Source organism: Acinetobacter sp. YH12145, from assembly GCF_013418335.1.
In the GTDB taxonomy this organism is placed as follows: Bacteria; Pseudomonadota; Gammaproteobacteria; order Pseudomonadales; family Moraxellaceae; genus Acinetobacter; species Acinetobacter amyesii.
Genome location: NZ_VPCE01000004.1, coordinates 173,014 through 230,684 on the forward strand (window position 1 = coordinate 173,014; position 57,671 = coordinate 230,684).

General features: G+C 42.3%; 55 protein-coding genes and 1 riboswitch (2 of these 56 only partly in view). Of the genes, 15 read left to right on the plus strand and 40 right to left on the minus strand.

Going from position 1 to position 57,671, the window contains the following annotated elements; all coding sequences use genetic code 11:
• Positions 1 to 1,752: the 5' portion of an acetate--CoA ligase gene (gene acs, locus FTU80_RS05230; protein ID WP_111884479.1), read on the minus strand. The gene continues 192 nt to the left of window position 1, outside the view; 1,752 of the gene's 1,944 nt are visible here — the first part of the coding sequence; its start codon is at positions 1,750 to 1,752; its stop codon lies off the left edge, out of view.
• Between the two features lie 284 nt (positions 1,753 to 2,036).
• On the opposite strand from acs, the gene FTU80_RS05235 reads away from it, so the two are divergent.
• Together FTU80_RS05235 and FTU80_RS05240 are read left to right on the plus strand one after the other, a co-directional pair.
• The gene (locus FTU80_RS05235) at positions 2,037 to 2,615 is read left to right on the plus strand and encodes a DUF805 domain-containing protein (protein WP_180084426.1); all 579 of its coding nucleotides are present in this window, start codon (positions 2,037 to 2,039) and stop codon (positions 2,613 to 2,615) included.
• Positions 2,616 to 2,738: 123 nt separating this feature from the next.
• Positions 2,739 to 3,710, plus strand: a complete 972-nt coding sequence (locus FTU80_RS05240; RefSeq protein ID WP_078193200.1) for a mechanosensitive ion channel family protein — start codon at positions 2,739 to 2,741, stop codon at positions 3,708 to 3,710.
• Here the strand turns inward: FTU80_RS05240 and FTU80_RS05245 are convergent.
• From FTU80_RS05245 to prfB, 5 genes are all read right to left on the minus strand, one after another.
• Positions 3,696 to 4,406 carry a 16S rRNA (uracil(1498)-N(3))-methyltransferase gene (locus tag FTU80_RS05245; protein WP_180084427.1) on the minus strand — a complete coding sequence of 237 codons (711 nt, stop codon included), beginning with the start codon at positions 4,404 to 4,406 and terminating at the stop codon, positions 3,696 to 3,698. The two genes, FTU80_RS05240 and FTU80_RS05245, sit on opposite strands and share 15 nt — an antisense overlap.
• Positions 4,407 to 4,730: 324 nt before the next feature.
• A complete protein-coding gene (locus tag FTU80_RS05250; RefSeq protein WP_180084428.1) occupies positions 4,731 to 6,011 on the minus strand; it encodes a 3-deoxy-D-manno-octulosonic acid transferase in 1,281 nt (426 codons plus the stop codon).
• A gap of 87 nt (positions 6,012 to 6,098) precedes the next feature.
• Entirely contained in the window at positions 6,099 to 7,187 is a 1,089-nt protein-coding gene (locus tag FTU80_RS05255; RefSeq protein WP_180084429.1) for an alkene reductase, read from the minus strand.
• 37 nt (positions 7,188 to 7,224) lie between these two features.
• Entirely contained in the window at positions 7,225 to 7,524 is a 300-nt protein-coding gene (locus FTU80_RS05260; protein ID WP_078190555.1) for a helix-turn-helix transcriptional regulator, read from the minus strand.
• Between the two features lie 154 nt (positions 7,525 to 7,678).
• A protein-coding gene (gene prfB / locus FTU80_RS05265; protein WP_111884474.1) for a peptide chain release factor 2 occupies positions 7,679 to 8,774 on the minus strand; the annotation gives its coding sequence in 2 pieces (ribosomal slippage) (positions 7,679 to 8,701 and positions 8,703 to 8,774; 1,095 coding nt in all).
• Positions 8,775 to 8,955: 181 nt separating this feature from the next.
• Between prfB and FTU80_RS05270 the strand changes: the two genes are divergently transcribed.
• Positions 8,956 to 9,774, plus strand: coding sequence for a putative porin (locus tag FTU80_RS05270; protein WP_180084430.1), 819 nt, complete (start codon positions 8,956 to 8,958; stop codon positions 9,772 to 9,774).
• Between the two features lie 324 nt (positions 9,775 to 10,098).
• The gene (locus FTU80_RS05275; RefSeq protein WP_180041702.1) at positions 10,099 to 10,884 is read left to right on the plus strand and encodes a putative porin; all 786 of its coding nucleotides are present in this window, start codon (positions 10,099 to 10,101) and stop codon (positions 10,882 to 10,884) included.
• A gap of 71 nt (positions 10,885 to 10,955) precedes the next feature.
• On the opposite strand, the gene recJ is transcribed toward FTU80_RS05275, so the two are convergent.
• The 7 genes from recJ to FTU80_RS05310 all read right to left on the minus strand — a co-directional run bounded on the left by recJ (position 10,956) and on the right by FTU80_RS05310 (position 18,505).
• The gene (gene recJ, locus FTU80_RS05280) at positions 10,956 to 12,659 is read right to left on the minus strand and encodes a single-stranded-DNA-specific exonuclease RecJ (protein WP_180084431.1); all 1,704 of its coding nucleotides are present in this window, start codon (positions 12,657 to 12,659) and stop codon (positions 10,956 to 10,958) included.
• Positions 12,660 to 13,316: a pyridoxamine 5'-phosphate oxidase gene (gene pdxH / locus FTU80_RS05285; protein ID WP_180084432.1), complete on the minus strand. Its 657-nt coding sequence runs from the start codon at positions 13,314 to 13,316 to the stop codon at positions 12,660 to 12,662.
• A gap of 18 nt (positions 13,317 to 13,334) precedes the next feature.
• Complete coding sequence (gene glmM, locus FTU80_RS05290; RefSeq protein WP_111884469.1) at positions 13,335 to 14,666, minus strand: phosphoglucosamine mutase; 1,332 nt, start codon at positions 14,664 to 14,666, stop codon at positions 13,335 to 13,337.
• 117 nt (positions 14,667 to 14,783) lie between these two features.
• A complete protein-coding gene (guaB, locus tag FTU80_RS05295) occupies positions 14,784 to 16,250 on the minus strand; it encodes an IMP dehydrogenase (protein ID WP_078190562.1) in 1,467 nt (488 codons plus the stop codon).
• Between the two features lie 220 nt (positions 16,251 to 16,470).
• The gene (locus tag FTU80_RS05300; RefSeq protein WP_180084433.1) at positions 16,471 to 16,836 is read right to left on the minus strand and encodes a YkgJ family cysteine cluster protein; all 366 of its coding nucleotides are present in this window, start codon (positions 16,834 to 16,836) and stop codon (positions 16,471 to 16,473) included.
• Positions 16,837 to 16,934: 98 nt separating this feature from the next.
• Positions 16,935 to 17,732, minus strand: a complete 798-nt coding sequence (locus FTU80_RS05305; protein ID WP_078190564.1) for an MBL fold metallo-hydrolase — start codon at positions 17,730 to 17,732, stop codon at positions 16,935 to 16,937.
• Positions 17,733 to 17,926: 194 nt separating this feature from the next.
• Complete coding sequence (locus FTU80_RS05310) at positions 17,927 to 18,505, minus strand: TMEM165/GDT1 family protein (protein WP_078193209.1); 579 nt, start codon at positions 18,503 to 18,505, stop codon at positions 17,927 to 17,929.
• A gap of 74 nt (positions 18,506 to 18,579) precedes the next feature.
• Positions 18,580 to 18,722: riboswitch (yybP-ykoY riboswitch) on the minus strand.
• A gap of 58 nt (positions 18,723 to 18,780) precedes the next feature.
• Here FTU80_RS05310 and FTU80_RS05315 point away from each other — a divergent pair.
• Complete coding sequence (locus tag FTU80_RS05315; protein WP_180084434.1) at positions 18,781 to 19,491, plus strand: methyltransferase type 11; 711 nt, start codon at positions 18,781 to 18,783, stop codon at positions 19,489 to 19,491.
• A gap of 48 nt (positions 19,492 to 19,539) precedes the next feature.
• On the opposite strand, the gene FTU80_RS05320 is transcribed toward FTU80_RS05315, so the two are convergent.
• The 3 genes from FTU80_RS05320 to FTU80_RS05330 form a co-directional block, all read right to left on the minus strand.
• Positions 19,540 to 21,522, minus strand: coding sequence for a 2-oxo acid dehydrogenase subunit E2 (locus tag FTU80_RS05320; RefSeq protein ID WP_180084435.1), 1,983 nt, complete (start codon positions 21,520 to 21,522; stop codon positions 19,540 to 19,542).
• A 2-nt stretch (positions 21,523 to 21,524) separates the two neighbouring features.
• A complete protein-coding gene (gene aceE, locus FTU80_RS05325) occupies positions 21,525 to 24,227 on the minus strand; it encodes a pyruvate dehydrogenase (acetyl-transferring), homodimeric type (protein WP_078193212.1) in 2,703 nt (900 codons plus the stop codon).
• 281 nt (positions 24,228 to 24,508) lie between these two features.
• Complete coding sequence (locus tag FTU80_RS05330) at positions 24,509 to 25,204, minus strand: M23 family metallopeptidase (protein WP_078193213.1); 696 nt, start codon at positions 25,202 to 25,204, stop codon at positions 24,509 to 24,511.
• Positions 25,205 to 25,310: 106 nt separating this feature from the next.
• On the opposite strand from FTU80_RS05330, the gene FTU80_RS05335 reads away from it, so the two are divergent.
• On the plus strand, positions 25,311 to 25,751 hold the full coding sequence (locus FTU80_RS05335; protein ID WP_111884464.1) for a DciA family protein: 441 nt from the start codon (positions 25,311 to 25,313) through the stop codon (positions 25,749 to 25,751).
• Between the two features lie 97 nt (positions 25,752 to 25,848).
• Here FTU80_RS05335 and lpxC read toward each other — a convergent pair whose 3' ends face one another.
• The 8 genes from lpxC to gshB all read right to left on the minus strand — a co-directional run bounded on the left by lpxC (position 25,849) and on the right by gshB (position 35,214).
• Positions 25,849 to 26,751 carry a UDP-3-O-acyl-N-acetylglucosamine deacetylase gene (gene lpxC, locus FTU80_RS05340; RefSeq protein ID WP_078193215.1) on the minus strand — a complete coding sequence of 301 codons (903 nt, stop codon included), beginning with the start codon at positions 26,749 to 26,751 and terminating at the stop codon, positions 25,849 to 25,851.
• A gap of 125 nt (positions 26,752 to 26,876) precedes the next feature.
• On the minus strand, positions 26,877 to 28,067 hold the full coding sequence (gene ftsZ, locus FTU80_RS05345) for a cell division protein FtsZ (protein WP_078193216.1): 1,191 nt from the start codon (positions 28,065 to 28,067) through the stop codon (positions 26,877 to 26,879).
• A 159-nt stretch (positions 28,068 to 28,226) separates the two neighbouring features.
• Positions 28,227 to 29,489: a cell division protein FtsA gene (gene ftsA / locus FTU80_RS05350; protein WP_180084436.1), complete on the minus strand. Its 1,263-nt coding sequence runs from the start codon at positions 29,487 to 29,489 to the stop codon at positions 28,227 to 28,229.
• A gap of 68 nt (positions 29,490 to 29,557) precedes the next feature.
• Positions 29,558 to 30,412, minus strand: a complete 855-nt coding sequence (locus FTU80_RS05355; RefSeq protein ID WP_180084437.1) for a cell division protein FtsQ/DivIB — start codon at positions 30,410 to 30,412, stop codon at positions 29,558 to 29,560.
• A 3-nt stretch (positions 30,413 to 30,415) separates the two neighbouring features.
• Complete coding sequence (locus tag FTU80_RS05360; RefSeq protein WP_180035427.1) at positions 30,416 to 31,345, minus strand: D-alanine--D-alanine ligase; 930 nt, start codon at positions 31,343 to 31,345, stop codon at positions 30,416 to 30,418.
• 59 nt (positions 31,346 to 31,404) lie between these two features.
• The gene (gene murC, locus FTU80_RS05365; protein ID WP_078190576.1) at positions 31,405 to 32,853 is read right to left on the minus strand and encodes a UDP-N-acetylmuramate--L-alanine ligase; all 1,449 of its coding nucleotides are present in this window, start codon (positions 32,851 to 32,853) and stop codon (positions 31,405 to 31,407) included.
• Positions 32,854 to 32,867: 14 nt separating this feature from the next.
• On the minus strand, positions 32,868 to 33,965 hold the full coding sequence (gene murG, locus FTU80_RS05370) for an undecaprenyldiphospho-muramoylpentapeptide beta-N-acetylglucosaminyltransferase (protein ID WP_180084438.1): 1,098 nt from the start codon (positions 33,963 to 33,965) through the stop codon (positions 32,868 to 32,870).
• 304 nt (positions 33,966 to 34,269) lie between these two features.
• On the minus strand, positions 34,270 to 35,214 hold the full coding sequence (gshB, locus tag FTU80_RS05375) for a glutathione synthase (protein WP_078190578.1): 945 nt from the start codon (positions 35,212 to 35,214) through the stop codon (positions 34,270 to 34,272).
• 323 nt (positions 35,215 to 35,537) lie between these two features.
• Between gshB and FTU80_RS05380 the strand changes: the two genes are divergently transcribed.
• Together FTU80_RS05380 and FTU80_RS05385 are read left to right on the plus strand one after the other, a co-directional pair.
• Positions 35,538 to 36,440, plus strand: coding sequence for a sensor domain-containing diguanylate cyclase (locus tag FTU80_RS05380; protein ID WP_180084439.1), 903 nt, complete (start codon positions 35,538 to 35,540; stop codon positions 36,438 to 36,440).
• Between the two features lie 126 nt (positions 36,441 to 36,566).
• Positions 36,567 to 36,764, plus strand: coding sequence for a DUF3565 domain-containing protein (locus FTU80_RS05385; RefSeq protein WP_180084440.1), 198 nt, complete (start codon positions 36,567 to 36,569; stop codon positions 36,762 to 36,764).
• A 41-nt stretch (positions 36,765 to 36,805) separates the two neighbouring features.
• Here FTU80_RS05385 and FTU80_RS05390 read toward each other — a convergent pair whose 3' ends face one another.
• From FTU80_RS05390 to pyrE, 3 genes are all read right to left on the minus strand, one after another.
• A complete protein-coding gene (locus FTU80_RS05390; protein WP_076753373.1) occupies positions 36,806 to 37,270 on the minus strand; it encodes an SMI1/KNR4 family protein in 465 nt (154 codons plus the stop codon).
• A gap of 85 nt (positions 37,271 to 37,355) precedes the next feature.
• Positions 37,356 to 38,078: a hypothetical protein gene (locus FTU80_RS05395; protein ID WP_180084441.1), complete on the minus strand. Its 723-nt coding sequence runs from the start codon at positions 38,076 to 38,078 to the stop codon at positions 37,356 to 37,358.
• A gap of 275 nt (positions 38,079 to 38,353) precedes the next feature.
• Positions 38,354 to 39,004 (minus strand): orotate phosphoribosyltransferase, encoded by a 651-nt coding sequence (pyrE, locus tag FTU80_RS05400; RefSeq protein WP_078193224.1) that lies wholly within the window; start codon positions 39,002 to 39,004, stop codon positions 38,354 to 38,356.
• Between the two features lie 40 nt (positions 39,005 to 39,044).
• Here pyrE and FTU80_RS05405 point away from each other — a divergent pair, with 40 nt between their 5' ends.
• Both FTU80_RS05405 and FTU80_RS05410 read left to right on the plus strand, forming a co-directional pair.
• Entirely contained in the window at positions 39,045 to 39,863 is an 819-nt protein-coding gene (locus FTU80_RS05405; protein ID WP_078193225.1) for an exodeoxyribonuclease III, read from the plus strand.
• Positions 39,864 to 40,494: 631 nt separating this feature from the next.
• The gene (locus tag FTU80_RS05410) at positions 40,495 to 40,842 is read left to right on the plus strand and encodes a Spx/MgsR family RNA polymerase-binding regulatory protein (protein ID WP_180084442.1); all 348 of its coding nucleotides are present in this window, start codon (positions 40,495 to 40,497) and stop codon (positions 40,840 to 40,842) included.
• Between the two features lie 105 nt (positions 40,843 to 40,947).
• Here the strand turns inward: FTU80_RS05410 and FTU80_RS05415 are convergent, their stop codons facing one another.
• Entirely contained in the window at positions 40,948 to 41,385 is a 438-nt protein-coding gene (locus FTU80_RS05415) for a DUF2147 domain-containing protein (protein ID WP_180024632.1), read from the minus strand.
• Between the two features lie 155 nt (positions 41,386 to 41,540).
• Between FTU80_RS05415 and FTU80_RS05420 the strand changes: the two genes are divergently transcribed.
• Positions 41,541 to 42,452 (plus strand): alpha/beta hydrolase, encoded by a 912-nt coding sequence (locus FTU80_RS05420; protein WP_078190587.1) that lies wholly within the window; start codon positions 41,541 to 41,543, stop codon positions 42,450 to 42,452.
• A gap of 86 nt (positions 42,453 to 42,538) precedes the next feature.
• Here the strand turns inward: FTU80_RS05420 and FTU80_RS05425 are convergent, their stop codons facing one another.
• Positions 42,539 to 43,108 carry an FMN-dependent NADH-azoreductase gene (locus FTU80_RS05425; RefSeq protein ID WP_180024634.1) on the minus strand — a complete coding sequence of 190 codons (570 nt, stop codon included), beginning with the start codon at positions 43,106 to 43,108 and terminating at the stop codon, positions 42,539 to 42,541.
• Between the two features lie 260 nt (positions 43,109 to 43,368).
• Here FTU80_RS05425 and FTU80_RS05430 point away from each other — a divergent pair, with 260 nt between their 5' ends.
• Positions 43,369 to 44,556 carry a GGDEF domain-containing protein gene (locus FTU80_RS05430; RefSeq protein ID WP_373685175.1) on the plus strand — a complete coding sequence of 396 codons (1,188 nt, stop codon included), beginning with the start codon at positions 43,369 to 43,371 and terminating at the stop codon, positions 44,554 to 44,556.
• A gap of 34 nt (positions 44,557 to 44,590) precedes the next feature.
• On the opposite strand, the gene FTU80_RS05435 is transcribed toward FTU80_RS05430, so the two are convergent.
• The 5 genes from FTU80_RS05435 to FTU80_RS05455 form a co-directional block, all read right to left on the minus strand.
• Entirely contained in the window at positions 44,591 to 45,259 is a 669-nt protein-coding gene (locus FTU80_RS05435) for a glutathione S-transferase family protein (protein WP_180084444.1), read from the minus strand.
• 2 nt (positions 45,260 to 45,261) lie between these two features.
• Positions 45,262 to 47,058 (minus strand): protein-disulfide reductase DsbD, encoded by a 1,797-nt coding sequence (dsbD, locus tag FTU80_RS05440; protein WP_180084445.1) that lies wholly within the window; start codon positions 47,056 to 47,058, stop codon positions 45,262 to 45,264.
• 54 nt (positions 47,059 to 47,112) lie between these two features.
• Complete coding sequence (locus FTU80_RS05445; protein WP_180084446.1) at positions 47,113 to 47,883, minus strand: transporter; 771 nt, start codon at positions 47,881 to 47,883, stop codon at positions 47,113 to 47,115.
• 14 nt (positions 47,884 to 47,897) lie between these two features.
• The gene (locus tag FTU80_RS05450) at positions 47,898 to 48,440 is read right to left on the minus strand and encodes an ankyrin repeat domain-containing protein (protein ID WP_180084447.1); all 543 of its coding nucleotides are present in this window, start codon (positions 48,438 to 48,440) and stop codon (positions 47,898 to 47,900) included.
• A 128-nt stretch (positions 48,441 to 48,568) separates the two neighbouring features.
• Entirely contained in the window at positions 48,569 to 48,934 is a 366-nt protein-coding gene (locus tag FTU80_RS05455; protein WP_078190593.1) for an HPF/RaiA family ribosome-associated protein, read from the minus strand.
• 495 nt (positions 48,935 to 49,429) lie between these two features.
• On the opposite strand from FTU80_RS05455, the gene FTU80_RS05460 reads away from it, so the two are divergent.
• On the plus strand, positions 49,430 to 50,191 hold the full coding sequence (locus FTU80_RS05460) for an outer membrane protein OmpK (RefSeq protein WP_168379688.1): 762 nt from the start codon (positions 49,430 to 49,432) through the stop codon (positions 50,189 to 50,191).
• 100 nt (positions 50,192 to 50,291) lie between these two features.
• Positions 50,292 to 50,792, plus strand: a complete 501-nt coding sequence (locus FTU80_RS05465) for a GNAT family N-acetyltransferase (protein ID WP_180084448.1) — start codon at positions 50,292 to 50,294, stop codon at positions 50,790 to 50,792.
• Positions 50,793 to 50,809: 17 nt separating this feature from the next.
• Here FTU80_RS05465 and FTU80_RS05470 read toward each other — a convergent pair whose 3' ends face one another.
• Complete coding sequence (locus FTU80_RS05470; RefSeq protein WP_180084449.1) at positions 50,810 to 51,292, minus strand: DUF1877 family protein; 483 nt, start codon at positions 51,290 to 51,292, stop codon at positions 50,810 to 50,812.
• 279 nt (positions 51,293 to 51,571) lie between these two features.
• Here FTU80_RS05470 and FTU80_RS05475 point away from each other — a divergent pair, with 279 nt between their 5' ends.
• Positions 51,572 to 52,273 carry a phospholipase D family protein gene (locus tag FTU80_RS05475; RefSeq protein ID WP_180084450.1) on the plus strand — a complete coding sequence of 234 codons (702 nt, stop codon included), beginning with the start codon at positions 51,572 to 51,574 and terminating at the stop codon, positions 52,271 to 52,273.
• 97 nt (positions 52,274 to 52,370) lie between these two features.
• Here the strand turns inward: FTU80_RS05475 and urtE are convergent, their stop codons facing one another.
• The 5 genes from urtE to urtA all read right to left on the minus strand — a co-directional run.
• Positions 52,371 to 53,069 carry an urea ABC transporter ATP-binding subunit UrtE gene (gene urtE, locus FTU80_RS05480; RefSeq protein WP_111885124.1) on the minus strand — a complete coding sequence of 233 codons (699 nt, stop codon included), beginning with the start codon at positions 53,067 to 53,069 and terminating at the stop codon, positions 52,371 to 52,373.
• Positions 53,070 to 53,079: 10 nt separating this feature from the next.
• Positions 53,080 to 53,901: an urea ABC transporter ATP-binding protein UrtD gene (gene urtD, locus FTU80_RS05485; RefSeq protein ID WP_068532837.1), complete on the minus strand. Its 822-nt coding sequence runs from the start codon at positions 53,899 to 53,901 to the stop codon at positions 53,080 to 53,082.
• Entirely contained in the window at positions 53,898 to 54,971 is a 1,074-nt protein-coding gene (gene urtC, locus FTU80_RS05490; RefSeq protein WP_180084451.1) for an urea ABC transporter permease subunit UrtC, read from the minus strand. The genes urtD and urtC overlap by 4 nt, the downstream gene beginning before the upstream one ends.
• 4 nt (positions 54,972 to 54,975) lie before the next feature.
• Entirely contained in the window at positions 54,976 to 56,610 is a 1,635-nt protein-coding gene (urtB, locus tag FTU80_RS05495; RefSeq protein ID WP_180084452.1) for an urea ABC transporter permease subunit UrtB, read from the minus strand.
• 95 nt (positions 56,611 to 56,705) lie between these two features.
• Positions 56,706 to 57,671: the 3' portion of an urea ABC transporter substrate-binding protein gene (gene urtA / locus FTU80_RS05500; protein ID WP_180078537.1), read on the minus strand. It continues 321 nt past the right edge of the window; 966 of the gene's 1,287 nt are visible here — the last part of the coding sequence; the start codon falls outside the window, past its right edge — the gene reads right to left on this strand; its stop codon occupies positions 56,706 to 56,708.

Genomic DNA, 57,671 nt, shown 5'->3' on the forward strand with positions numbered 1-57,671 from the left:
GATTTTGCGTACCCAAGCCACCAGTTCCTGACGTAACTCATCCGTCTCTGCTGTCCCTGCTTGTAAGGTCACAAAGGCGCAAATCCCCTGTCCTTTAATATCATGCGGCATACCCACCACCGCAGACTCTGCCACAGCATCATGTGCAACCAACGCACTTTCAATTTCAGCCGTTCCCAATCGATGCCCTGAAACGTTCAAGACGTCATCCACACGACCCGTAATCCAATAATAGCCAGACTCGTCACGACGTGCGCCATCACCTGTAAAATACGTCCCCGGATAAGTGGAGAAATAGGCTTCAATAAAGCGCTCAGGATCACCCCAAATGGTTCGCATTTGTCCCGGCCAAGAATCCTTAATCACCAAGTTACCTTCTACGGCACCTTCAAGCTCATTGCCTTCAGCATCGACAATCGCAGGTTGTACACCAAAGAATGGACGCGTCGCTGAACCTGGTTTTAAATCGGTTGCTCCAGGCAATGGCGTAATCATGAAACCACCCGTCTCTGTTTGCCACCATGTATCCACCACTGGGCAGCGGCTTTCACCTACCACGGTGTAGTACCAATTCCATGCCTCTGGGTTAATCGGTTCACCCACCGAACCCAGTAAACGCAAACTACTGCGGTCACTTTCTCGGACAAAGGCATCCCCTTCTCGCATCATGGCGCGAATTGCAGTCGGTGCCGTATATAAAATAGTGACGTTGTGTTTATCAACAATATGTCCGGTCCGAGCCCAACTTGGATATTGTGGTACACCTTCAAACATCACGGTCGTGGTGCCATTCGACAATGGCCCATACAACACATAAGAATGTCCCGTAATCCAACCAACATCGGCAGTACACCAAAACACGTCATCTTGTTTAAGGTCAAAAACTTCACGGAAGGTACAATTCACATAGGTTAAATAGCCGCCTGTGGTATGCAATACACCTTTCGGTTTTCCTGTCGAACCTGATGTATACAAAATAAATAGCGGGTCCTCGGCATTCATAGGTTCAGGTGGACAAATATCATTGACCGACATGATTTCCATGTGATACCACAGGTCACGATCCGCTTTCATTTCGATCGGGTTACCTGTACGGTGCACCACAATGACATTTTGAACCGAAGATGTGCCTTCAATGTCGAGTGCAAGATCGACATTTTCTTTGAGTGGAATGGGCTTACCACCACGCATCCCACAATCCGCAGTAATCACGACTTTCGCCTGACTATCATCGATACGACTTGCCAATGAGTCTGGTGAGAACCCGCCAAAAACCACGCAGTGTACTGCTCCAATTCGGGTACAGGCCAACATCGCAATTGCCGCTTCGGGCACCATTGGCATATACAGCACCACACGGTCGCCTTTGCCCACGCCATGTTTTTTCAGCACATTGGCAAAACGGCAAGTTTCATCATGCAGTTCTTCAAAAGAAATGATTTTATGCCGTGAAGGATGATCACCTTCCCAAATAATGGCCGGTTTATGTGGATGTTCTTTTAAATGTCGATCGAGACAGTTGGCACTGACATTCAATTCACCATCAGCAAACCACTCGATCTTAAAATCATCTTGCTTAAAATTTGTATTTTTAACTTGGGTAAACGGTTTGATCCAATCGATCTTTTGCGCTTGCTCCGCCCAAAACTCATCTGGTTGTTCAATCGATTTTTGATAACGCTCAAAGTACTCCGACTCGTTGATGCGTGCGGTTTTTTTGAAACTTTCAGGTACTGGATAGATCTCTTTCATATTGTATTTTCCTTGATCTGATTCATCTCATCACGAGATGCCATGCCACATTTCTACTTTTATAATTCCTGCATCACAGCAGTATGACGATTAATTTTTAATCGCAGCAATCATGCTTTGGTCGTATTATTCTTTCCCATTTAAAGCACATCTATAAGCAAAATTTCAACAAAAACATGTTTTAATTCAGTATCTGACCAGTTCAATTAAACCTATACTGCAAAGGTAATTTTACTCAGCACTCCGCTTTTTTATTCTTTCATATACGTTGAGTTGATCCGATCATGAACACCAATGACTCTTCTTTCTTTTCCCGTCAGACAACCACTACATCGGACAATCCCCTGAAACCTGATGGACGTTTTGGTCGACTGAGCATGATTGGTTGGTATGGCTTTCTCAATATCATCAGCTTTTTTGCCTTGATCGCTTTAAGCCTTGCCGTGGGTATTTTCAACATCAATACCATGGCGTTAAATGAGCAATTTGTTGGTATATTCACCGGGGTATCTGGCCTCGCCTATTTGGCAATTATTATTCTCTATATCTATTTCTATTGTGTCTTTGTCGTCCGTCGACTGCATGACCTCAATAAAGCCGGTTGGTTGCTACTGCTTTTATTTATCCCCGTGATCAATCTATTCTTTATCCTGTATTTATTATTGGCCTCAGGCACACCGACCGTAAATCAATACGGCGCGCCACGCCCTGCTGCCGTTTGGGAAAAAATTCTGGCATGGTTGATGATTTTAATCAGTGTCTTGTCGCTCTTGGCTACAGGTAGCATCACCTCGTATATGATAGGTAGCGGTGAAATTGAATCGCCGACAGAAATCATTCAACAAGGTACTGAATATTTCTAAGCCACTGACCGAATCTGAGCCTGTCTGAATTTTGATACATCTGTTCGCAAGCCTGTAAATGAGGGTTATTTTCGCCACTAATTTCAGGCAAAATAGCGAAAAACCGAAACATTTGGAAAACTCGTGGCTGAAAAAGAAAATGCCTTGAGTGATGTCACTCAAGGCACGACTCAACTTTTGCAAGAGGCAACAGAAAAAACCGCACAAACCGTGCTGGAACATACCTCTAAATATAATGACGCATACTCAACGATCGATAAATTTGTCGATGGATTTTGGGAACGCCTGCCATATATTTGTATCGCATTAATTGTTTTTACGATCTTCTATCTACTGTCTAAACTCTTTAGATTCTTTGTTCGTAAAGCGCTCACTGACCGTTCTTATTCAAAACAAAATCTAGTTTTAGTACTGAACCGTGTGGGTAGCTCAGCCATTATGTTCTTCGGTTTCCTAATTGCAATGGTCATTGCGATTCCTGGGTTCACACCGGGTCAGCTCATGAGTGCATTGGGGATTGGTTCGGTCGCAATCGGTTTCGCGTTTAAAGATATTTTCCAGAACTTACTGTCGGGTATTTTGATTCTCCTCGGTGAACCGTTTAAAATCGGTGACGACATTATTGTGTCAGGCATGGAAGGTACGGTTGAAGATATTCAGATCCGTGCAACCTTCCTACGTTCTCCAGATGGTCGTCGTATCGTGATTCCAAACGCGACGGTTTACACCAGTGCAGTAACGGTGAATACCGCTTATCAACGCCGTCGTTGTGAATTTGTGGTGGGTATTGGTTATGAAGATGACATTCAAAAAGCTAAAAATATTGTTTTGGCTATTTTGGACAAAGACCCAACCATCTTGAGCCAACCTGCGTTTACCGTAAATGTGAATGCTTTGGCTGATTTCTCAGTCAATCTGAATGTCCGTTGGTGGGTAGATACCACAGAAACCACCACAGCGAACTCAATCAGTGAAGTGCAAGAACACGTTATCCAAGCATTCAATCAAAATGGTATTTCAATTCCTTACCCTGTACAGGAAGTTAAAGTTTACCGTGGTGATCAAGCTGAGACAGAAGCGTCAACAGCTAAATAATCGCCCTAAAACGTACGGAATCACAGTTTCTGTCCGGATAATTCGGTTGCCTAAGCTGACTGCTTGGCAACCGTTTTTTATGAGCAAATCGACCTCATAAGGGATAAATCCACCTTCAGGCCCAATGATGATCGTACATCCATGTTGAATCCCTGCAGGCATCACATCTTCGACATAAGGGTGCGCCACATAAGCCGGATAGGCCGAGGAGATCATGCTCGGCAAAACATCCTCCACAAAGGGTTTAAAGCGTTTATACAGTTCAATTTTGGGCGCAATGGTGTCACCTGCCTGCTCCAAACCCAACGTCACATAGTGATCGAGCTGCTGTAAAAATGGTGTCTGCCAATAGCTTTTATCCACGCGATAACTGTGCAGCAAAATGATTTTTTCTACGCCTAAGGTGACGGCATCCATGATCAGACGGCGCAACACTTTCGGACGAGGCATTGCCACAATTAAAGTCACCGGATGCTTTGCAGGTACTTCTTCTTCTTGTAAGGGTTTAAGTTGAATGCCATTATCCGTAATACTGACGATTTGGGTTAAATAACGCTTTCCTTCCCGAATCCCGACTTTGAGGGTATCACCCACCTGTACATCAAGATGGGTTTTTAAATGCTCAATTTGGCGTTTGGCACTGATATTCCACAGCTCAGATTCAGTTTGACGTGGGTCAAGCAGGACGATGTTCATAAAAATTCTCTTACCCAGTTCAATTGGATACGCGAAAACGTCATCCACAACGATTCAAGGCAACACTCAATAGAATCACTCGAGTTTCAGCGATTATTTGTTAGACATAAAAATTCGACGCGTTTTGTCGTGAGCTGCATTGCACCGCAAGATGGCTTCCATGCGAAGCTTAGCATCTCATTTTACCGAATGAGAAACAACGTTTCGTAAGAGTACCTCCAGCCGAAGGCTAAGCCCTTTCTTCAAACCTTAGATGTAAGGCTCCGCCAAGCCTATTCATTCATCTATTTGAAGCATCAACCAATTTAAATCATAGTTGAAAAATCAAAGGTACTGATCAATCACCTGAATATGCTTTTGCAGCGACCCAGTATTCTTTTGCATAATCAGCTGAGCTGCATTATTTAAAGCCTGCGCTTTCGCAGTATTTTGAATGATGTCAACCAATGCACTGGCCGCCTGCTCAAAATCCCGCACAACCACAACCGCATGGGCCGCTACAAATTCATCCACAATGGTTTGAAAATTAAAATAATGCTGACCTAATACTGTCGGGACATGTAACGTAATGGGCTCCAAAATATTATGCCCACCACCAGGTTCATTTAAAGACCCGCCGACAAAGCAGGCCTGACTCAGTGCCAGCCACAGCCACAATTCACCCATACTATCTGCCAAATATACCTGCGTTTCAGGCTGAATCGTTTGCTTTAAACTGCGGCGCTGTGTGCGTAAATTCAGTTTCTGCGCTTCTACAAAAACGTCATCAAAGCGTTCAGGATGCCGTGGTACGACGATACATAACAGCTCAGGCTGTTGTTGCAAAATCGGCTGCAGCGCTGCGAGTAGTTTTTGTTCCTCGGGCGCATGCGTACTGGCAATGGTGATGATCTTACGTTCTTGTAAAGCCCAATCTTGACGCAACTGCGCTGCTTGTTGCACAAAGCTATCGGGCGCATGAATATCAAACTTGATACTACCGACGACCTGACTGGTATGCGGGTTTGCACCCAACTCAATAAATCGCGCTAAAGTTGCCTGATCTTGCGCCAATAATTGTTTCAAACTCTTTAGCATCGGCTGCGTCAAACTCGGGACTTTGCTATAACCCTTCGCCGATTTTTCAGATAATCTGGCATTAATCAATAAACACGGAACATTGGCCTGATCGGCTTCAATCATCAAATTTGGCCAGAGTTCAGTTTCGACTAGAGCCAACATTTTCGGTTGATATTTTTCGATAAAACGACGGACTAATTTTTTTTGATCTGCTGGCAGATACACGGCCTGAAATAGCGATTCATACGGTGCTTTTAAAAATAATTGTTTCGCACGCGCTTGTCCGGTTTTGGTGGTATTGGTAACTAAGACCGGATGACCTGCTTTGAGATAATGTTCAATCAGCGGCTGCGCAGCGTTAGTTTCTCCGACGGAAACCACATGAAACCAAATTGCATTACGGTTTTTAACTGGCTGAAATGGCCCAAAGCGCTCAAGACACTCTTGCTGATATAGTTGGAAATCTTCAGCACGTTTTTTGATGCGCCATTGATATAGCGGCTTAATCAGCGCCAAAGCTGCGTTATACCAAAAAGGAGTAGTCAAATTATTACGCTCAAAAACGGTTTGAATCGGCAGAATATATCAGAGCATTATCCACATGTTAATGGATAATGCGTATTCAAGTGTCGATTAATAGGTTGAACGACCTGAACCAAATTTATTTTTCATGCTTGGATAATCAATATAGCCTTCGGCAACATCTGTTCCAATCATATTTTCCAACTGCAATTCATTCAGTGCAGCATTCGCCAGCAAACGTTCAAACAAATCTGGATTGGCAATATAGGCTTTACCAAAAGACACCGCATCGGCTTTACCTGAGGCCAATAAATCTACAGCATCTTCACGGCTTAAACGCATATTGGCAATATATGGCACACCATTTGAGCGCTGTTTCAGATAATCACTGATACTGTCATCCGCTAGATATTCACGGGTAAAGAAAAATGCAATCTTCCTCTGCCCCAACTGCTCTAAAGCATAGCCAAAGGTTTCACGTGGATCATGATCGCCCATGTCGTGTTCATCACCACGCGGCGCAAGATGCACACCTACACGACCTGCCCCCCACACTTCAATCAGCGCATCCACCACTTCAAGCAATAAACGTGCGCGGTTTTCTACAGAACCACCATACTCATCTTCACGTAAATTGGTTTTGCTTTGTAGGAATTGATCGATCAAATAACCATTGGCCGCATGCAATTCCACACCATCAAATCCCGCTTCTTTGGCTTTGATCGCAGACTGTTTGTATTGTTCTACAATGCTTTTGATTTCTGCAATCTCTAATGGACGTGGCACGACATATTCGCGTTTTGGACGAAGCAGACTGACATAACCTGCCTGTTGTACCGCACTGGCAGACACTGGTGTATCACCATCCAAAAGATCTGGATGTGAGACACGTCCGACATGCCACAATTGCGCCACAATTAAACCTTGCTGTTCATGTACGGCTTGGGTCACCAGTTTCCAGCCTTGAACTTGAGCATCGGTAAATAAACCCGGCGTCTGCAAATAGCCATTAGCTGCTTCTGAAATGACTGTTGCTTCTGAAATGATTAATCCAGCACTTGCACGCTGTGCATAATATTCAGCCATCATCGGCGTTGGAACACGGTCAATGGTTGCACGACTACGGGTTAGTGGCGCCATTACAACGCGATTTTTGAGGTGTAAATCACCCAAAATGAGAGGAGTATTAAGTTCAGCCATATATGTCTCGCCTGACACTTCAAATGCGAAAAATGATTTAAAGTGAGTTCTGCAGATAATCAATATATTGCTGAATGAGTTCTTCATTGCGTGAGAAATACGACCATTGACCATATTTCTCGGCTTGAATTAAGCCCGCCTGTTGTAACACAGACAAATGATTAGACATCGTAGACTGCGAAACATTACCGAGTTTTTCGATATTGCCAGCGCATACACCACGATTAAAGCCGCCACATTGTTCTTCTGACAAAAACTGTTCTGGTGTTTTCAACCATTCCAAGATTTGACGTCGAGTCGGATTGGCAAGTGCTTTAAAAATTAAATCAATATCCATAATTTAAACGGGTTTAATTAAATAAAAATTTGGACAACAAAGTTCTATTCAGCATCTTGAATACACTATATCGTATTTTTTCGATTTTTATATCGATTTTTTTAGATATATTAATCAAGAACAGATAGAACTTTGTTTTCTATATAAATTTAAATTACAAACCTTGTTTGAGGCTGGCTTCAATAAACTTATCTAAATCACCATCAAGTACTGCACCGGTGTTTGAACTTTCTACACTGGTACGTAAGTCTTTAATACGCGAGTCATCTAAAACGTATGAACGAATTTGGCTGCCCCAACCGATATCTGACTTGGTGTCTTCCAACGCTTGTGCCGCATCATTACGTTTTTGCATCTCAAGTTCGTACAATTTTGCACGTAACTGTTTCCAAGCATGGTCACGGTTGGCGTGCTGTGAACGTTGGTTCTGACATGCCACCACAATCCCTGTTGGAGCGTGAGTTAAACGTACTGCAGAGTCTGTTTTGTTAATGTGCTGACCACCCGCACCAGATGCACGATAGGTATCAGTACGTACATCAGCTGGATTGATTTCAATTTCAATATTGTCATCAATTTCAGGCGATACAAAAACCGCTGAGAATGAAGTATGGCGACGATTACCCGAGTCAAAAGGTGACTTACGGACTAAACGGTGTACGCCAGATTCTGTACGTAACCAACCATATGCATACTCACCTTCTACACGGATCGTTGCAGACTTGATCCCTGCCACATCACCATCAGACTCTTCCATCACTTCTGCTTTAAAGCCATGACGTTCAATCCAACGTAGATACATACGCAGTAACATGGATGCCCAATCCTGTGCTTCAGTACCACCAGAACCTGCTTGGATTTCGACATAGCATGGGTTCGGGTCCATCGGATTACTGAACATACGACGGAATTCTAATTTCGCAAGTTCTGCTTCCGCTGAAGTTAACTCTGCTTGCACATCCGCAAGTAAGCTTTCTTCTTCTGCTTCAACCGCAAGATCCAACATCGCTTGGGCATCTTCTAGCTGAGTTGAAAGCCCTTCGAGCACGTTAATGACGTTTTCGAGTTCACCTTTTTCTTTTGCCATTGCTTGCGCACGGCTTTGATCATTCCAAATTGCTGGGTCTTCCAGCTCACGTAGAACCTCTTCTAAACGCTCTTTTTTCAGATCGTAGTCAAAGATACCCCCGTAATGTTTGACCACGGTCGTTTAAGTCTTTTAGCTGTAATAGATACGGATTAATTTCCACGTGAATTACTCTCAATCAAAAAATTTGGCTTAAATAGCCGCCTATTATATCACAGAGAATTTGCACAGATTCAGCCAGATTGATCATCCAAATCATTGACTTCAATGCACATAATATGAACAATACGCTCGCGTTACTATTTATTACATTTTATTTACAACAATAATGTTTCGAGGGTTTTATGAAAAAGACATTACTTGCACTAGGATTAGCTGTTATCACTTCATCAACTTTTGCTTATGACGGCCAAGTTGATGGCGGTTTTACTTATACAGATTGGGATAATGATATTATTGATACTGATAATACATTCAATCTTACAGGTACTTTGTATTTTGACTCAGTACAAACTGGTAATGGTCCATTAAATGAAGCTGCTTTTCTAGGTCATAACAGCAATGCCTATCTTGGGTATTCATATAACACTATGGAAAGTAATGAATTTTTTGGTTACAAAGCTGAATCTGATGCTCACAACTTAACTGCAGGCATTGAATATTTTGTCGATCAATTCTACCTCAATGGTGAAATCGGTTTCGGTCAATACAATGAAAAAGCAACAGAATATGGTCAAACTCTTTATGATGAAGACTACGATGTGACTACTTACCGTGCATTAGTGGGTTATCTTCCTGTTTCTAACCTTTTACTTGCTGTTGGTATTGATGGCTATCAAGGCGACAATGATGAAGACGAAGACAACCGTTTTGCTGTAAAAGCAAAATATGTTGCGCCTTTGAACAATGGTCAATACATCAACCTTGAAGCAGATGGTGCTTTTGGTGACATTGATTCTGCAACGATTGGTGCAGACTACTACTTCGACCAAGCATTTAGCGTGGGTGCAGCTTATAACATCGTTGATAACGGTGAAGAAGATACAGATTACTTCGCTATTCGTTCAAAGTACTTCCTTAACCCGAACCTAGCAATCGGTGGTCAAGTTGGTTTTGGCGATGACGTTCAAGCGTTCAACATCAATGCAACTTTACGTTTCTAATTTCATTTGAATTAGAAATTTGCATTAAAAAAGCACCTCAAATTTGAGGTGCTTTTTTTTTGGATGTAATATTTACTTTAAAAAAAGTCCAGTTATTGACCAAATAATCTACAAATTCATATTATCTACACAGTTTTAATAAAACAAAACATTAATAATAATTATATATTTTTCAATATCTTAAATTATTAAAATTACATAAAATTACCGAATTCACAGTTCCGCAACTTTGCAGTGATTGACCATCTTTAAAATTTCTCTAGACTAAAACTTGTAACAAAAAATGTATTAAATTCAGCCAAACAATTTAGAGGGGTAGTTTCCATGAAAAAACTCGCAATTGCTTCAGCACTTCTTTCTGCACTTGCTATTACAGGTACAGCTCATGCTTATCAAGCAGAAGTAGGCGCTTCAGCTGGTTACATCGACCCAGATAATGGAAGCTCTGGCAGTGAATTTGGTGTAAACGGTACTTATTACTTCAACCCTGTTCAAACGCGTAACGCTCCTCTTGCAGAAGCTGCATTCTTAAACCGTGCAAGTAACGTAAATGCACACGCAACTTTCGCTGACCGTGGCAATGTTGACGACAATACTTATGGCGTTGGTATCGAATATTTCGTACCAAACTCAGATTTCTATGTATCTGGTGATGTAAGCCGTAATAATGTCGAAGTTGACACTCCATTCGGCACAGTAGACAACGATACAACTTATTATGCAGCTGAAGTGGGTTACCTTCCTGCACCTGGTTTCTTAGTTGCTGCCGGTCTAAAAGGTTGGGACAATGACGATGACGACGGTGTAGATCCAACTTTACGTGCTAAATACGTAACAACTTTAAGCAATGGTAAAGACATCAACCTTGAAGCGGGTGCAGCATTCGGTGATCTAGATGAATTCAATCTAGCAGCGGATTACTTCATCGACAAAACATTCAGTGTTGGTGCTGACTACTACAACAACGATGTCACTGATCGTAACGAAGTAGGGATCAATGCACGTAAATTCTTCAACCAACAAGTGAGCCTTGAAGGTCGTGTTGGTTTCGGTGAAGTTGGCAACAATGACTACAATTCATTTGGTGTAGCAGCGAAATACCGCTTCTAATCCATTGAAGTCAAAACCATAAAAAAAACCGCTCTTCTGAGCGGTTTTTTATTTGCCTGTAAAAATGGAATTTATTGAGCCAAGTGTAAAACTCTCAATTGAACACTGACATTTCCTCTAAATTCATTTTTATCGAGTTCGTAGACCAAGCGGATTTTGTCTTGCATAGGATTAAATTCATATTTTTCTGCCGCATTAAATGCAATTGCGTCCACCATTAAACCATTATCTAAAGCAAGTTTTAATTTCAAATGTAGGTCTTTCAACCAACGATAATCTAAAATTTTAAATAGGCCTTCATAGACCGGTGCAGGGAATTTTTGTCCCCATGGACTTAAATTTTGCAGAAGATCGACGGTTTCGACATTAATGGCCGAATCGGGCAATTCGCCATCTGTCCAAATAGTGGCCTGAAATAAACTTTCATCTTGCGCAGCGATGAGTGCTTCAAAAGCGGTTTTAAATTCAGAAAAATGCTGCTTTTGAATGGTTAGTCCTGCTGCGGCAGCATGTCCACCAAAATGACTCACCAAATGCGGATGTAATTCAGCAATACGCTCAATACTGTCTCGAATATGAATACCTTCGATAGAACGCGCAGAGCCTTTAATATGTACGCCATCCTCATCTGCGGCAAAGACGATTGCAGGTCTATGAAATTGTTCTTTCAAACGCCCTGCAACAATCCCAATCACCCCTTGATGCCAATGCTGTTCAAACATGATCAAGGCTGCAGGTAAGTTATCCTGATCAAGCTGAATATGTTCTAACTCAGCCAGAGCTTCCTGTTTAATCTGCCCTTCGACTTGGCGTCTTTCAATATTGAGTTGATTCAACTGCTGCGCAATCGGATAAGCCGTACTTAAATCTGCCGCAATCAGACACTCAATCCCAATATCCATAGTCTCCATACGCCCAGCTGCATTGAGTCGTGGGCCGACCACAAAGCCCAAGTCCTGTGCTTTTAACTGTGCAGGATCACGACCGGCAATATCCAATAATGCACTGATCCCTGGACGACATAATCCTTGCTGTATCCGCTTCAAACCAGCATCGATCAAAATCCGATTATTCAGATCTAGACTTGCAACATCGGCATAAGTGCCTAAGGCCACCAAGTCCAAATATTGGCTGAGGTTGGCTGTGGATTTAGCATTTTTTTTGCGCATACTGGCCAAATTTGCCAACACATAAAATGCGACACCCACACCAGCCAAGGCTTTACTTGGAAACTCACATCCCAACTGATTGGGGTTTACCACTGCTTCTGCTTGTGGTGTTTCCTTTGTGGTCAGGTGATGGTCGGTAATGATCACCTGCATACCATGTGCCTGTGCCTGCGCTACACCAGCATGGCTCGAAATACCATTATCGACCGTAATCAGCACATCTGGTGTAAAGCTCACGAAGGCCAAATCAGCAATGGCGGGTGTCAGGCCATAACCATACTTAAAACGATCTGGAACCAGATATTCAACATCCGCGCCCATGTCACGCAGTGCCAAGACCATCAATGCAGTACTGGTTGCACCATCGGCATCATAATCACCAACAATGACGATTTTCTTTTGAGTATCAATTGCTTGATCGATTATTTCAATCGCTTGCTCTAAACCCTTTAAGTTTGGCGCATGTAAGTGCTTAAGCTTCAATTCCAGCTCTTGTGCGGAAGAAACCCCGCGACGTGCCAATAAATCAGCAATAAACGGGGCAACGCCCTGAATATCTTCAGGGCGCGTCAAATGGGGTCTTTGTTGAATTAAAAGTTTAGACATTTATGGCATCAGTCGCTGTAAAACCCATTGACCATCCTGTAGTTTATAACTCAAGCGGTCATGTAAACGATTCGGACGGCCTTGCCAAAATTCATAATAATCCGGAACTAAACGATAGCCACCCCAAAACTCAGGTTTCGCCAATACGTCTTTGCTTTCCACTTGATCATGCAAATTTTGGAATCGCTGTTGTAATTCTTCACGACTGGCGATAACACCACTTTGTGGAGTGCTAATGTGTGCTGCGATTTGGCTGTCACGCGGTCGTTTATGGTAATAATCCGTCGATTCTTCGAGAGATATCTTTTCCACACGACCACTGACCCGAATTTGACGTTCCTGCTCTTGCCAATAAAACAATAATTCTGCATAAGGATTATCGAGCAGATCATTGCCTTTTTGACTGTCATAGTTGGTGTAGAAGTCATAACCTGCATGGGTCGCACCGCGCAACAAGACCGTCCGCACGTGCGGACGACCTTGGGCATTTGCCGTAGCCAAAGACATAGCATAGGGTTCATGCAGTTGTGCTGCTAAGGCATGGTTAAACCATAATAAAAACTGCTCATGTGGATCACGGTTCACCTGATCTTCATGCAACTCACCTTTTTGATAAGTTAAACGCAGTTCACTTAAGTCCTTAATCACATCATTCATGCAATTTCCCCTCTTGATTTAAGCTGCATTGGCACGAACAGCATCAGCCAAATGATTTGCTAACGCTGTGACTTCTTCAAGGTCATTACCTTCAACCATGACTCGAATGACCGGCTCTGTGCCTGATTTACGAATCAAGATGCGACCACGCCCTTTAAGCTGAGCTTCAGCTTTTTCAAACTCGCTCACCAGTGCAGGTACGGCGTAGGGATCAAACATCGCAGCCAAGCGAACATTCACCAAGACGTTAGGTAATAACTCAAAACCTTCCACCAATTCATGCAAAGCTTTACCTTGCTCAACCATCACCGTTAATACCTGAAGTGAAGCAATGATCGCATCACCTGTGGTGCTCTTGTCCAAAGTCAAGATATGACCTGATGGCTCACCACCCGTTACCCAACCCTTTTCTTCTAGGCCTTGTAAAACATAGCGGTCACCGACTTTGGCACGAAGCAATGGCACTTTGGCTTGATCTAAAGCAATTTCAAGTGCCATATTACTCATCACAGTACCCACGATACCCGCAGGCTTTTGACTCGCTTGAGTGGCTAAAATATAGAGAATATGGTCACCAGTAATTTGCTGACCGTTTTTATCGACCATAATCACGCGGTCGGCATCACCGTCAAAGGCAATCCCTAAATCCGCCTGATGTTCAACAACGGCTTTTTGTAAAAACTCAGGATGCGTCGAACCACAGTCTTTATTGATGTTTAAACCATCTGGTTCGTTAAACAGCGCAATCACTTTTGCACCCAGTTCACGATACACCGAAGGACCAACGCTATAGGCTGCACCATTGGCACAGTCCACCACAATTTTTAAGCCTGTCAGGTCAAAATGGTACGGGAAGGTTGATTTACAAAACTCGATATAACGACCATTGGCATCTTTTACACGCACACTTTTACCTAAGTTTGCAGGGTCTTCGATCACCAAGTCATTTTCAAGTTCTTTGTTTATGGCTTCTTGAATTTCATCCGGCAATTTTTTACCTTCGCTCGAGAAGAACTTAATACCATTGTCAAAATACGGATTATGCGACGCCGAGATCACGATGCCTAAGCTGGCATGTAATGCACGGGTTAAATGGGCAATTGCGGGTGTAGGTAATGGACCCAACAAATGAACATAAACACCTGCTGCGTTTAAACCGGCTTGTAATGCTGACTCTAAAATATAGCCCGATAATCGGGTATCTTTACCTAGTACAACGATGGGCTTTGCTTTTTTACTGTATTGTTTTAATACTTTACCTGCGGCAAATCCTAGTTTTAATGCAAATTCAGGGGTAATAGGCAATTCACCGAATTTGCCACGAATGCCATCTGTACCAAAATAACTCATGTTGTACTCACTTCTTAATGGTGATCTTAATCATCACTTTTTACTGCAAATACTTTACACCAAAAACAAAAAGGCCGTCATATTAATGACGGCCTTTTCGGCTAAAACTACTAAATATCAACCAACACGGTAGTTTGGTGCTTCTTTAGTAATAGTCACGTCATGTACGTGAGATTCAGACATACCTGCCGCAGTAATTTTGACAAACTGTGCATTTTTACGTAAGTCATCGATCACCGCAGAACCGGTATAGCCCATAGATGAACGTAAACCACCCATCATTTGATGAACGATGTTACCCATTGGACCTTTGTACGGTACGCGACCTTCAATACCTTCTGGTACAAGTTTTTCAGCGCCTGCTTTTGAGTCTTGGAAATAACGGTCAGCAGAACCTGTTGCACCTGCCATCGCACCCAATGAACCCATACCACGATACGCTTTGTAGTAACGACCTTGGAAGAATTCAACTTCGCCCGGTGCTTCTTCAGTACCCGCCATTAATGAACCTACCATGATGGTACTCGCGCCTGCACCAATCGCTTTTGCCATATCACCAGAGAAACGGATACCACCGTCTGCGATCAATGGAATTTGATCTTTTAGTGCATTGGCAACGCTGTCAATCGCAGAGATTTGCGGCATACCAATACCAGCCACAATACGTGTAGTACAGATTGAACCTGGGCCAATACCCACTTTCACTGCATCTGCGCCAGCATCTAATAATGCAAGTGCTGCATCACCAGTCGCGATGTTACCGCCAATCACTTGAACTTGTGGATAGTTGGCTTTAACCCAACGTACACGTTCAATTACACCTGCAGAGTGACCATGTGCTGTATCAACAACAATCGCATCAACACCCGCTTCCACCAATGCTTCTACACGGCTTGGTGTTTCTGCACCTGTACCAACTGCAGCACCAACGCGTAAACGACCTAAGTCATCTTTGCAACTGTTTGGATAGTTTTCAGCTTTACGGAAATCAGTAACCGTGATTAAACCTTTCAGTTCGTTGTTGTCATTTACAACAAGGACTTTTTCAATACGGTGTTTTTGAAGTAATGCTTGGATATTTTCTTTTGATTCGTTTTCACGAACAGTCACCAAACGATCATGGCCTGTCATGATGTTACTAACAGGTTGCTCAAGATTGGTTTCAAAACGAGTGTCACGACCAGTAACAATACCCACCACTTGACCGTCTTTCACCACTGGTACACCGCTGATGTTATTTGCTTGAGTTAAAGCAATCAGCTCACGTACAGTCGTTTCTGGTGTAACGGTAATTGGGTCTTTCACCATACCTGCTTCAAATTTTTTCACGCGGCGAACTTCTGCAGCTTGTGCAGCAATATCCATGTTTTTATGCAGGATACCGATACCACCGTTTTGCGCCATTGCAATCGCCATACGTGATTCAGTCACAGTATCCATCGCAGCAGAAACAAGTGGAATATTCAAATTGATGCCACGTGTGAAACGTGTCTTAAGAGAGACATCTTTTGGGAGAACAGTAGAATAGGCAGGGAGTAATAAGACATCATCAAAGGTTAGGGCTTCTTGAACGATGGTCAACATAACAGTCTCGCTGGTAATTTCCGTGAGCCATTATATACAAATTTCCGTTCAATTTTCATTTTAATTGCGGCAATTCTTTACGGAGTTTTCAATATTTACCATCGAATATGCTGTTTTCAGCAAGAATACTCTGGGGGTTGGTCAGCATCCAGTGCAATACAGGCAGAATCCGAAGACTCTACCTCTTAGATTTCAATAAATTTATTCTGGAAATAAAGCCTTAACTGACTTGATCGAAATCTTCGTCATTTTCAGCATCATGCAGTGGAATACTGATCAATGGAATCATTTGATGCGCGATGCGTGCTTTATTACATTGCTCATCGGCGATTTGAACTTCTTTACAAGATGAACTACGTGCCTCATACATGTTACAACTCACCTGTTTGCCTACTTCTCCACCTAAAGCAATACAACGTGGATTTGCCTGATTCGTACCCACCATACATGAATACACCGATGTCACAGGTTCCGTATAATGTTCAGGCATATTTAGCCCTTCTGCCCAATAAAAAGAAACGCGATAGTGGGCACAACATGCTCCACACCTTAAACATGCATCCTGAGTCGGTATTTGAGACAACATTTTTATCTATTCTCGTCATCTAAAAGCTTATTTTATGGACGAAAAATATTAAAAAATGTTATCTGGAAACTCAATTATTTTTTGAAATTTTCAAGTCATTATACTGGGCAAGTAAAAACTGTCTCATCCATTAAATCGACACCACATTGTAAGGTTTCGATCCAATCTAAGAATTGGTTGATCTGTTCTTTACCAATAAATGGCGTCCCGTGCTGCGGTACGATCATTTCCACATCCATCGTCCGTACCATGTTGACCCACAGACGGATCACTTTGTTCGAACACATATAGCGCTGATGGAAGCCTTTCATTTTAGGAATATGAGCGGCAAAATTTTCTAAAGGTTTAGAGGCGTCGTCCACCATAGATGCCCCCATATCCCCTGAGAATAAAATTTTGGCAATCGGGTCATAAAATTGGAAGTTACCAACCGAATGTAGGAAGTGTGCAGGAACAGCCACCAAATGGCTGTTGCCTAATGGAATCACCTGCCCATGATCTGGCAGTTCGATCAGACGATCCAACCAGTTGCCTTTCATGCGGTCACTCATAAATGCAGAGTTTAAATGTGGTAAGAAACGCGCCCACAGTTTAGATGCCACCACTTTGGCGTCGGTATAAACCAACCAACGTGGCATCGAAGTAATAATGTCAGGGTCCTGATGCGAGGCCATCACATAGTCAAGATTGGTCAAACGGGTATATTTATTCAGTTCCATAGTCAGTGGGACATAGGTCAAGTCACCACCCGGATCGAGCACCGCTGCGCGCTCATTATCCAAAATCAGGAACTGGTTCGCCTGTACGCCCTCGCCTTTTACCAAGCTGGTAAAGCTAATACATTTATGCTTTCCATCATCATAAAGTACCTGTGATGTTGTGCGTTCGAAAGCCATTCCCATTCCCCAAATTTTTTATCAAAAAATATATATTCTATAGGTGAATAACATATATTTATTTAGGGAAACTTACAATAAATATTCAGTCAATATTATCTGAAATATCAGTGAATTGGGTCTCATTTATTGGCAAATAATCCTGAGTTTTTAACTCAGGATTTCATGTATTTTTAATATGGTGAGATCATTATTTAAAATAAATAGTGTTGTGCCAAGGCAGCCAAACCAATCACCAAGAATACTAGGGCGCCAATTTTATGAATCAGTGAAATCGGTAGTTTTTCAGCTAGTTTGTTGCCAATAAATACCGCAGGCGCATTAACCAACATGATGCCTAGTGTCGTCCCCAATGTCACCCAGCCAATACTGTCAAATCGTGCTGCCAGTGCAACTGTAGCAATTTGGGTTTTATCTCCAATTTCAGCCAAGAAGAACAAAACGAAAGTGGCGCCGAAAACCCCATATTTTTGCCACTTATTGATACTTTCAGATTCATCATCCAATTGATCGGGGATCAACATCCACACCGCCATAGCAATAAAGCCCAGAGAAACGATCCACAATAAAACGATTGGACTTAAAACAGTGGTAATCCATTGACCCAACACAGCAGAAACCCCGTGGTTCACCACAGTCGCGAGGAAAATTGCAATTAAGATCGGAACGGGTTTACGAAAACGTGCAGCAAGCAGTAAGGCAAGTAATTGTGTTTTATCGCCCATTTCTGACAGGGCAACAACAGCAAGGGAAATGAAGAAAGCGGTTAACATGGTGCATTTCTCTGGCTAGCAATAACATATACCGATGACTTATCCCTCCTGCTAGCCAATGTGCAGAGTGATAAATCAAAGGTCTTGCCAACAAAAGAAAGCTACGAAGAGCTCATTTGGTTCTTTGCTATGATGACCATGCTCGTTTTAGAGCAAATATGTTGACCATCACCTTTTTACTTTGCGTAAAAAGCGGCTACTCCCCAATGAAGTAATGCTATTCTAGCGAGGAATGCATGTTTTCGCAATTTTAATTTTCGATGACTCAATTTGATATGCAAAACAATAATCAAAAATTTCAAGAATTTATTCAACACTATATACATGTGCAGGATGTATTAATCATTGCAGGTGGTCCATCTCAGCTCAATTTCGACTTAACCACCATTCACCCTTCAAAAAAGCTGCTAATCATTTGCTGTAATCAAAGTTTTCTTCAACTTCCTCTGGCTCAAATTGCCCATCATTCAGACTATGCATGGTGGTTGCAGTACCACCCCATGCTTAATGCATCCTTTCAAGGTGACATCATTAGCGGATGTGGTTTAGGTCACAACCGCCCATATCCTGAACATGAAGTGATTAACCTTAAAACCGTGCGCATCGATACGCAAGCGGAGTTATTTCATTCACCGTACTTTGTGTATGGTAATAATTGCGGCCTTCAAGCCTATTCACTCGCACATCTCTTTCAACCGCAGCGTATTTGGCTGATGGGCTATGACTTCCAGCACCAACAGGGCCAAACACATGCGTATCAACATCAACATGTGCAAGAACTGGGGCATTATGAAAAGTTTTGGGGTTTATTTTTAAAAGACTTCCAACGCTTTGAACATTTACGACATAAGCTTTGGTCGACGGCGCAACCACATCGTACGCTTCCACTCACCTATAACCTCAACGCAAACTCGGCATTAAAGCTCTACCCTTCACCCATTGAACTTCCTGATTGGCTTTGTCAGTCCACCACCACCACGCCATAAAAAAACCCTGCCAAAGCAGGGTTCATTTTGAAACTTAAACAGGTCAGATTAGATCAATAAAGTTCGGATATCTTTGAGCAGCTTCGTCAGTTTATTGGCAAAACGTGCAGCATCCGCTCCATTAATTACACGGTGATCGTATGACAATGACAGCGGCAGCATCAAACGTGGATCAAAGCTTTCACCATTCCATACTGGCTGCATGGTTGCAGGTGAAATACCCAAAATCGCCACCTGTGGCCAGTTGACCAACGGTGTAAATGCCGTGCCACCAATTGAACCCAAACTGGTAATGGTAAAATTCGCACCTTGTAGATCTTTTGGCGATAGTTTTTTGTCACGTGCTTTTTGACTCAGTTCACCCAGCTCAATTGCAATCTGCTTAATCGATTTTTGATCTGGATTACGCAGTACAGGCACGGTCAAACCATCAGGCGTTGCAACGGCAATCCCCATATGGATTTCATTACGTAACAATACTGACTTGCCATCATCAGACAAATGACCTGCAAATTCACGCTCTTCTTTCAACAAATAAGCCACTGCTTTGATGATGAAAGCCATAATGGTTAAGCCAATACCTTCTTTCTTAAAGTTAGCTTTTAAATCATTACGCCAAGCTTCAAGATCAGTAATATCCGCTGCATCGAACTGCGTCACTTGCGGGATAAAGTTGTTTAAAGACAATTGCGGAATCGACACTTGTTGTAAACGTGTCAAAACTTTCTCTTCGACACCACCAAAAGCATCAAAACTTGGCAACTTCGGCAAACCTGAAACCTGTGCCACAGCTTGCGCTGCTGGTGCAGCTTGCGGAGTGGTCAAACGGGTTTTCACATAAGCGAATAAATCTTCTTTCATTAAACGCTCATGCGGACCAGATGCTTTGACTTCTGCTAAAACCACACCCAATTCACGTGCAAGCTTACGAACGGCCGGACCTGCATACACTTTGGCATTGGCAGCATTTTGCTCTTTGGTGAGCTTATCTGCGCCTTGTGGTTGCGGTGCTGCTGCTTCAACTTTGCTTTCAGCTTTTGGAGCAACTGTCGCAGGCTGTGCTACAGCTGGTGCAGGTTTCGCTGCTGGCGCGGGTGCTGCAACAGCTTGACCTTCGGCTTCAATCGTCACTAAAGCGACGCCTTCAGAGACACTTTGCCCTAACTGAACATGAATCGCGGTGATTTTACCAGCTGTAGAGCTTGGCACTTCTACCGTTGCTTTGTCTGATTCCACCACGATGATGCTTTGGTCTTTTTCAACCACATCACCCACAGCGACTAAAATTTCAGCCACTGCTGCTTTATCAACACCTAAGTCAGGCACTGCAATTTCTACAGGTCCAGACGCTGTAGCTGTAGAAGGTACAGATGCTGACTCTACAACAGGTTCAGCAACAGGCTGTGCAGTTTCTTGCACAGCAGCCGATTCAACCGCAGCATATGAAGCCGCCGTTTTCACCGTTAAAATCACTACACCTTCTTTCACTACATCGCCAGCACTGATTGTGATCGATTCAACACGGCCTGATACAGTACTTGGGACTTCGACTGTCGCTTTGTCTGATTCCACCACGATAATACTTTGATCGACATCAATTTCATCACCAACAGAGACCAAAATCTCACTTACCGTAGCTTTCTCTACGCCAATATCAGGAACTTGCACATCGATGCTTTGCGACTGAGGAGCATTGGCTGCAACAGGTGCTGCTGCAGCTTGTTCTGCTTCCACAACCGGTATTGGTTCTGCTGCTTGGTCTTCAGTTGCATTTTGTACTGGCTCAGCGGTAGCAGCACTTTGATCTTCTGCTTCCAACTCGATCAGCACAGCACCTTCAGCAACACTGTCACCCAGATTGACTGCAATGCTTTTCACCACGCCTGCCGAAGTGCTTGGTACTTCAACAGAGGCTTTATCAGACTCTAACAACACAATGCTGTCATCGACGCTAATGCTGTCGCCGACTTTCACTAAAATCTCAGCGACCGTTGCTTTATCTACACCAATATCAGGAGTCGTAATTTGCATGATTAGTTCTCCTCTTTGTAGTCAGCCACAGCATGCAGTTCCGGCGTTTCCTGCGGAGCCCATGCCACTGGACGGTCAGTATCTAGTTCAAAGCTTGAGATGGCATCTTTGACTAAACGCGCATCAACTTCGCCTTCATCCGCGAGTTTTTTCAATGTTGCTACCACAATATGTGCGGCATCAACACCAAAATAGCTACGTAAGTTGCCACGTGTATCTGAACGACCATAACCATCTGTGCCTAATGCAACGAATGGACGATTGTCTGGAAGATAAGCACGGATTTGTTCGCTATAAGCACGCATGTGATCGGTTGCCGATACCACAATACCGTCTTTTTCACGAAGTAATTGAGAGATCCAAGCTTCTTTCGTATCTTCAGCCAATGGATGTAGGCGGTTGTATTCTTCACACGCCATACCATCACGAGCTAATTCGTTAAAGCTAGTGACGCTCCACACATTTGAATGAATTTGATATTCATCACGAAGGATTTTCGCCGCTTTAATCACTTCACGCAGAATCACACCTGAACCCATCAACTGAACCGTTGCTTTCTCATCTTCTTCGAAGAGATACATACCACGTTTAATGCCTTCTTCAGCACCTTCAGGAATAGCTGGATGTTCGTAGTTTTCATTCATTACTGTTAAGTAATAGAACACGCGCTCTTGGTTCACGTACATGCGTTTTAAACCATCATGTACGATCACTGCTAGCTCATAACCAAAACATGGGTCATAAGAAATACAGTTTGGAATCGTATTTGCCAAGATATGTGAATGACCATCTTGGTGCTGTAAACCTTCACCGTTCAGTGTTGTACGACCCGCAGTTGCACCGAGCAAGAAACCTTGCGCCTGTGCATCACCTGCAGCCCATGCAATATCGCCAATACGCTGGAAACCGAACATCGAGTAGTACATATACATCGGAATCATTGGCAAGTTATTGGTTGAATAACTGGTTCCTAACGCAGCCCAAGCACTCATCGCACCCGCTTCGTTAATCCCTTCTTGTAACATGTGACCATCTTTGGCTTCACGATAGTGCATCAACTGTTCTTGGTCTTCAGGGGTATATTTTTGACCATGCGCAGCATAGATTCCCAACTGACGAAACATACCTTCCAAACCAAAAGTACGCGCTTCATCTGGCACGATTGGCACGACACGGTCTTTAATGGCTTTTTCTTTCAATAATGATGAAATCAAACGCACCATCAACATGGTCGTCGATTGCTCTTTACCGCCACTGCCTTTGAGTACCGCATCAAACACAGACAATTCAGGAATCGCCAGCTGCTCGCTTTCTTTACGACGTGCAGGTAAATAACCACCCAATGCCTCACGACGCGCCTTCATGTATTTCAATTCAGGTGAGTTTTCGCTCGGACGATAGAATGGCACTTCTTCAAGCTGTTCATCGGTAAATGGCAAGTTGAAACGGTTACGCACGTATTTCAACGACTCAAGCTGCATTTTCTTGATTTGATGCGTCTTGTTGACTGCTTCAATCTCTTCCGACAAACCATAACCTTTGACTGTTTTTGCCAAGATAACTGTTGGCTGACCCGTTTCCTTCATCGCTTCGGCATAAGCCGCATACACTTTGAATGGGTCATGACCACCACGGTTCAGGTTATCAATATCTTCATCGCTTAAGTTGCGCACCAACTCTTCAGCTTCAGGATACTTACCAAAGAAATGTGCACGCGTATACGCACCGCCTTTCACTTGATAACGCTGGAAGTCACCATCGACCGCTTCTTCCATCACCGCTTTTAAGGCACCTGAATCATCTTTTGCCAGTAGCGGATCCCAATGACGACCCCAAACCACCTTAATTACGCGCCAGCCTGCACCACGGAACAATGATTCAAGTTCTTGAATAATTTTACCATTACCACGAACTGGGCCATCAAGACGCTGTAAGTTACAGTTCACGACCCAAATCAGATTGTCGAGCTTTTCACGACCTGCAAGTGAAATGGCACCTGTACTTTCAGGTTCATCCATTTCACCATCACCGAGGTAAGCCCAAACTTTACGATTTTCTTCTTTGATCAGGCCACGATTCATCAAGTACTTTTGAATGTGTGCTTGATAGATCGACATGATTGGACCTAGACCCATCGATACGGTTGGGAATTGCCAATAATCTGGCATCAAATATGGATGTGGGTATGAAGGCAAACCTTTACCGCCAACTTCACGACGGAAATTATTTAAGTGCTCTTCAGTCAAACGACCTTCTAAGAACGAACGTGCATAGATACCCGGTGCACAGTGACCTTGATAATAGATCATGTCACCGCCAAAGCTGTCGCTATTGGCACGGAAGAAGTGGTTAAAGCCCACGTCATATAAAGTTGCAGATGATGCAAAACTTGCCAAGTGACCACCTAAGTCATCACCTGTTTTATTGGCACGCAGTACCATCGCTAAGGCATTCCAGCGGATCAGCGCACGAATACGGCGCTCCATATCCGAATCACCTGGCATAGGCGGCTGTTCTTCAACTGAAATGGTATTTAAGTAAGGAGTATTTAGTCGCTGAATGGGAACGTGCTTAGCAATCGCTTGTTGATAGAGTTTTTCAAGCAAAAATGCAGCGCGGTCAGTTCCCATGTGCTGTAAAACTGAATCAAATGCGTCCTGCCATTCTTGGGTTTCTTGCGCATCTGTATCGCCATAAAACGCCATACTTCACCTATCCTATGTGCTAAATATATGGCTCTATTAGTACCATATTTTGGCTAGGCTCAGTTATCGCTACAGATGAATACGAAATAGCTCTATTATTTATTTACTAAATACTTATTGATTAACAATTACACAAATTTACATTTTTGGGTCAATTTTCGCCATATTTCATACAGACAATATTTTTTAGAGTGATAATTTTATAGTTATTAGCGATAAATAAAAAAGCCATTGTCTGTAGAGGTTCAGACAATGGCTTCGTATACCGATGTTATATGTGCTTATGGCAACATCGCTAAATACGTTGATGGGTTTTTACGTTGACCATCTTTCACTACTTCGTAATGCAAATGTGGGCCAGTACAACGACCAGTACAACCAACGTTAGCAATATGCTCACCCGCAGCAACACGGTCGCCTACACGTGCAATTAAGCGTGATGCATGTGCATAACGTGTCAGGTAACCATTACCATGGTTAATTTCAACATATTGACCATAACCTGTGCCCCAACCTGACTTTGTTACAATGCCTGGACCCGTTGCATAAATAGGTGTGCCACTAGCCGCAGAAAGATCTAAACCTGAATGATTCTCCGCACGGCCACCCATGGTACGGCCACCATAGTTTGAACTTACACGCTTCATGTCTGGAAGTGGGTGGGCAATTAACCATGAATATGGATTATTTGAACTTGCTGAATAGTTTTTAGAGGAATTGCTTGAACCGTATTTTTTTGCGATTGTAGCATTGTTGAGTTCAATTGATTTTTCACGAATTTTAACATTCAACTTCGTTTCTGCTGGAATATCAATATCATTGCTTTCAGAGTAAGCACCTTGAGACAAAGTGCGAGTTAACTGTTCAATACGATCTGATGATGAGTCTGCTTGATTTAATTCAACTAAATCTGCAAAAGCGACTGAAGCGGCCGAAGCAGCCAATGAAAACGCCAATAAAATACGTCGTAAATGCATAAAAAACCTCTATAAACTGTTCTCTTTTGTTCCTTGTGTGATTTCGTCCTTGATATCAGCCAAAAGGAGCGCATAAGATTAAGACATAAACATGTAGGAAATATGTATGTCAGAACCTGTCAACGTCTTTCAACCAACAAGAAAACACATAAAAACAGGAAACTTTTCGTTTCTCTCAACGCAAGTTGCTGCATGGCAGAAGCTTACGAAAATTGTCCAACCGCTATTGCCCCAACCGGATCAATGGCAAGTCGTTTGTTATATAAACGGTGTACTTATATTAACTGGAGAAAATCAGGCACTGATAAGTCAGTTGGCCTATTTACAAAAGCAATATATTGCACAGTTATCACAAATATACGAATTCAAGGATTTACACAAGATTCAAGTTCGTCTGAGAACTCCGTCTCCAACGCCCCATTCCCCTGAAAAAATTTCAAGAACCCTCAGTACAGAAACTCAGGATTTACTCCGTAATGCTGCTGACTTTGTGAGCGACCCTAAGCTTAGCCAAGCAATGCTGCGTTTGGCAAGCAATAAAAAGTAACCACCGAGTTGTAACAGATAAATTTGAATATTCAGAATGTGACAGACTTAACACTTACAAATGATACAATATAACATCACTATTATAAGACAATGACTTATGTCACATTCACATAACTAATTGGGCAATCTTTAATGTCATCAAATGTTACAATTTCATAGCTGTCTGGATCACTTTTGACATTGCGTAATAACTGATTATTTAATGCATGACCTGACTTATAGGCATCATATTTCGCAATAATTTGATGACCGAGCAAATATAAATCACCCACGGCATCTAATATTTTGTGACGAACAAACTCATCTGAGAAGCGTAAACCTTCTTCATTGACCACACCATTATCATCTACGCCAATGGCATTTTCGAGACTTGCCCCTAAAGCCAAATTATTGGCTTTGAGGTAATCCAAATCTTTCATAAAGCCAAAAGTCCGCGCTTCACTGACTTCATAAACAAAAGTTTCGGTTGAAAAGTCGATAGTTGCCGACTGAAATTCTTTCTTAAATGCAGGATGGTCAAAATCAATCGTAAAATTTAATTGGAAACCATCATGCGGTTGGAAGGCAGCACGTTTATCATCGATCAGTGCTTCGACAGGTTTGCGTATTTTTATGAATTTTTTAGGTGCATTTTGTTCTTGTAGTTCACCTTGCATAAGCAAATAAATGAACGGGCCGGCACTCCCATCCATAATGGGCACTTCAGACGCCGACACTTCCACGATCAGGTTATCAATCCCTAAACCAGCAATCGCACTCATAATGTGCTCAATTGTGCCCACCTTGGCATTTTCTTGCACCAAGTTAGAACACATGAATGCTTCTTGAATTAGCATAGCATCGGCTGGAATATCAATCGGTGGATTTAAGTCGATACGACGAAACACAATCCCCCCATCGGCATGATGTGGCACAAAGTTAATCATCACTTTTTGCCCACTATGCAGTCCGATGCCACTCGCTTTCACGATGCGTTTCAGGGTACGTTGTTTCAACATGTGTCTTCTATCATCAGTTCACAAAACCGCTATACGTTAGCATATTTAGCCATTGATAAAAAACAAAAAGGTAGCTGATCAGCTACCTTTTGTAATCAACAGACATTTAAGTCATTGAATTTATGTTATTTACGTTGCTGATTTTTCAAATAGTCTTGAATACTCATTGGCGTAGGGCGTGAATTGGATGCTGACGCCGCTGCTGCAGCTGGAGCTGCTGCTTCATTGTGCTGACGTTGAATCGCTGGCACATCATCTTCATCTACAGGTACTTGTGCAGAAGCGACTGTACGCGTTGCTTGTGCGACAGGGCGTTTCACTGGCTCAGCAGAATCGGCAGAATTACGAGTTAAACCCGTTGCGATCACCGTTACACTAATTTCATCACGTGCATCTGGATCAAATACCGTACCGTAGAATACTTGACCTTCATCAAGATCCACAATTTGGTTCACCACATCAGTGATTTCTTCAATTTCACCGAAGGTTACGTCATCGCCACCTGTAACGTTAATCAAAATGCCTTTTGCATTCATGATGGTCACGTTATCTAACAATGGGCTACGGATCGCTTGTTCAGCAGCTTGACGCGCACGGTTTTCACCACGACCAGAACCTGCACCCATCATTGCATAACCACGTGTACTCATGGCAGTTTTCAAATCGGCGAAGTCAAGGTTGATATGACCCGGACGCACGACAAGATCAAAGATACTACGCACCGCATTTAACAATACATCGTCTGCCTTTTTATAGGCATCTTTCATTGAAATATCGCGGAATACTTTAAGTAGACGTTGGTTCGGAATAATAATCAGAGAATCAACATGTTGCTCAAGTGCTTCAATACCTTTCTCAGCAGACTGCTGACGACGTTTACCTTCAAAGTTAAACGGAGTCGTCACCACACCTACAGTTAAGATACCCATTTCTTTGGCAATTTCAGCAACAACTGGCGCAGCACCTGTACCTGTACCACCACCCATACCTGCAGTCACAAACACCATGTCCGTACCTTCAAGGTGTTGGCGAATCAACTCACGGCTTTCTTCAGCAGCAGTTTGACCCACTTGTGGATTTGCACCTGCACCCAAACCACGCGTACTTTGCTCGCCGAGTTGGATTTTAAATTGTGCATTCATGCGGTCGAGTGCTTGTTTGTCTGTATTGGCACAAACAAATTTTACACCTTCGATATCTGATTCCAACATATGTTGCACAGCGTTACCGCCAGCACCACCTACACCGAATACTGTGAAACGGGCTTGACCGTTGCTGTCGCTTTGATCATCTTCTAAAAATTCAAATGAGGCCATGCCTAAAAAATTCCTAATCCATAATTGGCAGACACTTCAGCCCGTATACTGCCTTGATCTTAATAAAAATTGTTTTTTAGAATGCTGTCCAAGTTCCAGCTTGTCAAGTACAAGCAATAATCCGTACAACTTCCCAACAATATTCCCAAATATTTCAACTTAAAAGATCGACTTCAAGGTGTCATTGAAGCCCGACCATGCACGTTTTACCCGATTCAATACTGAAAGTTTTTCCGTATCTTCTGGCTCAACGATCGTATCTTGTGTTTCACTTTGACTGAAAATTAACAGACCTGCGGCAGTCGCGTATTGTGAACGACGTAAAGCGGCTTGCTGTTGATCATCAGCATACACTTGCATAGGTGGGTTACCTAAATGTGCAGAAACACCTAACATCCGACGCGCAAATGTCACCATCCCTTCAATTTGGCAGGCATCACCTGTGAGTACAACACCATGGTATAAACCATGAATCGCACCATGATCCACCAACTCATTACGCACTTGATTAAAGATTTCTTCATAGCGCGCAATAATGATTTCGGTCAGTTCAATACGGCTAATGGTTTGTGGACCATCAATACCTTGGAACTGAATCATACTTTCAGGTTTAACCACTTTCAGATCAACACAACCATACAACAGCTTAATACGTTCAGCTTCTTCTGTTGTGGTTTGCAATACAGCAGCAATATCACGCGTTACATGCTCACCGCCACGTTGCAAAGTGTGTGTCATCGCCAAGCGACCATCTAAATACACCGCAATATTGGTCGTACCAGCACCAATATCAACCAAGCACACACCATATTCTTTTTCATCTTTAAGCAAACTGGCTTCAGCAGTTGCTAATGATGAAATGACCATGCGTTCAACACCAATATTGGCACCTTTTAATGCGCGATCCAAATTCTGCATGGTGCTGATGGGCAACATCATCAAATGATAATGTCCTATCATACTCCGTGCTGACATGCGAATCGGGTTTAACACCCATTCAGGTTCATCATCTAGTTCAAAACCTAAAGGTACAGCACTCACCAAATAATGGTCAGACGTTAAATGACTGGCTTTGGCCAGTTCTAAAGCACGTACCACTTCATTGGTGGTAATCGCATGGTCATTATTTTCAATTGGAGTACGACCAGAGGCATAAAAACTTTTTAGTTCAGCACTTGGAATGGAAATCCACGCAGAATGTACACGACATTCCGCCATATCTTCCGCTTCCTGCACTGCATTTTTAATTGCGGTAACAACTTTATCGAGACTGACAATTTTCCCTTTATTCATGCCGCGGTTACGAGCGGTCGCCATCCCTACCACTTGGATATTGTCTGGCGCGTGTACCTTACCAATCAAAACTGAAACTTTGTGTGTCCCAATGTCAATCGCAACAACCGAGGGAACAGCTTCATTCATTATTTACTACTACCATTCACATGTTTGTTTAATTTATGGCTTAAAGCCTCTACTTATAAAGCCGATCATTATGGCTTTACAGGCGCTGCATTCGCAATGCCTATGTCATCACTGGTTACAACAAACTGACCATTTACCGACTTTGCTGGCACAGAGTTTTTCCATTGAATCGCTAAACCATTTCGGTAGCGCAAATCGATGGCAGAAATTCGTGGCCATACAGGTTTTAAGTCACTGTGTGCGAGATAACTTAAACGCTGCAACTTACTCATGGTCTGATCCTGATCGACAATCACGCGTAAGCCTGAATCAAACTGCATAAACCAAGTCATTCGTTCGGTTAAATATAATTCTTTTAAACGAATGCCAACAGGTATAAACAATTGATTAATTTCATTATAGCGACGCATCATCATTTTGGACTGACTCATCGGCCCATGCAATAACGGCAAATTCTGATGATTGGTCGGGGTTAATTCGGCAAATACATCACCACTGTCGCTTAACAGTCGCCCAGTTCCCCAACGTGCAATCGCTTGACGCGGCATCACCCGTACACGAATTGCATTCGGCCATGCACGCGATACCACCACGCGATCGACCCAAGAGATTTCTAAAGTACGATCACGAATGACACGTAAATCAGAGGTAAAATAGTTTTCAGTCATCATCGGTGAAACGTATGATATGACTTGTTGTTTTTCTTGGGCGCTCCGCACACCCACCACATCAAGTTCAGCCACACGTGCATCCGTCATGACTTTATATAGCCCCCAAATTCCGGCAATCAAAACCACACATGCAATAAACAACAACAGCCATCCACCCACATTGGTAAGTTTTTCCTTACGTGTCGGTGGTTTGTCATGTATCGATGTCGTTGCTGCACGTTTACGGCGCATAGACGCAGGAAGTTGAGCCATAATTTAGTGTGCCGCACCTGTCAGGGTTTGTTCCAAAATTGCGACACAAAGATCATCAAAACTATAACCTACGGCATTGGCTGCTTTTGGTACTAGAGAATGACTGGTCATACCCGGAACGGTATTTACCTCAAGTAACCAGAAGTTTCCGTCTGCATCTTGCATCGCGTCAATACGGCCCCAACCACTCGCACCTACCGCTTGGAAAGCACGTAAAGATAAAGCTTGTAGACGCTTTTCTTCATCTTCAGTCAAGCCACATGGAATACCATATTGCACATCGTTACGGTTATATTTCGCCTCGTAATCATAAAAAGCCACATCTGCAGGCGGTTCCAAACGGATCACCGGTAATGCCTGACCATTTAAAATCACAATGGTAAATTCACGTCCGGTAATCCATTTTTCAGCCATCACGACTGCATCATGCTGGGTCGCTTTTGCAATTGCTGTTGCAAAGTCTTCAATTTTTTCAACTTTGCTCATACCAATGCTTGAACCTTCATGCACCGGCTTGATAATAAATGGCAAACCAATTGAATCTACAATTTCTTGTAAATCTGAGTCTTTGCTGACAATACGATAAGGTGCTGTCGGTAGTTCTGAACCTTGCCAAACTTGTTTAGTTTTGACTTTATCCATACCAATCGCCGAGCCTTGAACGCCCGTTCCAGTGTACGGAATGTTTAACCATTCCAAAGTACCCTGAATTTGACCATCTTCACCACCACGGCCATGAAGGACGATAAATGCACGGTCATAAGCCACCAACTCAGTCACACTGCGTTGCTGCGGATCGAATGCTTCGGCATTTACACCCGAACGCACCAATGCTTCAAGTACAGCTTTACCACTATCGAGAGAAACCTCACGTTCGGCAGATTTCCCACCTAATAACACGGCAACTTTGCCGAATTTTGAAGCATTTGACACGTTTATATCCTTAAACTTTTATCTACGGTCTAAACAAACTTTGGATCACCAAGCGGTAATCATTTTACATAGAGATTGTTTTGAGCAAGTTCGATTGAGATTGCTCCAACATTACCTGCGCCCTGTGTTAATAACAAGTCATTTGCTTGTAACACTTTTTTCATTACTGCTTGTAAGTTGCCTTCTACTGGATCGATGAGAATCGGTTCAACTTCACCACGTAGACGAATGCTTCGAGCCAATGCACGACTATCTGCACCCACAATTGGTTTTTCACCCGCAGGATAAACTTCTAATAACAACAGTTGATCGACTTGTGACAAGACATCGACGAAGTCATCAAAACAGTCACGCGTACGGCTAAAACGGTGCGGTTGGAACATCATCACCAAACGACGATCTGGATGACTTGCACGTGCCGCTTTAATGGTCGCTTCGACTTCTTTTGGATGGTGACCATAGTCATCGACCAATTTCACCAAGCCATCTTCAACTTCAAATTCGCCTTGTACTTGGAAACGACGACCTACACCACTGAAGCTTTCTAAGGCACGCGCAATCGCAGCATCAGAAACACCTTCATCCGTTGCAATACCAATCGCTGCCAAGGCATTTAAGATGTTATGAAGACCCGGTAAGTTAATGGTTAAACGTAACGGCTCACGGTCTTTACGCAAAACGGTAAAGTGTGATTGCATGCCTTCTTGAGCCACATCAACAGCACGAATGTCGTTGTCTTCATTGAAACCATAAGTCACGACAGGACGACCAATACGCGGCATAATTTCACGGATGTTGGCATCATCACCACACATCACGGCTAAACCGTAAAATGGAAGACGCTGTAAGAATTGTACGAAGGTATCTTTCAATACATCGAAACTACCGCCATAAGTATCCATATGGTCAGCATCGATATTGGTGACAATCGTTGCCATCGGCTGTAAATGCAGGAATGACGCATCTGATTCATCCGCTTCAGCCACGATATAACGGCTTGCACCTAATGCGGCATTCACACCAGTACGATTTAACAAACCACCAATGACATAAGTTGGGTCCAGATTTTCTTCTGCCAACATGCAGGTCACAAGACTGGTAGTCGTGGTTTTACCATGCGTCCCCGCAACGGCAATACCATGACGGTAACGCATTAATTCACCCAACATTTCTGCACGACGCACGACAGGTGTACGGGTTTCAATCGCCGCTTTCACTTCCGGGTTTTCAGAATCAATGGCTGTTGATACCACGATTACATTAGCGCCTTGAATATTTTCAGCAGCATGACCAATGAAAACTTGAATGCCATTTTCTTCAAGCTGAGCCGTGGTTTTCGACGCTTTAATATCTGAACCTGAAACTTTATAGCCTTGGTTTTTCAATACTTCGGCAATACCGCACATGCCCGCACCACCAATCCCAATAAAATGGATGTGTTTAATACGGCGCATTTCTGGCACTTTAATGAGCTTTTTCGCTTGATCGGCAGGCGTTGATGGAGACATAGATTACTCGAATTTTACAAATCTTGAATTAAACCAACCACGTGCTGTGTCGCATCGGGTTGTGCCTGTTGTCGAGCCTTAACCGCCATTTCCATAAGTAGTTGACGGTTCATCAGCGGCTTCAACAACGCTGTTAAACTTTCTGCGGTCATGTCCGCTTGTGGGCAAATTTTTGCAGCATTGATATTGGCCAAGAACCCTGCATTTGCAGTTTGATGGTCATCCACTGCACTTGGCAGAGGAACAAAGACGGCTGCTACACCCGCTGTCGCAATTTCAGTGACGGTTAGTGCACCAGCACGGCAGATAATCAAATCCGCTGCAGAATAGGCTGCTGCCATATCTTCAATAAACGGCTGAACTTCAACTTGTATATGTTCAGGTGCGTTTGCATAACGAGCCAATGTGCTTTCAGCATTATTTTGACCACACTGATGATATACACTGAGGGGCTGTTCTAATTGCTGCAAAGCAGCCGGCACACATTCATTTAAGGCACGTGCGCCCAGTGAGCCCCCTACAATTAAAACCCGTAATGGCAACCCAGCTTTTTCACGCTCTTGGTAACGCCATGACGGATTTAAAATTTCTGTAATTTCTTTACGTACAGGATTCCCTGTGGTTACGATTTTATCTTGTGCTGGAAAGGTATTTGGAAATGCCTGACAAACAATTTTGGCCACACGTGACAACTGCGTATTGGTAAAACCTGCCACCGCATTTTGTTCATGGATAATGACTGGAATGCCCAATGCACGAGCTGCCAAGCCACCCGGCCCAGCCACATACCCCCCAAAGCCTGCAACTGCATCGACTTTGAGTTGTTTCATATAACGCATGGCACTCAATGTAGCTTTGAGAATTTTAAATGGTGCCATCAGCTTACGCACGACTCCATTGCCGCGTACGCCTTGGATATCAATTTGATAAATTGGAATATTATGATTTTTAAGCAGGCGATTTTCCATGCCTGTTGGCGTTGCGAGCCAAGAAACTTCACAGCCTTGTTGTTGCAACTCTTTGGCAACAGCGAGCGCTGGAAAGACGTGACCACCGGTTCCGGCAGCCATCATCATGACATGTTTCGGCTTTACTTGCGTTACTTCGGTCACTGTCTAATTCTTCAATTCTAAAAAGAGGCTAATGATATTCGATTTTAAGCAAACAATTGTAATCACAAACGCATGACCGTGAAAGGTAATTTACTTTTTTTCAACAGGCGTATGATTGTTTTTTTCTACTATTTTAAAAGTTTAAACTAGTTTTATTATTAATCTATGAGAATTGAAAAAAAATCAGACAATTTTTCACTTTAATTGCATTCACTTACAGTTTTTTTGCTTTTTAAGCTCCCCTCCCCTTAGCGCAGGACAAAAAAAAGAGCCCGTGAAGGACTCTTTTAAATCTAGTGCAAAATTAAGCTTTTAAACCTGCCTCAAGGACATCAAATAAATCATCGGCAATCGAGGTACCAAATTGCGCATCAATTTCACGTACACAGGTTGGACTGGTGACATTGATTTCAGTCACGTAATTACCAATCACATCCAGACCAACAAAGACTAAACCTTTTTCACGAAGGAATGGCCCGACTTTGGCTGCGATGGCTTTATCATTTTCAGTCAATGGACGCGCCTCGCCCAAACCACCTGCCGCCAAGTTACCACGCACTTCACCATTTTGCGGAATACGCGCCAAACAATACGGCACGGGTTCGCCATTGATCATCAAAATGCGTTTGTCACCATCCACAATTTCAGGGATGTATCTCTGCGCCATAATCGGCTGTGTGCCGTTATTGGTCAGGATTTCAATAGTTGAACCGATATTAACGCCATCTTGGTATAAACGGAAAATACCCATACCACCCATGCCATCTAATGGTTTCACGATCACATCGCCATGTTCTTGTAAAAATTCACGAATCAGACTTTGTTGTGAAGTCACCAAGGTCGGTACTTGAAGTTCAGGAAATTGCGTCGCAAACAATTTTTCATTGCAGTCACGTAGGCTTTGCGGTTTGTTAATAATCCATGCGCCTTCGCGTTCAGCCTGTTCCAAAATATAGGTGGTATAGACAAAGTTCATGTCAAACGGCGGATCTTTACGCATCAAAACCACGTCATAAGCAGCAATTGATTCTTTTTGTTTTTCGCCGAGTTCGTAATAGTGGTTGTAGTCTTCAAAAACTTTTAGCGGAGAAATCAAACCAAAGGCTTTGCCTTGATCGATATATAAATCTTGCTGTAATGCATAGCCTAGCTCATGTCCACGACGTGCTGCTGCCCACAGCATGGCCATTGAGGTATCTTTTTTTAGGTTTACATTTTCGATGGGATCCATCACAACAAGTACACGCATTATTCAGTGCTCTGTTCATTATCAATTTATGAACGAGTATAGCCGAGATTTTTCTTTTGTTTATTCTGATTTTGCATGTGTATGTATGGATTCGTGTGATGCAGGCGATAATTCAAAACATTTCTATCATCGGCTTTATCTCAATAATGGAAATAAGCTTTAATAATATCATTTGATAGGTCTGCATAAATAAATACCAAAGCATTGCTACCTGTTTAATTACTTCCAAATATACTTAGCCCTATTTTTGGTTAAAAAACACGTGCTTTTTATTTTTTTAGCTATTGTGTTAATTATTGTAAATAAAAAAATAGAATTTATTGATGATCAACATTGAGCAGATGGCTATCATTCTTGATGCTTTACCAGACCCTGCATTTGTCATATCACGTAGTGGAAAATACGTTGCAGTTTTTGGTGGGCGCGATAATCGCTATTACCACGATGGTTCCGGTCTTGTTGGTACCTATATTTCAGATGTGATCAAGCCAGATAAAGCCAACTTTTTTATGCATCTGATCGACCAAGCTCTAGCGTCAGGAAATCTACTCATCGAAGAGTACGAATTGAGCAATAGGGATGTAAAAGGTCTGCCTGATTATGGTCCTGAAGAGCCCATTTGGTTTGAGGTGCGCATCCAAGCCCTCAGTTTTTCAGTAGATGAAGAAGACGTTGTGCTTTGGGTCGCAAGTAATATTTCAGCGCGTCACAACTTGGAAATCAAGCTGAAGGAACTCAGCCATACGGATCAGTTAACCGGTCTTTTCAATCGAAGAAAATTAGAGCATGACTTAGCATTACATTATGAGTCATACCTACGACATTCCATACAGACCTCGATTTTGATGTTCGATCTTGATAACCTCAAAAAAATCAACGACAGCAAAGGTCATCATGTCGGTGATGAGGCAATCCGAGCAGTCGCAGATATTCTTCGTTTAACGCTGCGCAAGACTGATTGCGCCTGCCGCTTAGGTGGAGATGAGTTTGTGGTCGCATTACCCAACACGGGCTGTGAACAAGCCATTCAATTTGCCAAACGGATTCATGAACATTCCAGAAAAGAATTAAGTCGGTTTTCAATAGATAACGCCCATGTCACCGTGAGCATAGGAGTAACAACCATCATGCCTGAAGATTGTACCTACGAAGATACAATTAAGCGTGCTGATCTAGCGCTGTATAAAGCCAAACATGGCGGGAAAAATAGAATTGTCGCAGCCTAAGCGTGCGGCAGAAATAAACCAAATTTCACAGTCTATTTAGCAATTTGATATTCAAACCTTTGTAATTATTCAAGATGAACTCTCTTCCCTTTTTCAGCATCATTTTAATTTAGATAGGTTTTTGATATGCAGCAAGCCATTGTTGATTTTGCCTTGGATGATGAAAATCATTGGTATGCCATTTTAGCTTGTGGCCATACACAGCATGTCCGACATGATCCTCCATGGCAAAACCGCCCTTGGGTTATCACTGAGCAAGGACGAAATGAAAAGTTAGGGATAATGTTGGAATGTAAGAAATGTGATGAAGAGAGTTTCGTATAAGAGATTTTATGTTAAATATAGTCTCAGGCTAATAATTTAAGCTATCTTAGTAAGTTCAAAAAATTATCAAAACTATCACATACTTCTATCAATTCTAATTTAGGCTGTCCATGTTGATCCTTGATATATTGATCATGGTACATAAGAACTACTTTCGGATTATTAACGTCAGATCTGTAGTCAAATCCGATATAGTCACCACAACCATTTAGTCCAAAGACGACTATCTTATCATGGCCATATATATCCTGATCTTGACAGTTTTCAATATGATCACCTCCTACCCCTTGTCCAAAACAACAAAAGGCTATGCTAGATTCTCCAACTTCATTGTTAGAATCAGAATATTCAAAGCTATTCTCAATAAATTGCACCCCATTGTGGGAAGCAATCAGCTTTTTATAACTTAAAGGAAAATTAATTTTATTATCTTGCTCAAAAATTTCTATGACCTTTACGTCGATTGGTCCGAAGTCATACATAATATTTAAGTTCTGATAAGGCATATGATTGTTTTACCTGCTAGGAATAACGAAATTTCGTATAATCGCCATTATGTTAAATAAGAAAATTAGTAATTTATTTCTTATATTATTTATAGGCAGTATTATTAACCCACAATCCTAGCTTCGTAATAAAGCAAGTATAATCATCCTCAACGTCAAAGCTGTAAGTTTTTAATCGGAATGCCTCTGAGAGAACGTGAACACTTTCACCATTAACACATATTGGACTAGGTACATTATCATCACCTATACATTCGATAGGTCCTTCTAAGCCATATTTGATAAAAGTAAAATATTCAACATTTTCAATATCAAAACCTTTTTTATCCGCATTAAATATATTGCTAGGATGGTAACTTCCAGCCACATTTTCCATACTTGTTTTTCGTAATGGATTCACCATAAAAACAAGACCAATGATTTCTTGATCAGATGTTTCTATAGCTTGACCGTTCTTCAACTCATCCAAGCGCGTCCATCCAATATTCTTAACCCAGAATGTCTGATTAGACCTCAGCATATTACTGACCATTTTTCCTTTGCGAGAAAGTTGCAATAATTTGCTTTTATTTAATTTTGATAAATCTGTATTTGCTTTAATTTGGAAATAGGTTAGCTCCCAAATCTCACTATTCTCACAAGTAGATATTCTTATAACAGGTTTATAGCATAACTCTCCGTCACCATTTTTTGGCTTTGACAGTACTAAATCTCCGACTTTAATGTTCTGAATGGCGATTAAACCTTTGTCTGTATTTATACGTGTTCCAGCAGGAAAACCAGCCCCTGAATTAAGATATGAGTCCATAAGTCTCTCTTATATTTTTAATTTGATGATTAGTGAGCTTTCCTAAAATTAACATAATACACGTTATACGAAATTCTTTAAATTTTCTATAAGCATCAATACTTTAACTAAAGCCGTTTCAGTAAATAGCGCACTGAGACGGCTTTTTATTGATTCTTCACGTTTAACGCCTACTTTTTAAGCAATATTTCACATCTTTTGTTAGTTAGATGCAACAATCATCATTTAAAGACGTAAAAAAGGCAGCTTCAGCTGCCTTTTGAAATCCCGAAAAATTAGATGCCGTATTTAACACGGTACGCTTCCATTTTCGCCAAGGCTTCAGTTTCGCCTTTTGCATCTAAGAAAGTCATTAAATCTTTCATAGTGATTAAAGCATGTACAGGAATTTCTAACTCTTTTTGCACTTCTTGAATCGCAGACAAATCGCCCTGACCTTTTTCTTGACGGTCTAGCGCCACCAATACGCCCGCAATTTGTGCACCGGCATTTTTCAAAATAGTCACCACTTCACGAATCGCTGTACCCGCAGTGATCACATCATCAATAATCCAGACTTTTTTACCTTCAACAGACGCACCAACCAATACACCGCCTTCCCCATGGTCTTTCGCTTCTTTACGGTTAAAGCCCCAAGGTACGCTCACACCATGGTTCTGTGACAGTGCGACAGCCGTTGCTGCTACAAATGGAATACCTTTATAAGCTGGGCCAAAGACCACTTCCACATTATCGCATTCTGTTAATTTAGCTGCATAGCCAGAAGCCAATAATGATAAGGCTTCGCCATCGTTTAGTAGACCTGCATTAAAAAAATAAGGACTCACACGACCCGATTTTAAAGTAAACTCACCAAATTTAAGCACACCACGTGATAATGCCAGTTCGATAAAAGCTTGTGGATTAAATGCCGCTTGCGCTGTCATGAGGTGCTCCATTTTTTTAAGTTTGAGGTTAAACCTGAGCATGATACCAAAGAGTAGCTATCCAAGTGATCAAAAAATTTTACGTGTCGTTTCAATTAATGTGAATGGTCTGCGTTCCGCTGAAAAAAAAGGTATTTTTGACTGGATGGCAACTTCAGATGCCGATGTCATCTGCATGCAAGAAAGCCGCATTACCCATGAACAATGGACCGATAAATTTAAACCCGAAGGTTGGTTTACACACCTTTTCCCTGCAGAACGCCCAGGCTATGCCGGTACTGCGATTTATAGCCGCCTACCTTTTGTTTCAGTGACAGATGGTTTAGGTTTTGAATTGGCAGACACTCAAGGCCGCTTTATTTCTGCTGAGTTCGATTTAGGACTTGGACAAACTGCACATATTTGCTCGCTCTACCTGCCTTCTGGTTCATCGGGTGAAGAAGCTCAGGCGCGCAAAGACCTATTTTTAGGCGAATATCAACAAATTTTGAAGCAATGGCGTGCTGAAAATAAGTCAGTGATTGTTTGCGGTGACTACAACATCGTGCATAAACGTATTGATATTAAAAATTGGTCTGGGAACCAAAAGGCTTCAGGCTGCTTACCACATGAACGTGCATGGCTCGATCATATTTATGATGAGCTTGGCTATGTCGATACCTTCCGTGAGGTACGTAAAGAAGCCGAGCTTTACTCTTGGTGGTCTAACCGAGGACAAGCGCGTGCCAAAAATGTGGGTTGGCGTATCGACTACCATGCATGTTCACCAGACTGGAAAGAACGTACAGTCAATGCTTGGATATTTAAAGATGAATGGTTTAGCGACCACGCCCCTGTGATTATTGACTATAAAATTTAAGCTTCCAACAATTAATTGAGTGAACAATTGTTTACTCAATTAGAGCTTATTTCTCACATTACATGACGAATTTGTGGATTTATCTCATAACTTGAACATAGCATTATGGTCGCACGGCAAAGGGACATGTCAGGATGACATAAAAGGATTGGACGCCGAAGGAAGTATAAAAACAAACTAAATGATTTAGCTTGTTTTCAAGGATGTGACAATGGACGTTGGATTGAGACCCGCATGATCAGGATGATTAAATGCGGGTTTTCTCTTATCTAGCCCTTGTATCTCTAGACTCAAAACATCCCCCAACTAAAACAGCTAAAAATTCGATCTGCACAGCATTTTCTTATTCTCGCTTTCTTTCTACTTTTGACTGTGCAACCTTAAGCTGAATTTTCTTGTTATTGCATCGCTTTCTTTTCTGAGCATCGTTTTGTTCTGTAGGCTATTCTAAAAGACCAAAATGTCGTTTTGATGACAATACCCAATATTTATTACATGCGACTTTTACAGCAAAACATTTATTTCTCAATCCACATCCAGATCGAGCTTTGAGCATTGATGAATTAGCCTGTAGGATAATGCTGAATTGTATTTTTTATCTTATTGTTTGAATAATTAAGGACACCTGTTCATGCTTAAAATTTATGGCATCAAAAACTGCAATACCATGAAAAAAGCTTTCGACTTGCTCAACGAATTAGGCCTAAGCTACGAATTTCATGACTATAAAAAACAAGCGATTGATGCTGAAACCGTAAAAAAATGGCTTGATACAAAAGGTGCTGATGTGATTCTCAACAAAAAAGGCACCACATGGAAAAAACTCAGTGAAGAAGAGCAACAGACAGCCTTAGCCAGTGAAGAAAATTTGATTCAGTGTTTAACAGCGCATAGCAGCATGATTAAACGCCCTGTACTCGATACAGGTAGCGATTTATTGGTTGGCTTTGATGAAAGCGCTTACCGTGCATTGAAATAAATTTTTTTATCACACTCATGCACGGCTCTAGTTCAATTGTGGCTGAAAAATAGGCTATAAAAAAGCCTGACATTGTCAGGCTTTTTTTGTTTGAATCATGTCAAATTAGTTGGCACGAATCCATGTTTGATTACGACCTAAAGCAGCAACGCCAATAAAGCCGCGAAGCTCTAGTTTCTTGCCACCATCAGCCAATTGACCTTTTAACTTGTAAGTTTTACCTGATTGAGGATCCAAAATTGAACCGTTTTCATAGCTTGTACCACCTACATTTTTAAGACCTGTCACAATACGTAAGCCTTTTAATGATTTATTGTGATATGGGCCTTCACATTTTTTACAAGCGTTCTCTTCACCTGGTGTCAAAACTGACTGAATGCTCGCAGAAAGCGTACCATTTTTTTGCTCGGTGAATTTTACAATCGCTTTTGGTTGCTTGGTTTTATCATCAATGGTTTTCCAAGTTGTACCATTTAGCGGATCTGCAGCATTTGCAAATGCGGCTAAACTCATCAATCCTAATGCTAGTGCAATTTTTTTCATTTTTGTTTATTTCCCTGGTCTGATATAGACGACATTAGTATCCAAAAGTCACAACAATTTATCAATTTTTGTATGTGACCGTTTAGTGTAACCTTGTAATTTGTGTTGGTAAATATGCTCACACGATTCCAAAAATAGAAAAAGATGGAAAGACAATGAAGATATCGCCACTGACGAAACAACTGATTACAGAAAGCATTTTAAAAACCACAATTCGTGGGCCGAGCCAGTTCAATTTACCGCCCAATACTTTACGTTTTGCTTTGGAACAAATGTGTCGTGCATTTCCCCAAAACCCGGATGTACAAATTCGTCCAATTCGCTTAGCTGGCTTAAAAGCCGAAGAAATCAAGCCGCAACAGGCATCGACCCAACTCATTTTTCATATTCATGGGGGCGCATTTTTCTTGGGTTCGATGAACACGCATCGGGCGTTTCTGACCCAAGTTGCCGCACGCACGCAAATGCAAGTGTTACATTTGGATTATCCTTTATCCCCAGAAGCGCAGTTTCCTGAAGCACTCGATGCCCTTTTTGATGTGTATGCGGTGTTATTAGATCAAGGGGTTCAAGCCAAAGATATTATTTTGTCAGGCGACTCTTGTGGTGCAAACTTGGCGCTCGCCTTAGCCCTTAAAATTCAACAGGAACAACTTCCACAAGTCAGTGGTTTGGTGTTGATGTCACCGTTTTTAGACTTGACGCTGAGTAGTGAGTCTTTGCGTTATAACCGTAAGCACGATGCGCTGTTAAGCATAGAAGCCCTCGAAACAGGCATTGATTATTATGTACCCCGCTCGGTCGATCGAGCTGATCCATTGGTCTCGCCTTTTTTTGCCGAGCTCAAAGGACTACCTCCGATTCATATTCAAGTGGGTTCTAAAGAAATTTTATTGGATGATGCGCAGCGTTTTAAAGTCAAAGCAGAAGAAGCCGGCCTAGATGTCGAATTCAAGTTATACACTGGCATGTGGCATAACTTCCAAATGTTTAGCCCATGGTTTGAAGAAGGACAGCGTGCGCTGAGTGATTTAGCCGATTTTGCACATCGACTGGATCAGGATTAATCGCTGAAAAATAATCCCTGAAATGGATCAAAGTCACCATAAAAAAAGGTCAGCGGATGCTGACCTAAGAGGGAAATGTCAATCTATTAAATGGCTTGAATTTGAGCCTGAGCTGTTGCCATTGCTTGTGCTTTCATATCTGGTCCCATATTGACACCTTCGGCACGAATCACATCAATATCGCTGACACCTGTGAAATTAAACACGGCTTTTAATAAACCTTCTTGATAATCTACAGGGCTGTTATCGCCATACACACCGCCACGACTGCTGGCAATATAAACTTTTTTGTCACCTGCCAAGCCCACTGGACCTTGTTCTGTATATTTAAAGGTACGACCTGCAACACTGATACGGTCGATCCATGCTTTCAAAGTTGATGGCAAACCGAAGTTATACATAGCAGCACCAACCACAACCACATCGGCATCCAAATACTGTTGTAACAGTTGCTCGCCTAAAGCCGATTGTTCTGCATTCTGACCCATCAAAATTTCACTGCTGAGATGTGGAATCTGCTGTACAGCTAAATCGAGATGCTGAACCTGTGCATCATCCCCATGTTTTTGCTGTAGCTGTTGTACAATTTCAGCGCTAAGTTGACGCGAAACTGAAGCGTCGCCCATGATGCTTGAATCAATATGCAAAATTTTCATGACTAAAACCTAAAGCTGTTGTTATTAACTTGAGCCTAGTGTAATCAATTTTCATAAATAGAATAATCCCGATCCTTATGACACTATGTTTTATTTTTAGAACAATCTTTTTAAACTCGTAAAAAATTTAAAATTACTGAGCGGTTCTTGACCGTTATCAAGTGTAAATTTTCATGCTAATGTAAGCCTATAAAATGATATCTATATAAACTTTAAGAAAAAAACTGATAACTCGAACAGGGCAATGACACAGGATGACGATGAAATCAAGCATACGTGACATGATCCTTCGCAATAGAATCGCCCAGTATTTACTGGAAGATGAAGTGGTCATGAATTGGAGCATCCTGAAAAAGTGTATGCTCATGCTGATGCTTGGCTCAGCCATTCATCTGCTTTGGATTATTTGGAAATTATATATTTCTTTTACACCTGAACTTTGGCAGTGGGTTAACCTTGATCTCATCCACTCTCAATTGTGGACCAACATCGTCTTTTTTTGCTTAATGGTCCTGCTGATTTGGCCTTGCTATGCTGGAAAAGATAATCCCAAGATTCAACTGATTTTGCCTTATCTTTCGGTCGGCTTATTCGTCATTTCTTTATGTCGTGACGGTTATTTAATTGGCGTCATGAGTCCAGCCACCATGATCTCCTACGTGAGCCTTGTGACCGTTGGATTGGTACTATTTACACGAAAAATCGTCTATAGCATGCTGATTCCAGCCACGATTTTTTTATCTATTTGCATGTATTTAAGTATTCGCGGCATTATTCCCTATGCCCCGATTTTTCAACCTCATGCCTATGGCTATCAAAATAGTTTTTGGCTCTTCTCAATGATCTTTTTCATTGTTCCTATTTTATTAACCTGTCTGGCTTTATTTGAAATCTTACTGAGCCAATGGCGTCACCGTGAGCATTTGATTCAAAAACTCAGTCAAGTCGACCCACTGACCAATTTATTTAATCGACGCAGTATCAATCAGTGTTTGGAACAGCTCGATAGTGCTAAAACAGATACATATGCACTGGTCTTATTGGACTTAGACCATTTCAAACGTATCAATGATGAATATGGACACGATAAAGGCGATGAAACCTTGATTCTCGTCAGCCAAGTATTAAACCAACATTTACGCGGTAGTGATGTGGTTGGGCGTTTTGGCGGGGAAGAGTTTATTTTGGTGTTAAAAAATTCTAACTTAGAACAAGCGATTTTCATTGCAGAGCGCTGTCGAAAAGCCATCGAACAGCTTGAAATTTGGGGACATGACGGTCAGTCGATTCATGTGACAGCCAGTTTTGGTATTGCGATTTCTACGCCAGAATTGGTACCGCAACAATTGCTGACCCATGCAGATCAGGCGCTATATGCAGCCAAAGCTGGTGGCCGTAATATGGTGATGGCGTACACTGAGCAACAAAGCTTTAGCCATTTGGTTTAAAACTTTTATATAGCTCAGATGCGGCATTAAGCTTTTAACGTGGATACTGTTCCATACGACGGACTGGCTGTTCCTGTTGAGCAGCCGTGATCCATGCCTCCACAGAAGGATGCTGCAAAATCTTTTGCATATAACGCTGTGTGTTGTCACTTACAGGTAACTGAAAGGTCTGTAAACGTGTCACCACGGGCGCAAAAAACGCATCGGCAATACTAAATTCACTGCATAGAAAGCCATCCGCCGCAGCACGATTCGACCAAATCTGTTCGATTCGCGCTACTTCAGCACGTAATTCAGCATGTTCAGACCATAATCTCTGACCATGACGACCATAATCCGCCTGCAGATTCATACTGCATAAGCTACGCAATTGCATAAAACTACTGTGCATTTCCGCGCAAATACTACGTGCCCATGCACGTTGTGTAGCATCTTTTGGCCACAACGGGAGTTCTTGAAACTGCTCTGCCAAATATTCACAAATCGCCAATGAGTCCCAAATCATCACACCGTCATGTTGCAGTAGGGGCACTTTGCCATTGGCATGTAGGGCTAACATTTGTTGCTTGAATGCTCCGCCATCTGCTTCTTCAGAAAACGGAATCAAGATCTCTTGAATCGGTAAATTAAACGCGTGTAACACCAACCACGGTCGCATAGACCACGTCGAATAGTTTTTATTGGCAATATATAATTGCATCATTTTTATTCTCCACGCGATTTAAATTTTTCCAATTGCGCTAGCAATTCTTTCTCGCTAAATGCGCCCGTCAAGCGTAGTCCACGTATCTCTTGATGCGCTGTATCTAAAAATAAATAGGTCGGTGGCCCTAAAATATCCCATTGATTAAGCAGTACTTGATGGGTTGCATCATACTGACTCAAATCCAACTTAATTAAATAATACGGTGCCAAAGCCTGTTGTACTGCTGCCGATTTTAAAACTTTATGTTCAATCGGCTGACAGGCCACACACCAATCGGCATAGACATCAATAATCGCGGATTGACCTTGGGGAATTTCACTTAATAAACGTTGAAACTCTTCTGCTGTATGTGCCACATGCCAAGCACTTTGTTTTTGATTTTCTTCGACTAAAAAACGTTGGCTGTGTTGATATTGACTGTACACAATATAAGGTACAGCTGCACAGAACACCAAGATATACAACCATTTGAGCTGAGTACTGCGCCATAAAATGCGCCAAAGCACATAAGCGCTAAACACCAGCCCCAGAGCAAGGGATAACCACTGTAACCAAGCTTCACTGATCAATGGTCGAATAAAATACAAAGCCAATGCCAACATGATGAAAGCAAAAAGCACCTTGATTTGATTCATCCACAATCCCGCTTTAGGCAATACCCGTGAGCCAAGGACACTGGCCAACAATAGCGGGGTCCCCATGCCAAAGCCGAGGGTGAATAACAATAATGCACCTTGCCACTGACTTTGGGTTTGGGAAATGAATAATAATGCACCTGCCAACGGTGCTGTCATACAAGGACCGACCAGCAATGCTGAGATCATCCCCATGACTCCAGCGCTAACGAGACTACCGCCCTTTTGCATCGACTGCGCTTGGTCTAAGCGATTGACCCAACTGCGTGGCAATTTCAGTTCAAATAAACCAAATAAATTCAGGGCAAAAACTACAAAGAGCACGCTAAAGGCAATTAAAGTCGAGGGTTGTTGCAACCAACGCTGGAAATTCAAACCTGCAGACGATGCCACCAAGCCGAGAATGGCATACACCATCGCCATACTGGTGACAAAAGTCAGTGCAATCATCCATGCTTTTAAACCTCGGCTGTCGCGGACAATCAGTGAGGTTAAAATCGGCAGCATTGGCAATGAACATGGGGTAAAAGCCAGCAAAAAACCCAGTCCAAAAAACAGTAAAAGTCCATAAAATATAGAGCTTTGTGCTAATTTTTCAGACCACATTTGGTCACTTGCGGTATAGCGTTCAGAAGCCAATGCAGCATTCTCTGCCCGCTGCTGATCTAAACGATTCGCCATAGGCTGTTCGGCAGTATTTTCTGCTGCAAAGTCGAGTAAGCGTTTATTTGGACTGGCAAGATTTTGCTGTGTGACCAAGCCAGAAGCATCCGTTTCAAAGCTGATGCTCTGTGGTGGATAACACACCCGATCCTTGGCACAGCCTTGCCAACTGACTTGATAGGTCTGCAGTTTTTGAGTCGGAATTTTAAAACTCAACTGTTGGTAATACACCTGCGTATGACCATAGTTATCGTCTTTTAAATTCTCAGCAGCAGGCAAATCCAAAGCTAAAACTTGATTGCCCTGCTTCACCTCTATTTTGTGCTGATACAGATAATAATGCGCTGGAATATCCCAACTCAGCTCCGCCTGATCTGCACGCTCAGAGACAACCGAGAAAGGAAAAGCATCTTCAGCTGAAAGTAATGCATCCTGAGCAGAGACGCCCATACTGAACGACAGCACAGCCGCTGCCGCAACATAAGTCCATTGTTTCATTCAGCTGAATTCATCCTCAGTCTGTATTTATACGTTTTAAAATTTAGGGTTCTTTTAGAACAGGTAAGATACACCTAAACCTGACTGATAATTTTTATGACCGCCAGTGAGTTCTAGACCGACGCTCGCATCCAACTGCATACGATCCGAAACGGCATATGTCAGACCTGATGCCAAAGACACTTCCTGATCGGTACTCTCTGCTTTGCGATAAACCAGCTCAGAAAAACCCGATAAATTACCCGCAATTTGATATTCCAATCCAGGAATAGCACTCACAGCCCAATCACCATCTTGAACTTCATAACGCATGGTCATTGAAGTCCCAATTGTATCGCTATAATCATAAGCCACGGCTGAAGTCAGACTATAAATGTCATCTTCAGCACTAAAGCCTTGATTGCCTGTTGCAATAATGGCTTCTGCAAGAATGGCCATCGATAATTTCTCATCATTCAAATCAATGGCTTTTTTCAGGCCAATGCTGACATCACCCAAACCATCTTCTTCAACTGAGCGACCCGCAACTTTGGTTTTAGACCATGCAGGACCTTGCCAACCCAATTGCAATTCCAAACCTTTTGCCAAACCAGTACGGAATAACATGTCTGCATTTAAAGTGGTGTTTTTTACTTTTTCACCATTGTCATCACGACTTTCACTATAGCTCGCTGCTGGCAAACTTTGTTCCCATGCCAAACGACCTACAGGGGTAATGCCTGTGCCCATACCCGCGCCCGGACGGTCAAATGAAAAATCCGCCGAAAATGCAGACAGGCTCAAACCGGATAATGTTGCAATGCTTAAAACTTTAAATACAGTCATGTTTTTACTCACAATTATGCTAATTCTTTGGTCATTTTTGCGCCATGGCTACGCAAAAGCTCCAAGGTTTGTTTTTCTTCTTCCAATGCTTCCGACCAATTTACCGCGTCAAAATCACAGTCAAAAAATAATTCGCTAATCGACGACAAAATGGTTAAACCATCGCTATCAATCATATTTGGATTCACTTTTTCATCCAATAAGCGCTGTACCGCAGGGACACATGCTGCACTCGCGGCGTCCCATAATGGACCATAAATTTCTTCAGCATCCCATAAATGCACATTGGCTTTGGCTTGAATCAGCGCTTCCAAGATTTGCATATGTACATCTAAATGTTGTGCTTTCAGTTCTGCTGTTAAGGGTTGACCTGCCTCATACGCTTCGCAAACCATTTCCCACCATTTAAACAAACCATCAGACCATACAGAAACCGCAGGTCCTTTTTCAAAGTCGATAAAATTTGGATTTAGACCATCTGCCAACAGGCGTTGCACCTGTGCAAGATCTTGTTCTTCTAACGCTTGCACAAAAAGCTGTTGTTGCGCTGTTAACATCGGGAAAGCTCACTTCAATCTATTTTGATCTATTATGCCGAATAAAGCTGCGTTTGTTTGAATTTCATGTAAAACAAAATACAAAACACACAAAAAAAGCCCCGCAGGGCTTTTTTAAATTTTGAGACTTATTCGTCGTCTACGCTGTCATCTGCTTCAGCAAAAGCAGGTTGTGTACTGCGTGGGTTCTCTTTCTTTTCGAACACATGTTCAAGACTACGTTTAAGTCGATCAATTGCACCGTGAATAGCTGTATCTACATTATGACCACGATGGTTGACCACGACAGGCTTCAAACCAGCAGGACGCGCTTCAATCATACATTTAATGTCGTCGCTACCACCCTTGTCCCCATTTTCATCACTTAAATGCACCGAAAAGTGAGTAATGCGTTCACTATGGCGCTGAAATTCTTCATTAAGTTCTGCACGAACGTATGTAATTAGTCGATCACTGTTTATAATGTTTTTATCTGTACGGATTTCTATGTTCATAATATCATCCTCATATCTATCTGTAATATCTATAAATATTTGTGCAAAACTTATTATCTTGGCACGTTACATTTGCTGTAAATGTTACAGCAATGACCATCTTCAACTTTGTATGGAACGTCGTCCTCCACATTGAATGATGAACACTTTAGAGTCTGCAGATCCGTGTCCTTATACTTTGAATATCGGTCTTAAGTTAGAATTTTGCAAGTGCTATTTTGATATTTTTTTAATATCCATACAAAAAGTAAGACTTTATTGTAGATTTGCATTGTTTTAATTGATTTGGGTCATATTTTTGTGCATTTTCTCAACGCCCACCTTCTATTTGTACAATTCCACTCCAACTCAAAATCTCGCTTTTACCGTCATTGATCATTCACGGCATATTTCCCCTTCAAATTACAAAACAATTTTGCCGTTGAGTAAAATTTGGCTTTATTTTTGCTTAATAATCTGTATGCTTTCAGTGCTTCTCGGGGGAGATATTTTTTAATGAAACTTACACAAATCGTTGCATCATGTGCATTAGCATCTGCTGCTGCTTTCACTCAAGCTTCACCTATCGTATGGCAAGATTTCAGCTTAACTGGCCTATATGGTGAAAATTATGTTGTGCCTTTTGATGGTGACAACAATGAACAGAAAACGATCACAGCAGAATATGCCGCTAAACTGAAATATTCAGATGTATTCTTCTTCGTTGACCAAGCTTGGGACAAAGATGATGAAGCATCGACTTACCTTGAGCTTGCACCACGCCTTAGCTTAGGTGAAGTTTCTGGTAAAGACCTTTCTATGGGTCCGATCAAAGACGTTCTTATTGCAACGACTTGGGAACATAATGCCGGCTACGACAAAAATTCTGAGTTTAATAACTTCTTGTATGGTATTGGCTTTGCTTTAGACATTCCATATACACAGTATGCAAACATCAACTTCTATAAAGCGGATAATGATTCTAAATCAGCCGGTACTAAAGATGATTATCAAATGACGATCACTTATGCTGTGCCATTTAAAATCGGCTCTGAAGATTTTCTAGTAGATGCCTTCCTTGATTGGTCAACAGCTGAAAAAGGGGCGCAAGCTAGTGAATTAAACTGGACAAGCCAATATAAATGGAATATCGGTAAGCATATCTCTCCTAAGACTAAGCTCTACGTAGGTGTTGAACACTCGGTTTGGAACAACAAATATGGTCTGAAAGGTCAGGACCAAAACGATGTCAGCGCGTTGGTGAAATACCATTTCTAAGTTCAACTCAGAACGCGATGAAGAAAAAGCAAGGTTCATCACCTTGCTTTTTTTATGCCTAAGTTTTTAAATTGACTTTATTTTTATCAGAAATTTGCGCATGTCTTTTCTCATTCGACCTGCAATTCTACAAGACTTAGCGGCCATTCTCGCAATCTATAATCATGAAGTTCTCAACGGCTTTGCGACATGGAATGATCAAGCCTACAGCCTCGACTCTTTTCAACAGAAATTGCTGGAATTCCAAAAGCAAAATTTTCCATTTGTGGTGATTGAAGATCAGGATCAACAGCAAATCGCCGGTTATGCTGACTATGGTTCTTTCCGTCATTTTGCTGGCTATCGACATACTGTTGAGCATTCTGTCTATATTGACCCAAACTATGCTCGACTGGGTCTCGGTCAGCAATTATTAGGGCACCTAATTCAGCATGCCAAAAGCCAAAATATGCATGTCATGATCGCTGGCATTGATCACGGCAATAGCGCCTCGATTGCCCTGCACAAAAAATTAGGCTTTAAGCAAACAGGTTATATGCCTGAAGTGGGACAAAAGTTTGGTGAATGGCGTGATCTCGTCCTGATGCAACTTCAGTTATAGCCCGTGTTGAGCTGTGTTTATGGTAATTTATCCAAACGAATACCATCTTGTATCACACTCAGCACCGATAAGTTATGACGCACCGCATCGCGATAAAGATCTTGTAACTGTAAAAAAAGCAGTTTTAATTCGGCTAATTTAAGCTCTTGCTCAGGTGCGTTTTCTGCAATCGTGACTAAATAACGTTTTTTGATTTCATCCACGCTTAACTGTTGTAATGCCTGATGGATTTCTGCAACGCGAACTACAGTATTGTAATGCACTGCAAGGCTCAGTCCCGGTCGTCGCTCTGACAATGGATGTTCTGCCTGAATGGCATAATTCAGTGCCGCAGCTGAATCCCTGTTCACGCTTAATAATGGATTCAACTCTTGCCATGCCTCCCCTAAAAAAAAGGAGTGTTGTACAAAGGGTGAATCCAAGACATCTTGAGGGGTTTCTGCTTCTAAAATCAGTGTTTCCAAATCATTCGGTGGGATCAAATATAATATCGCGTCCATATTCTTATCTTCTTGTTATGTATTTAGTTAAGATTAACTTTTATTGAGCAATAATTATACAATTTTTTGTATATCAGCTGACTTATTCAATTCATGTATAGCCCAATCTATTCCGACTGAAATCATAAGTAACTCACTATTACTATGCTTACCGCCAATTCAATTAGACCACCTGCTATCAAAAAACAAATGCATGTCTAAAGTTTAAAAGCGAATTATTTCAAAGTATGAATTTTATGCGCTAAAATTTAAAATTATCAAAAATAATCAGGGGGATAAATGGCAAAATTCTTAAATACCAGTGGCACTAACTTCTTTCTTGAAGAGTTAATCAAAAATGCCAAAGAGCGTTTGATTTTAATCAGCCCCTATTTACGTTTAAATGACCGTATTAAAGAGCTTCTTGAAGATAAAGACCGTATGAAAATTGATATTCGTATTGTCTACGGTAAAAGTGACTTACATCCAGATGAAATAAAATGGATGCAAAAACTGGATTATGTCCGCGTGAGCTTTTGTAAAAATTTGCATGCAAAGTGCTATTTAAATGAAGGTGAATGCATTATTTCAAGTTTAAATCTTTATGAATTTAGCCAAGTAAATAATAATGAAATGGGGATTTTAGTTCGTAAATACGAAGATGATGAAGTCTTTAAAGATGCCTATGAAGAAGCCCAACGTATTATTCGCATCAGCGATGAAGTACGCATTACTTTAGATGAGGTGAAAGCAGAAAAACCTACTATTGAAAAAATTGAAGAAGAACCACTTTTACAATCTAAATTAACCAGTTCAAAACTCGCCGCAAAGCACAAATTAAAAACCCCTGAATTATTAGAACTATTGGTGAATAAAGGGTTACTTGAAGAAAAAGCAGAAGGTAAGCATACGCTTACAGATTCAGGTAAATTCATTGGCGGAGAATTCAAGCCCAATCAATATGGTGGCTATTTTCTTTGGCCTGAGAACATTGAACTTTAATCCACATAAAAATTTCCTCCCTTTAAGCATAACAGCCGTGAGTAAAATACCCCCTCTCTTGCCCCAACATATGGAGCAAAAGAGGGCATTAAACAACCTAAATCGCCACCAGTTCCCGAATGCCTTTTTCAGGCATTTCACTACCGACACCTTGTGCAATCACTTGCCCCCGCGCCATCACGGTATATTCATCTGCAAGTTCTTCTGCAAAATCATAAAACTGTTCAACCAAAACAATCGCCATTTCTCCGCCATCGGCTAACTGACGAATCACACGACCAATATCTTTAATAATCGAGGGCTGAATGCCTTCGGTCGGTTCATCTAAAATCAATACCCGTGGTTCGGAAGCAAGCGCACGGGCAATCGCCAATTGTTGCTGCTGACCACCAGATAAATCTCCACCTCGACGATGTTTCATTTCATCCAATACGGGGAAAATCTCATAGAGATGTTCTGGCACTTTTCGGGTCTTAGCGCCTTTAAATTTTGCCATCCCAATCAAAATATTTTCTTCAACGGTCAAGGTTGAAAAAATGTCCCGTCCTTGCGGTACATAAGCCAATCCTTCGCGTACACGTTGCTCTGGACTCAGTTTAGAAATATCTTTGCCATCCAGTAAGATCTGCCCAGACTTGATTGGTAAAATACCCATTAAACATTTTAAGAGTGTGGTTTTACCCACACCATTTCGCCCAAGCACCACTGAACACGCCCCCACGGGAGCGGCAAATGTCACATCTCTTAAAATATGACTGCCGCCATAAAACTGATTGACGTCTTTGACTTTTAACATGGTCTGCTCCTTAACGTCCAAGATATTTTTCAATGACATCTTCATTGGCTTGGACTTCGGCCAATGTACCCTCGGCCAAAATTGCACCTTGCGCCAATACGGTGACTTTTTCACTGATGGTGTCAATAAAGCTCATGTCATGTTCAACCACGATAAGGGTATGGTTCTTTTTCAACTCTAAACACAGCTCTGCAGTGCGCTCTGTTTCAGCATCGGTCATCCCTGCTACAGGTTCATCCAGCAGAATCAATTTTGGACGCTGCATCAGCAGCATGCCTATTTCTAACCACTGTTTTTGACCATGTGACAACAGCCCTGCCGGTTTATGGATCAATTCTTCTAAGCGGATTTGTGCTAAAGATTCGTCTAAGGCATTTTGCGCATCTGGATCGAGTTTGCTGAAGAAACTCTTTTTCACCCGTTTATCTTTCGGTGCTGCCAATAACAGGTTTTCCATCACAGTAAAATTTTCAAATACAGTAGGCTTTTGAAACTTACGACCGATCCCGGCTTCTGCAATTTGCTCTGTACTCATTTTTGCCAAATCATAGGTTTGCCCAAAAAAAGCCGAACCTTCTGTTGGGCGAGTTTTCCCCGTAATCACATCCATCAGCGTGGTTTTTCCTGCACCATTGGGTCCAATGATGCAGCGCAGCTCACCTTCTTTGATATATAACGACAAATCATTTAATGCACGGAAAGAATCAAACCAGACACTGACTTTTTCTAAATACAAGGCAATCCCGTGACTGAAATCCGCACCCTGCTCCTTTGGTCGTCCATAACCTTCAGCAGCATGACCGCCATGCGGTTGAACCCATTGATCATTCATTCGCTGCGCTCCTTTTTAAACCGCTCTAATAACCCAATCACACCTTTTGGCAGAAATATCGTTACCACAATAAACAGCGCACCTAAAATCAATAGCCATGCCTCTGGATAAGCCACCGTAAAATAGGTCTTCACCCCATTGATTAAACCTGCACCCAAAATTGGGCCAATCAGCGTACCGCGTCCCCCTGCAGCCACCCACACCGCCATTTCAATCGAATTGACAGGGTTCATTTCACTCGGGTTAATAATGCCGACTTGAGGGACATACAAAGCACCAGCAATCCCTGCGATCACTGCTGACAACACCCATGCAGAGAGCTTGTACCATAAGGTGCGGTAACCTAAATATTGCAAACGGTTTTCACTGTCACGAATTGCACCAAGTACACGACCATAGGGTTTATTCATCAGGTGGCGTAAACCGACAAAACAGACCAGCAAAGTCAGTGCAGTGAGGAAACACAAGGTTGCGCGCATTGGTGCAGAGGTAATATCTAGACCTAAGATGGTTTTAAAACCGGTAAAGCCGTTGTTACCGCCAAAGCCGGTTTCATTGCGAAAAAATAGTAGCGCAGCGGCAAAGGTCATGGCTTGGGTAATAATTGAAAAATACACGCCTTTAATTTTGGAGCGGAAGGCAAAGAAGCCAAAAATGAAGGCAATCAGTCCCGGAACTAAAACCACCAAAGCCAATGCCCACACGATATGTTCAGTGCCCAGCCAGTACCACGGTAGCTCAGTCCAACTCAAAAAGCGCATAAAGTCGGGTAAGCCATCGCCTGCCGCTTCACGCATGAGATACATACCGAAGGCATAGCCGCCCAAGGCAAAGTACAGACCATGTCCCAAACTTAAAATGCCGGCATAGCCCCAAACCAAATCTAAGGCCAATGCCACCAAGGCGAGACACATAATCTTGCCAATGAGCGTGACCCAATACGCTGATAAATGCAGTGCTGAATCGGCTGGCAATACATGTAACCAAGGCAAAATCAGCAAAATGGCAAAGCACACGGCAATCGCCATACCGCTATAGGGTTTATCCGATAATAACGAAGTGATTTTCATGCGCTTACTCCACAAAACGGCCTTTGATGGCAAACAAACCTTGTGGACGTTTTTGAATAAACAAAATCACAAGAACCAGTAGAATAATTTTCGCTAAGACCGCACCCATGCCGATTTCCAGCACAGTGCCACTGACACCTAGACCTAAGGCAGCCAGTACTGCGCCCCATACTTGGCCAACACCACCCACCACAACCACCAAGAACGCATCAATAATATAGTTTTGACCTAGATCAGGACCGACATTGCCGACTTGTGCTAAGGCACAACCTGCCAGACCTGCAAGCCCTGAACCTAAGCCAAAAGCCATCATGTCAATGCGGCTAGAACGGATACCTACGGCCTGTGCCATTTGACGGTTTTGCGTCACGGCACGAACAAATAAACCAAAGCGGGTTTTATTCAGCAAGTAAACCAGTAACAACAGTACCGCAGCGGTAAAGCCAATAATGGCAATGCGGTTATAAGGCAGCATCAGACTCGGTGTCACAGCGATCCCTCCTGACAGCCATGAAATATTCGACACCTCGACATTCTGCGCACCAAAAACCATGCGTACCAATTGCATCAAAATTAAGCTCACACCAAAGGTGGCTAATAGTGTTTCCAATTGACGGCCATACAAGGGACGAATAACAGTACGTTCAATCAACATGCCGATCAGAGCACTTACAATAAATGCGGCAGGAATCGCGGCAATCAAGTACCAATCGACATAGCTACTGAGATAACTCTTAAACAGGCTTTGCACCACATAAGTGGTGTAGGCCCCGATCATGATCAGTTCACCATGCGCCATATTAATCACGCCTAGCAGGCCATACGTAATGGCTAAGCCCAACGCCGCCAGCAGTAAAATACTGGCCGTGCTCAGTCCGGAAAAGACATGTCCAGTCCATTCACTGGCCTGAATACGGGTTTTAATATTGCTCTTGGCTTCTGTCAGTGCGGCTTTTAACTCGGGATGCAGATTGGCTTGTTGTAATTCCTGCTCCACCATTGCCAACACATCGGGACGGTTAGAATCTTGCAGCACTTTAGCCGCCTGTATTTTTTGTAATACATCGGGGTTTTGATAGTCTAAACGTGCTTTGAGCTGCGCTAAACGGGCTTTAACTTTGTTATTTTTTTCATTTAAATACAATTGATTAATATTTTTAACATCCAACTCAGCCAAGTTATTTTCTAAAATATCGATCGCATCTAAACGCTGGTTTAAATCATCCGATTGAAGCTTTTCTTTCGCTTGCGCAAACGTTAAGGCTTTACGAAGGGTATTCACCAAGGTGACTTGAGATAAATCGGCAGGCCAATCCGTCACGGTTTGCAAATCTGGATAGCTCAATAATTTTTCGTCAGTTTCTAAAATATAGGTTTGACCGCTTTGACCACTATATAACTGGTCTTTTTCGACCAATGCGGCCAGCTGATCTAAGGATTCAATATCGCCCGGCCATTGATTGAGTAAGCTGCGGCGCTCGGTAAAACTCCCGCGAACAAATTGCTGAATGGCATCACCTTGCTGCACAGATTGCACCGTAGGCACGACATTCGCTGCAGTTTCTGCATGCACGATTTGCAGACAGAATAATTGGCTCAGGAATAGAAAAAGGATCGGGAAATTGCGTAATTTTTTCATCTTATAAGCATCCCTATTGAGTAATAGAACAACCCCATCTAGGGATCACATCAAAAAAGGCCTGCTACACAATGGCAACAGGCATTCGGATTGAATTATTTAGGGATGTACGGGCTCCATGGCTCGGCAGCAATGGTTTTTGCGGTTTTGTGCACCACATCAAACTGACCATCGGCACGGATCTGACCAATCATGACTGGTTTATGCAAATGATGGTTCGACGCATCCATTTGCAAGGTATAGCCCGATGGCGCTTTAAATTCTTGGCCGGCCATAGCTTCACGCACTTTATCGACATCTGTACTTCCTGCTTTTTCTACCGCTTGTTTCCACATATTGATGCCGACATAGGTAGCTTCCATCGGGTCATTGGTCACAAACTTGTCTGCATTTGGCAATTTGTATTCCACGGCATACTGCTTCATTTTATTGGTGAATTCAGTATTCACTGGATTTTTCACTGACATGAAGTAGTTCCACGATGCCAAGTGTCCGACCAGCGGCTTGGTGTCGATACCGCGTAATTCCTCTTCGCCTACAGAGAACGCCATCACTGGAATGTCCGCAGCTTTGATGCCTTGGTTGCCCAATTCACGATAGAACGGCACATTTGAATCGCCGTTAATGGTCGAGATCACAGCAGTCTTTTTCCCTGCCGCAAACTTCTTCACATTGCCCACAATGGTTTGATAGTTGCTATGACCAAATGGCGTGTATTCTTCCATGATGTCTGCATCGGCAATGCCTTTTGACTTCAAGAATGCACGTAAGATTTTGTTGGTAGTGCGTGGGTAAACATAGTCTGTGCCCAATAGTACAAAGCGTTCTGCCTTTCCACCCTCTTCACTCATCAGGTATTCAACAGCAGGAATTGCTTGTTGATTCGGTGCTGCACCTGTGTAGAAAATATTTTTAGATTGTTCCTGACCTTCATACTGAACAGGGTAGAACAATAAGCCATTTAATTCTTCAACCACGGGTAAAACCGACTTACGAGATACCGACGTCCAGCAACCAAAAATCACGGCTACTTTGTCTTGGGTAATCAACTGACGGGTTTT

Bases quoted from the DNA above. Each gene is read 5' to 3' on its own strand.
- FTU80_RS05330 (WP_078193213.1), bottom strand. From the start codon at position 25,204: ATGCATTTACGACGTATTTTATTGGCGTTTTCATTGGCTGCTTCGGCC.
- FTU80_RS05385 (WP_180084440.1), top strand. From the start codon at position 36,567: ATGCAGCAAGCCATTGTTGATTTTGCCTTGGATGATGAAAATCATTGG.
- FTU80_RS05460 (WP_168379688.1), top strand. From the start codon at position 49,430: ATGAAACTTACACAAATCGTTGCATCATGTGCATTAGCATCTGCTGCT.
- FTU80_RS05315 (WP_180084434.1), top strand. From the start codon at position 18,781: ATGCAAAACAATAATCAAAAATTTCAAGAATTTATTCAACACTATATA.
- ftsZ (WP_078193216.1), bottom strand. From the start codon at position 28,067: ATGGCCTCATTTGAATTTTTAGAAGATGATCAAAGCGACAGCAACGGT.
- dsbD (WP_180084445.1), bottom strand. From the start codon at position 47,058: ATGAAACAATGGACTTATGTTGCGGCAGCGGCTGTGCTGTCGTTCAGT.
- FTU80_RS05410 (WP_180084442.1), top strand. From the start codon at position 40,495: ATGCTTAAAATTTATGGCATCAAAAACTGCAATACCATGAAAAAAGCT.
- recJ (WP_180084431.1), bottom strand. From the start codon at position 12,659: ATGTCTAAACTTTTAATTCAACAAAGACCCCATTTGACGCGCCCTGAA.
- FTU80_RS05450 (WP_180084447.1), bottom strand. From the start codon at position 48,440: ATGTTAACAGCGCAACAACAGCTTTTTGTGCAAGCGTTAGAAGAACAA.
- FTU80_RS05320 (WP_180084435.1), bottom strand. From the start codon at position 21,522: ATGCAAATTACGACTCCTGATATTGGTGTAGATAAAGCAACGGTCGCT.
- aceE (WP_078193212.1), bottom strand. From the start codon at position 24,227: ATGGCGTTTTATGGCGATACAGATGCGCAAGAAACCCAAGAATGGCAG.
- pdxH (WP_180084432.1), bottom strand. From the start codon at position 13,316: ATGAATGATGTGATTAAGGACTTAAGTGAACTGCGTTTAACTTATCAA.
- FTU80_RS05275 (WP_180041702.1), top strand. From the start codon at position 10,099: ATGAAAAAACTCGCAATTGCTTCAGCACTTCTTTCTGCACTTGCTATT.
- FTU80_RS05455 (WP_078190593.1), bottom strand. From the start codon at position 48,934: ATGAACATAGAAATCCGTACAGATAAAAACATTATAAACAGTGATCGA.
- FTU80_RS05425 (WP_180024634.1), bottom strand. From the start codon at position 43,108: ATGAAAATTTTGCATATTGATTCAAGCATCATGGGCGACGCTTCAGTT.
- FTU80_RS05405 (WP_078193225.1), top strand. From the start codon at position 39,045: ATGATACCAAAGAGTAGCTATCCAAGTGATCAAAAAATTTTACGTGTC.
- FTU80_RS05255 (WP_180084429.1), bottom strand. From the start codon at position 7,187: ATGGCTGAACTTAATACTCCTCTCATTTTGGGTGATTTACACCTCAAA.
- FTU80_RS05235 (WP_180084426.1), top strand. From the start codon at position 2,037: ATGAACACCAATGACTCTTCTTTCTTTTCCCGTCAGACAACCACTACA.
- FTU80_RS05420 (WP_078190587.1), top strand. From the start codon at position 41,541: ATGAAGATATCGCCACTGACGAAACAACTGATTACAGAAAGCATTTTA.
- FTU80_RS05380 (WP_180084439.1), top strand. From the start codon at position 35,538: ATGATCAACATTGAGCAGATGGCTATCATTCTTGATGCTTTACCAGAC.
- FTU80_RS05395 (WP_180084441.1), bottom strand. From the start codon at position 38,078: ATGGACTCATATCTTAATTCAGGGGCTGGTTTTCCTGCTGGAACACGT.
- FTU80_RS05260 (WP_078190555.1), bottom strand. From the start codon at position 7,524: ATGGATATTGATTTAATTTTTAAAGCACTTGCCAATCCGACTCGACGT.
- urtC (WP_180084451.1), bottom strand. From the start codon at position 54,971: ATGAAAATCACTTCGTTATTATCGGATAAACCCTATAGCGGTATGGCG.
- FTU80_RS05475 (WP_180084450.1), top strand. From the start codon at position 51,572: ATGGCAAAATTCTTAAATACCAGTGGCACTAACTTCTTTCTTGAAGAG.
- FTU80_RS05310 (WP_078193209.1), bottom strand. From the start codon at position 18,505: ATGTTAACCGCTTTCTTCATTTCCCTTGCTGTTGTTGCCCTGTCAGAA.
- FTU80_RS05445 (WP_180084446.1), bottom strand. From the start codon at position 47,883: ATGACTGTATTTAAAGTTTTAAGCATTGCAACATTATCCGGTTTGAGC.
- FTU80_RS05245 (WP_180084427.1), bottom strand. From the start codon at position 4,406: ATGAACATCGTCCTGCTTGACCCACGTCAAACTGAATCTGAGCTGTGG.
- FTU80_RS05430 (WP_373685175.1), top strand. From the start codon at position 43,369: ATGAAATCAAGCATACGTGACATGATCCTTCGCAATAGAATCGCCCAG.
- ftsA (WP_180084436.1), bottom strand. From the start codon at position 29,489: ATGAATGAAGCTGTTCCCTCGGTTGTTGCGATTGACATTGGGACACAC.
- FTU80_RS05435 (WP_180084444.1), bottom strand. From the start codon at position 45,259: ATGATGCAATTATATATTGCCAATAAAAACTATTCGACGTGGTCTATG.
- glmM (WP_111884469.1), bottom strand. From the start codon at position 14,666: ATGAGTTATTTTGGTACAGATGGCATTCGTGGCAAATTCGGTGAATTG.
- FTU80_RS05415 (WP_180024632.1), bottom strand. From the start codon at position 41,385: ATGAAAAAAATTGCACTAGCATTAGGATTGATGAGTTTAGCCGCATTT.
- FTU80_RS05465 (WP_180084448.1), top strand. From the start codon at position 50,292: ATGTCTTTTCTCATTCGACCTGCAATTCTACAAGACTTAGCGGCCATT.
- FTU80_RS05335 (WP_111884464.1), top strand. From the start codon at position 25,311: ATGTCAGAACCTGTCAACGTCTTTCAACCAACAAGAAAACACATAAAA.
- FTU80_RS05270 (WP_180084430.1), top strand. From the start codon at position 8,956: ATGAAAAAGACATTACTTGCACTAGGATTAGCTGTTATCACTTCATCA.
- FTU80_RS05305 (WP_078190564.1), bottom strand. From the start codon at position 17,732: ATGGCTTTCGAACGCACAACATCACAGGTACTTTATGATGATGGAAAG.
- pyrE (WP_078193224.1), bottom strand. From the start codon at position 39,004: ATGACAGCGCAAGCGGCATTTAATCCACAAGCTTTTATCGAACTGGCA.
- FTU80_RS05355 (WP_180084437.1), bottom strand. From the start codon at position 30,412: ATGGCTCAACTTCCTGCGTCTATGCGCCGTAAACGTGCAGCAACGACA.
- urtE (WP_111885124.1), bottom strand. From the start codon at position 53,069: ATGTTAAAAGTCAAAGACGTCAATCAGTTTTATGGCGGCAGTCATATT.
- FTU80_RS05470 (WP_180084449.1), bottom strand. From the start codon at position 51,292: ATGGACGCGATATTATATTTGATCCCACCGAATGATTTGGAAACACTG.
- guaB (WP_078190562.1), bottom strand. From the start codon at position 16,250: ATGTTGACCATCGTTCAAGAAGCCCTAACCTTTGATGATGTCTTATTA.
- lpxC (WP_078193215.1), bottom strand. From the start codon at position 26,751: ATGTTGAAACAACGTACCCTGAAACGCATCGTGAAAGCGAGTGGCATC.
- urtB (WP_180084452.1), bottom strand. From the start codon at position 56,610: ATGAAAAAATTACGCAATTTCCCGATCCTTTTTCTATTCCTGAGCCAA.
- FTU80_RS05390 (WP_076753373.1), bottom strand. From the start codon at position 37,270: ATGCCTTATCAGAACTTAAATATTATGTATGACTTCGGACCAATCGAC.
- gshB (WP_078190578.1), bottom strand. From the start codon at position 35,214: ATGCGTGTACTTGTTGTGATGGATCCCATCGAAAATGTAAACCTAAAA.
- urtD (WP_068532837.1), bottom strand. From the start codon at position 53,901: ATGAATGATCAATGGGTTCAACCGCATGGCGGTCATGCTGCTGAAGGT.
- FTU80_RS05300 (WP_180084433.1), bottom strand. From the start codon at position 16,836: ATGTTGTCTCAAATACCGACTCAGGATGCATGTTTAAGGTGTGGAGCA.
- murC (WP_078190576.1), bottom strand. From the start codon at position 32,853: ATGTCTCCATCAACGCCTGCCGATCAAGCGAAAAAGCTCATTAAAGTG.